Consider the following 55,694-nt stretch of genomic DNA (forward strand, 5'->3'; position numbering starts at 1 on the left):
GCCGGCGTAGTGGTGGACGCGCACGCCGTGGTCACGCAGGACCTGGGCGAAGGCGTCGTGCTCCTCGCGGGCGCGCTTGGCCCACAGGATGTCGTCGAAAAGGAGCTCGTCGACGTTGCGCGGGGTCAGCCGGGACAGTTCCAGGCCGGGGCGGTGCAGGATCACCTGGCGCAGGCGGCCGGTCTCGGACTCGACGCGAAGGGTGGACATGATCGGTGCTCCTTCTCTTCAGTGCTGGTGGGCTGGTGGGCGTCCGCTTCAGTGCTGGTGCCGTGGCGTCAGCCGGCGGCGCTGGTCGGCGTGCGGGCGCTTCAGCCAGATGTAGACCGGGATGCCGAGCAGGATGGTGAAGAGGCCGTAGTAGACGGTCTGGTAGCCGCTGCCCTGGATCGACCAGTACGAGAAGGCGAGCGCGAGAACGGTGACGGTGACGTCTCGGGCGAAGCGCCGCCGCTCCAGTTCCTCCCGGCCGCGCACCGCCAGCCAGTACAGGTGGGCGGCGGCCGAGACCAGGTAGGGGATGACGGCGGTGAGCACGCTCAGCAGCACGATCTCGGTGAAGACCTTGGTGAACCGGGTGTAGCTGATCACGGTGAGCGCCGAGGCGAGGACGGTGGCGGAGACGATGCCGAAGGCGGGCACCTCGCTGCGGCCGCGGACCTTGGTGAACGCCTGCGGGAAGAGCCCGTCGCGGCCGGCAGCCATCGGCATCTCCGCGCAGATCAGGGTCCAGCCGTTGAGCGCGCCGAGCCCGGAGACGATCGCCGCGGCGGCGACCAGATTGCCGGCCCAGTGGCCGCCCGCGATGTTGTTCATGGCGTCGGTGAACGGCGCGGTGGAGTTGCCCAGTTGGGTGTGCGGGACGGTGCCGAACACGGCTAGCGTGCCGAGCAGGTAGATCGCGGCGCAGGCCAGCGTGCCGTACACGGTCGCCCGCGGCACGTTGCGCTTCGGCTCGCGCACCCGCCCGGCGGCAACGGAGGCGGTTTCCAGGCCGATGTAGCTGAACAGGGCGATTGCCCCGGCTGCCGAGATTGCACCGAGGGCCGAGCCGCCGCCGGCATTGAAGGCGCCGAAGTTGCCGGACTTGATGAACAGCAGACCGGCCGTGGCCATGAACGCCAGTGGCAGGAACTTCAGCACCGTGGTGACCACCTGGAACGCGCCGATGTTGCGCATTCCGGTGAGGTTGACGGCGGCCGGCAGCCACAGCCCGGCCAGCGCAATAGCGATCGAACCCCAGGTGTGGTGGCCCTTGTTGACAAACACCTCGACGTAACCCACCCAGGCCACCACGATGGCCGCATTGCCGGCCCAGGCGGTTATCCAGTACGACCAGGCGGTCAGGAACCCGGCGAACTCGCCGAACGCCTCACGGGCGTAGACGTACGGGCCGCCACTGCCCGGCACCCGCTCCGACAGCCGCCCGAAGACCACCGCGAGCGCCAACGCCCCGATCGTCACCAGGAGGAACGCCACCAGCGCGATCGGCCCGTACGGGGCGAGCGCGGAGGGCAGCGCGAACACCCCGGTACCGATGATGCTGCCGACGACCAGGGCGGTCGCGGCCGGCAGCCCGAACGTCTTGTTCCGCTGCGTGGGCGATGCGGCTGCCGGTCTTCCGTGGTCGGGCGCGGACATGAGCTGACTCCTTATGCGGTGGGCGGGAAGGCGGACGAGGCACTCGAAGGCTCGCTGTCCGCCGGTAGAGATCCTCCGGGCGGCGAGCCGGCGCGCCCCAGGGACCGTCGGTCCCTCGTCCTGCCGCCACGGGTCCCGACTGCAACAGCCCGAGGGTCCCGGGTCCCGCACGTGCTGGCGCGGGGTTCGGAGCACAACAGCCGGTCGGGACGACTGACCGTCGCCTGCTGATTCGTCAGGGCGCAGGCGTCGTAGGGGCACGCGCCACCCGCGTGGGTGGGCCGATCAGGGACCTGTGGCCTTCGGTGCGGCCCGTCGGTCCCTGTGCTGCCGTACCCAGGGCCGCGAGAGTAGCGGCGCAGCCCCGATGGCGGTTGCTCCGCGCCCCGGAACCCAAGGCGATCTCGCCCCATCGACCAGCAGGCCACCCCGAAGGAGTTCACGGACATGCCCAGTACTTCCCGCCCTGCGCGGTCCGCCCGTCCCATCCCGCCGTGGCGCGGCCACCTGCGCCGGGCCCTCGGCGAGGAGATCAACGAGCTGGCCCGGCCCCTGGACCGAGCCCGCAGCCGGGCCCTGCTCCTCGCCGTGCTCGGCATCGCCCTGGCCGGCCTGCTGGGCGCCGGCGCCGCATTCGCCTACCTCACCGCCGCGCCGACCAGTGCGGCGCACGTCACCGGCGACGCGGTCTGCGTCGGCCTGCTCACCCTGGTCGGCCTGTCCGTCCTCGTCGCCGCCGGCCTCGGTCGGCGGCTGGACACCCTTGACCGGCGAGCGGACCAGGCATGGCAACACTCCTGGGCACGACTCGAACCCGACTGGTCCGGTCGCGCCTCCCGCAAGCCCCGCACCGACGACACCCAGCGCGGCTGAACAACCGTCATCGGACACAGCGACCGGACCATCTCAGCCTTCGGGAAGGACGACAGCACCCCATGCCGAAACAGCCCCTCGATGACGCGACCGCGCACGCCCTCGTCGCCGCGGCGACCGCCGCGCCCTCCATCCACAACACCCAGCCCTGGCGGTTCCGCCTTCGACGCACCCGCCCGCACCATCCACGTACACGCCGCCTCCCGGTACGCCCTGCGGGCCACCGACCCCGACGCCCGGGCATTACACGTCTCGGTCGGCGCCGCGCTCTGCAACCTCGCCGCGGCCGCCGTCCACCTGGGACGGGAACCCGTCGTCCGGCTGCTGCCCCGCCCCGAGGTCCCCGACCTGCTCGCCACCGTCCGCCTCGCCGGGCGGCCCCGCGCCGCCCTGCTGCGCCGGCCCGACCTCTACCGGGCAATCTGGCGCCGCCGCAGCAGCCGCCTCCCGTTCAGCCCCGAGCCGGTTCCCGGCACCGTCCTCGCCGAGCTCACCGCGGCCGCCCGCCTCGACGGCGCGGACCTTCGCCGACCGGACCGGCACGAACGCACCCGACTGCTCGATCTCACCGCCGAAGCAGAACGCCGCAGCACCACCGACCCGGAACGCCGGGCCGAAACCCTGGCCTGCATCACCGACCCCAAGGACACCAGGGGCCTGCCCGCCTACGCCATCGGGCCCCAGGACACGGCCGGGCAGCTGCCGATGCGCGCCTTCGCCGGACAACAGGACGGCCTCGTCCGGCAACGGGCCGCCTTCGAGCCCGACCCCCAGCTCCTCCTGCTCACCACCGGCCACGACCGCCGCGCGGACTGGCTGCGCGCCGGACAGGCGCTCCAGCACGCCCTCCTCCTGCTCACCCTCCATGGCCTGCGCGCCTCCATGCTGCACCAGGCCCTGGAATGGCCCGACCTGCGCCCCCGGATGGCCGTAACCTCCCCGGACCGCTGCGCTCCCCAGATGCTCCTGCGCATCGGCTACGGCCCGGCCGGCTACCCCACCCCACGCCACCACGCCGCCGCCCTGTTCGGACAGCACGACCTGCAGGCGGCCATCGCAGCGTGACCCACACCCCGCGCTGCGCCGACCAGGGGGAAGTAGGGCCATCCGGCCCTACCGGCTGATCGACAGCCGCGGCACACTGCCGTGTGGATTCATCCGCCCCGCCCTGGCAGCGGGCAGAGGCAAACGGAGAAGGCATGGCGGAGAACGTGGCAGGTCAGGCGAACACCCCGGTCAAGGTATTCCTCCTCGACGACCACGAGGTCGTCCGCCGGGGCGTGCAGGACCTCCTGGACGCCGAACCCGACCTGACCGTGATCGGCGAGGCGGGCACCGTCGAGCAGGCCCTGGCCCGGGTGCCTGCGCTGCGCCCCGACGTCGCCGTCCTGGACATGCGTCTGCCCGACGGCGACGGCGTCACGGTCTGCCGGGAGCTGCGCTCACGCATGCCGGAGCTGGCCTGCCTGATCCTCACCTCGTTCGACGACGAGGAGGCCCTGCTGGACTCCATCGTGGCCGGGGCCGCCGGGTACGTCCTGAAGCAGATCAGCGGTACCGACCTGGTCTCCGCCGTCCGCACGGTCGCCTCCGGCCAGTCCATGCTCGACCCCGGCGCCACCGCGCGGCTGATGGCCCGCCTGCGCGGCGAATCCACCCAGCGGACCCCCGACTTCCCCCAACTCACCGACCGCGAGCGGGAGATCCTCGCCCTGATCGGCGAAGGGCTGACCAATCGTCAGATCGGCCAGCGCCTCTACCTCGCCGAGAAGACCGTCAAGAACCACATCTCCCGCCTGCTGGCCAAGCTCGGCGTCGAGCGCCGCGTCCAAGCCGCCGTCATCGCCAGTCAGACCTTGGCCGCCCACACCACCACAGGCCGCCCGGCCTCGTGACCCCGCCTTCGGCTCCGACCGGGGCGAGAGGGACCTGAACCTCCAGCACAGGGTGCGGACACCGCCGGCCTATGGTTCGGCGACGGGCGGCTCGCGCACCGAGGAGGCCCAGTGGGCTGTCGGCCTCGTGCGCATCGGGCCGTTGGCCGGGCGCATCGGTGCCGTTCGGCCCTGGAAGCACCCCCTCACGGCGGCCAGACTCAGAGTCGGCGACCCGGTTGGCGGGTCCGGAGGCCAGGAGGCAGAAGTGCCCGGATCCGTTCGGCATCGACCGTCGTCCGCGACGGGAACGGCCCCGCCGGAGCGTGGTCACGGACCCACCGGCGGGCAACGGGCGGTGCGATGGCTGGGCGGCGCCGTATTGGCCGGACACGGCCTTGTCCATCTCTTGGGCGTGGCTGTGCTGTGGCGGCTCGCCGGCACACTCGTCATGCGCCACGACACAGAGGTGAGGTTCCCGTGAGCCGGGCAGCGGCCGTCGGGCGCCCTCCACGCACGCTCACCGGTCGGGCGCGCCGGGAATGGGCGTCCCTTGCCGTCCCCACCCCACGGTCCGCGGTGTTCGATCCGGCCATGGTGGTGCACCTTCCTCCGCCGGTGCGGCGCTGGCTGGTGCACGCCATCGCCCCCGGGACCGCGCTGCTGCGCTCGGTCGAGTTGGCCATGCACGGCGAGATCCGCCTGGGCGCTTGGCGGAGGTTTGAGGCCGCTCAGATCCTCACCCCGCCGCAGGGGTTCCTCTGGGCGGCGACCGCGCATCTGACCGCCTTGCCGGTCAGCGGGTTCGACCGGTACAGCAACGGGACCGGCGAGATGCGCTGGCGGCTGCTCGGCGCGTTCCCGGTCATGTCCGGCGCCGGAGCCGACATCACCCGCAGCGCCGCCGGTCGTCTGGCGGGCGAGTTCGTTTTCGTGCCGACTGCGGCCCTGGGGCCGGCGATCGTCTGGGAGCCGATCGACGACCGGCGGGCCGTCGCCCGGGTCCCGGTCGGGGAGCGTGAGGTCCATGTGACGGTGGAGGTCGCGGCTTCGGGGGCGTTGGAGTCGGTCACGCTGTGCCGATGGGGTGATCCGGACCGCAGCGGCTACCGCGAGCACGTCTTCGGCGCCGGCTTCCAGGACGAGGCCGTCTTCGGCGGCTTCACGATCCCACGCACCGCGAGCGCCGGATGGTGGTACGGCACCGAGCGCTGGTCGGAGGGCGAGTTTTTCAGGTTCACCATCGACCGCGCTGTGTACCGCTGAGGAGGAGTCGGTCGGCGGCGACCGCAGCGGGAAACGCGAAGACCGTCAACGGGGCGAACTCGATCGCCGGCGCCTGGACAGCCATCGCCCGTCAGCCCCTCGGTGCCGGCCGGCCGTCTTCAGGTTGAACAGCGCCGAGCCGGAGATGTGCAGGGATCGGCCGTCCGGATCGGCAACGGGCACGGTGCGTGTGGGGTCGGCGAAGACCAGCAGGCTCCTGCGGTCTGGGCCGGGGCGGAAGCGCCAGGGCTGGCTGTTGTGTCAGCGCCGTCCGGGAGCGAGCGGGCCGAGGTGGCTGAAGCGGCTGGCCCGGCGCTGGACGCGGTGCTCGTGGCCGCGCCGGCGGCCTCGATGTCCAGGGCGCCGGCAGCCTGCACGGACATGCCGACCGGCGCAGCCACAGCCTGCCGGTCTGCGGAGCTGTCCGGCAGCGGGCGGGCGAGAGGTTCGCGGGTTCGGGTCAACGTCCCGGTCCTGCCGTTTCGTTGTGGGCGTGGCGGACGATGAGGACGGGGCAGCGGGCATGCTGCACACGGTGCCGGCGGACCGATCCGAGCAGGGGCACCTCGGACTCCATGTCCAGCTCCTCCGCTCGTCACCCATCGCTCACACGATGACCGGCCCGGCACCGGGCAGCACAGGGCCGGCAAGCTCCCGAAGCGGGGACCTTCGGGCCTGTCGGCGGGATCGATCCGAGCACGGGTGGGCTGCCGCCGCCTGCGCCCGGCCGCTACTGTGAACCCGAGGCCCTGCTGAGACGGGTCACGCACGTCGAGGAGGACACCCGTGGGCGGGGACAAGGCCGCATCGCCACAGCTGCGTCTGGACGAGCTGCTGGACGAACTCCAGTCCCGCATCGACGCCGCGCGCGGCACCCGTGACCGGGTCCACAACCTGCTGGAGGCGGTACTCTCCGTCGGCCGCGAGCTCGACCTCACCCAGGCGCTGCGTCGGATCGTCGAGGCGGCCGCCGTCCTGGTGGACGCCCGATACGCGGCACTCGGCGTGATCGGACCGGACGGGCAGAGCCTGTCACAGTTCCACACGGTCGGGATGTCGGAGGAGGAGATCGCGGAGATCGGCCCTTACCCCACGGGCAAGGGCATCCTCGGTGAACTGATCCGGCATCCGGAGCCGCTGCAACTGGCCGAGCTGTCCGCACACGCCTCGTCCTACGGTTTTCCAGCGAACCATCCGGTGATGCACACCTTCCTCGGGGTCCCGGTGCGGATCCGTGGCGAGGTGTTCGGCAATCTCTACCTCGCGGAGAAGCACGGCGGCGCTCAGTTCGACTCCGACGACGAGACGGTGATCACCACCCTGGCGGTCGCGGCGGGCGTGGCCATCGACAACGCCCGGTTGTACGAGGAGTCGCAGCGTCAGCAGCGCTGGCTGCGCGCCAGCGCGGAGATCACCCGGGGCCTGCTGTCCGGCAGCCCGCGTGGAGAGGTACTGGAGCTGATCGCCCAGCGCGCCCGGGAGATCACCGGGGCGGAGCTCGCCGACGTGTCCGTGCCGCTGCCCGGAACGGGCCGGCTGACGGTCGAACTCGCCGTCGGCTCGGACGCCACCGGAAGGCTGGGGCTGACGGTCCCGGCCGAGGGCACCCTGTCCGGCGCGGCGTACACCAGCGGGGCACCGGCGACCAGTACCGACCTTCACACGGACCCCCGGTTCGCTGCCGGGCCGCGACGCTTCGACGGCTTGGGCCCGGCGGTCGCGGTCCCGCTCGGCGCCGCCGACGGCCAGGTCCAGGGCGTCCTGCTTCTCGCGCGGCCGTCCGGGCAGCCCGCGTTCACCACGGAGGAGATCGGGCCGCTGCTCGGTTTCGCCGACCAGGCGGCGCTGGCCCTGGAGCTGGCCGCGCGCCGCAGCGACGCCGAGCAGCTGGCGCTGCTGGAGGACCGCGACCGCATCGCGCGTGACCTGCACGACCTCGCGATCCAGCGACTGTTCGCCACCGGGATGACTCTCCAGAGCGCCGCCCGTTTCATCGAGCACCCGGGCGCGGCGGACAGGGTGGTACGCGCAGTGGGCGATCTGGACGAGACCATCAAGATCATCAGGTCGACGATCTTCGGCCTGCGCGCCCGTGACCAGGACGCCACCCACAGCCTTCGCGCTCAAGCCGCCCTGGTCGTCGGGGAAGCGCAGGAGGCGCTCGGCTTCGCACCTCAGCTCAGCATGGAGGGGTTGCTCGACACCGATGTGTCCGCCGAGTTGGCCGAACAGGTGATGGCCGTGCTCCGGGAGGCGCTGAGCAATGCCGCTCGGCATTCCCGCGCCGACCGGGTGGAGGTCGTCCTGCGGGCCACCGGGACGGACGTCGTCCTCGTGGTGGCCGACAACGGCGTCGGCATCCCTGCCGACGGCCGCCGCAGCGGGCTGAGCAACCTCGCCGAGCGGGCGGGCAAGGTGGGCGGCACGTTCGAACTGCAGACGCCGGAGGAAACCGGGACCCGGCTGGTCTGGAAGGCGCCGCTGGCGCAGACGTAAGCAGCCGTACGGCGCCGGCAGCAGTCGCCGCCGGGTCATAGTTCCCCGGCCGGGGCCACCGGTGCCAACCGTCGGCCCGTCACCAGCTCCGGCCGCAGGCGCACGGTGCCCGCTCCCGGCGTCGCAGTGGCGTGTCCGAGCACGGTGACGCTCCAGCCGCCGCCGTCCGCCTCGCTGACCTCGCTCGCCTCGAAGGCCACCACCGCCCGGTCCAGGGCCCGTCCGAGGCCGACCGTGACCGGCACCCACAGCAGCAGGGAACCGTCGTCCTCGAGGCGGAAGCGGACCGGCAGCACGGCGGGCAGCGCGCCGACCGTGTACACCAGGCGCCCCACCTGCCGTCCTGACAGCAGCGCCAGCCACTGCCGGTCGCTGACCGCTTCACGTTCGCGTTCCATGCCCCCGATACTCACCCCGCAGCCGCGACCGCAGCGAGGGCCGGACGTCCCCTTCTCCCCGACCGGCCGGCCCCATTGCGCGCCGTCACCGGGTCCGCCATGGCAGGGTCGCGACGATCCTGCCTGCCGAACAACCTGCGGACCAGGGCCGAACGGCCCGGTTCCGTTTCTGCCATCGGGACCCCGCGGCCCCGTGACGGGAGACTGGGCCCAGGCGCAGAAGCGTTGACGCACGTCAAGCTGGTGACGGGCACGGGTAACCGCGACGTAGACGAGCCGCGCCTCGTCCGACTTCATGGGCAGCTGGCGCCCCTCGTCGGTCACCGGCGGAGGCGAGAACCCCTCGCCGACGCGTACGGTGCCCCACTCACGGCCCTTCTCCTTGTGCACGGTGGACACCGTGACCCTGGCGTCGCCCTCCGGGCTCAGCTGCGCCACGGCCTTGAGGACCACCTGCGGCCCGTAGTCGTCGACCAGTTTGACGATCGCCTTCAGGTCCTGGCCGGCCTTGTCCTGCTCGACGTACTCCTGTACCTCACCCCAGGACTTGAACAGAAACAGCTCGGGGTGACTGGTTCGGCGTCCCGCCTGGAGTTCGAGGGCGGCGTTCGCGATCCGCTCCGGCGCCGTCGCCACCGCCGGCCAGCGCAACCGGCACCCCGTCCTTCAGGAAGCCCAGGACCTCCTGCATCGCGTCCGCGTTGCCCCGGCACAGCACCGCATCAGGCTCGCCCACCAGCCCGATCCGCGAATCGACTGATCCGAATCCGGTCAGGCGCAGGTCCAACCCGCATGCCGGAGCCACCGGTTGGCCTCCTCCGCGACCCGGGGCCGAGGCTTCACACACCGACGTTGGACTCCCTCCTCGCATGCGCGCAGGCATCACCTAAAATCGGCCGCTTGTGCGGTGATGCGCCCGAGGAACCGATCCTTCGCCCTCCTCCGGCAGGGTGCGACCGCGCAGCCGAAACGTGGGGGAGGCAGGTCGTGGACATGGCGCGCAGAGTTGTCACGTGTGAGCATCTGGAAGGGGTCGCGCGCGCGGCTCTGGGGGCCGGACATCGCCTCACCGGCGTGTCACGGCTCCGAGGCGGCAGCAAGAAGGGCGTGTACCGCCTCATCTTTGACGATGACACCAGCGCGATCGTCTACATCTGGGACGACGCCGAGAACTACTGGCCCGCCACGCATGCCGGTGACGCCGAGGATCACGCGAACCCGTTCTCACACGCCTCCGGCATCGATCTGTTCCAGGCCGCCAACACCCGCCTGGATGCCCTCGGGATCCGCACACCCCGAATTCTTCTGGCCGACCGGAGCCGGAGCCGCTACCCGGCGGACACCGCCGTCGTCGAGGACGTGCCCGGCGAGAACCTCGAGGCACTGCTCCGCCGCGACCCGCACCGCGCGGAGGCGACCTTGGCGCTGCTGGCCGAGGCACTCGACGTCATGCGGCGGCACACAGGACCGGGCTTCGGCAAGGTCGCCCTGATCGACGATGGCGGCACCTCCCGGGGCCGATCGTGTGAGCAGGTCGTCCTCGACCGCGCGCTCGACGACCTCGCTGAGGCCGCCTCGCGCGACGCCCGGATCGGGCGTGTCCGCGAGCGCCTGGAGCAGGAGGTTCGCGGGCTGGCCGCCTCCGTGTGTCCGCGCTCGGAGTACGGGCTCATCCATGGGGAGCTCGGGCCCGACCACGTGCTGGTGGACCGGCTCGGGCAGCCGGTCCTCATCGACATCGAGGGCCTCATGTTCTTCGACGTCGAATGGGAGCATGCGTTCCTACGAATCCGCTTCGGCGAGCACTACCGGTGGCTGAACAGCGGTCGCCTCGATGAACAGCGTCTGGCCTTCTACATGCTGGCGATGCGACTGTCGCTCGTCGCCGGACCGCTGCGGCTGCTGGATGGAGACTTCCCCGACCGTGAAGCGATGATGGGGATCGCCGAGTACAACCTCCAGCAGGCGCTTGCCTTCCTGCCCTCGGACGACCGCTGAACACCTTGGAATCGATCATCTAGCCTGAGGCGATGCATCTGAGCCTCGCGTACCGGACTGCCGAATCACTGCTCGCGGAAATTCCCTCACGGTGGTCGCACTCCCGACGAGTCCTCGAGCAGGCCCGGCTTCTCGCGCCGGTGCTCGGGGCGGACGGCGAGCTGGTTGCCGTCGCCGCGATCCTGCACGATGTCGGCTACGCCGCCTCAGTGGTCGACACCGGGCAGCACATGATCGACGGTGCCCGGTACCTGAGGCATTCGGGCGTCGATCCGACGGTCTGCTCGCTCGTCGCCTACCACTCCTCCTCGGAATGGGAGGCCGCCGAACTGGGCTTGTCGGCCGAGCTTTCGGCCTTCCGCCGGCCACCGTCCGAGCTACTGGACGCGATCACCTACTGCGATCTCACCAGCGGCCCTGACGGCACCGTGGTCGACCCCGTCTCCAGGCTCGACGAGGTACTCCGGCGATACGGCGCGGATCACGTTGTGCATCGCGCCGTGTCAGCAGCCAGGCCGGCCTTGCTGGCCATGGTCGACCGCGTGGCGAAGCGGCTCACCGAGACCGGCCGTTCCTGACTCAGCCGAGGTGAGGGGCCGTCTCGGTCCGGAAGCCGTGGCCGAGGCGGAGCCTGGTCGTCGGGGCGATGTCCAGCGCTACCAGTTCCTCGCGAGGCACCCAACGGACCTCGAAGGACTCGGAGCTGGCACCCAGGTCGCCGCCGACCGGCTTCGCCCGGAAACAAAGGGAGAACTCCTGCCGGACCTCCCCGTCCGAGAACTCGATCACGTGGCCCGGATCGCTGTAGGTGCCGACGAGACCGGTGACCTCGACCTCGATGCCCGTCTCCTCCCGCACTTCGCGTACGACGGCGCCCGGAAGGTTCTCACCGATCTCGAGAACTCCGCCCGGCATCCCCCACCGACCGTTGTCGGAGCGCCGCTCAAGGAGCAGCTCTCCGCGGTCGTTCACCACGAAGGCGGTGACGGCGGGTACGATCCGCTGGGCCTTTGGGGCGCCTGGGTCGTCGAAGTAGTCGGTACGGCTCACAATGCCTGCCTCGGTAGGGGAACAGCACTCGCCCAGACCTTGTCGAAGCTGTGCTGGTAGGTCAAGACCAGCTGGGCGCCGACGACTCGCCTCAGGTGCAGCACCGGGGTCAGCGGGGCGCTCACCCCGTAGATCTGGGTGTTGACGAGCATCTCGTCGTCGAACCTGTACAGGGAGTTGTGAAGCGTGGAACGGTGAGATCGGAACTCGATGCCGGGCGTACCGTAGAGCGGCCGGTAGAGCTTCATGACCTCGCGTACCTTGTACGCGACGCCCTCGCCGATCTCCTCCTCCTCGCCACGGCGCGCGATCTCGGGGCTGTCCGGGTCGCCGAGCAGCACGCGGACACGGACTCCCGACCGCGCCCGTTCAGTGAGCGTCCGATGCCACCGCGGGTTCTCGGCGAGATGCACGCCGGCGTGAACGAGGACGCCGATCTCGGTCGTGGCCCGCTCGGCGAACTGCAGCCACAACTCCGGTGGTACGGAGGACCGGTGCGGGTAGAGGTGGACGATCTCCGCATCAGCCTCGTCGACGCGCTGGGTCTCCGACTTCGCGTCCGGCCAGAGATAGTCCTCGTCGATCTGCAGGCGGACAAAGATGATCTTGATCAGGGGTGCATTTGGAGACTGAGAGCAGGTATCCGGCCGTCCCACAGAAGGTCGGCATGGACGATGAGTGCTCTCGTGTGTTCGCACGTGCAGCAGGGTGTACTCATCCTCATGCTGACCTCATGCTGACTTTCCTGACTGACCGTCAGGTCGCTATCGCCCCGGCGGCCTCATCGCTGGCTCCACGGTCCATCCGGTTGGGGGGAACCACTTCATCCGACAGGCCCGCCCTCCAGGGCTGAGCACGACCCGGGTGGAGCTGCTGGTCCTTGCCGTACGCGCGGCGTTGCAAACCCTCCAGGGCTGAGCACGACCCGCGTGGGGCACCTGGCCGTGCAGGAACTGGGCGGGTTGCAAGCCCTCCAGGGCTGAGCACGACCGGTGATGGCCGCGAGGACGGCGGGCAGTTCGGTGGGTTGCAAGCCCTCCGGGGCTGAGCACGACGTGACGGCGAGTGGGCCGGCCACGAGACCACGTTGCAAGCCCTCCAGGGCTGAGCACGACGTCATGAAGTCCCGCCGAACGACCACCGTTCGGGAGATGTTGCAAGCCCTCCAGGGCTGAGCACGACCTGCTGACCTCGCCCGGCGCGTAGGTGGCTGGCGTGTTGCAAGCCCTTCAGGGCTGAGCACGGCGGTGAGGTTGGCGACGTTCTCGACGCCTTCCTCGGGTTGCCAGCCCTCCAAGACTGAGCACGGCTCGCCCCGGCACCGGCCGCCTCCTCGTGATCGTGACGTTGCCAGCCCTCCAGGGCTGAGCACCACGGCCGCGCTGCGCATCCAGGACGAGGTACTCGACATGTTCCAAGCCCTCCGGGGCTGAGCACGACGGAATCGCAGGTCACCGCCACCGAACTGCTCATCCGGTTGCAAGCCCTCCGGGGGTGAGCGCGACCGACGTCGTGCGCACCGCAAAGGTCCCCGCCGGCATGTTGCAGGCCCTCCAAGGCCGAGCACGACGCCAAGGCCAACGGCGTGCAGGCCCTGCAGGACATCGGGTTGCAAGCCCTCCAGGGCTGACCGAGGTGCCCACCAACGCGTTCCAGTCGGCGTTCCTATTACAAGCCCTCCAGGGCTCAGCCCGTCTGGAGGTGCCCGGTACGGACGAGGCGGACTGGTCGCCGTTGCAAGCGCTCCGAGGCTGAGATCGTCCACCCGCGCCGCGCGCGAGCACATCGAGCCGATGCTGTTGCAAGCCCTCCAGGGCTGATCGCGATCCCGCGCAGGTGTCGATCACGAGCGTGTCCGAGGCCGGTTGCAGGCCCTCCAGGGCTGAGCACGACCCGCGTTCCGGGTGACCCGCTCGCCGGTGCCAGCCGGTTGCAAGCCCTCCCTCCAGGGCTGAGCACGACCCGGATCGTCGCGGCTGAGTTGACGGAGGCGCCGGCGTTGCAAGCCCTCCAGGGCTGAGCACGACGTCGGGCAGGACGCCTTCCTCGTCCGGCAGGGACAGGTTGCAAGCCCTCCAGGGCTTTGCACCACTCTCGAGTCCGCGCCCCGCCCGCCTCGCGCACAGCAGCATGTTGCAAGCCCTCCAGGGCTGAGCACGACGTCAGGGGGCCTACGGCCGTCCGGGAGAAGCGCAGGTTGCTAGCCCTCCAGGGCTGAGCACGGCCCGGCGCGAGGCTCCACTGCCCGTGCCGGTGGTCGCGTTGCAAGCCCTCCAGGGCTGAGCACGGCTGGGGATGCGCGGGCCTTCCTTGCGCCACCACTCCGGTTGCAAGCCCCCCAGGGCTGAGCACGGCGAGCAGGGGAGCGGGCATGGACGGGCACGGCACCAAGTTGCAAGCCCTCCAGGGCTGAGCACGGCCGCCCAGAGCGCGATCGACCGGTCCGACATAGCCACGTTACAAGCCCTCCAGGGCTGAGCACGGCGGGCCGGGACGCGGATCTCCCCCGGCAGACGCCTCGTTGCAAGCCCTCCAGGGCTGAGCACGGCGTTCGCCCCGGGTGACCTGGTCCACGTGCGGCGCACGTTGCAAGCCCTCCAGGGCTGAGCACGGCCTTCGTCTTCCCCGGCAGCGAATACCTCAGCGCCCTGTTGCAAGCCCTCCAGGGCTGAGCACGGCTCGCGCGTCATTACCGGTTGCGCTGGCGGCCGACGTTGCAAGCCCTCCAGGGCTGAGCACGGCCTCCCGAGCACACATGCGGCACCCCGCCGTGGACGGTTGCAAGCCCTCCAGGGCTGAGCACGGCCCGGCTGGTGGTCCCGCAGGTCCACTCCGGTCTCCTGTTGCAAGCCCTCCAGGGCTGAGCACGGCTCGGCTTCGCGGCCGGATGGTGAACCCACCTCGTCGGTTGCAAGCCCTCCAGGGCTGAGCACGACGTCAGGGAGCCTACGGCCGTCCGGGAGAAGCGCAGGTTGCTAGCCCTCCAGGGCTGAGCACGGCCTCGCCGTGGGTGCCGCACGTGTGCGGGGCGTACAGCAAGTTGGAAGCCCTCCAGGGCTGAGCACAACACGAGGCCAGGCTGCTCAACGCCGCGCTCGCCCAGGGTTGCGAGCCCTCCAGGGCTGGGCACGACCGTCTAGGAGGCGCGGCTGCTGCGCCGGCACGGCATGTTGCAAGCCCTCCAAGGCTGAGCACGACCCTGTTCGCTCCCGGCTCGACCACCGTCCTCGACTAGTTGCAAGCCCTCCAGGGCTGAGCACGACCGGCGCGGGAATCCCCGTCCTGGCCATGGAGCACGTGTTGCAAGCCCTCCAGGGCTGAGCACGACGTGGTCGACGGCGGGCGGGGTGTCGCGCTTGCGCTTGTTGCAAGCCCTCCAGGGCTGAGCACGACGTGTCGCCCGGCCGCGCGTACGCCAGCAGAGCGCGTTGCAGGCCCTCCAGGGCTGAGCACGACCGCGCCAGGCCGGCGCGCTGAACCCCGCGCTCGTCTGTTGCAAGCCCTCCAGGGCTGAGCACGACCGGTGGATGTTGCGGCCGGCACGGGCGGAGTCCGCGTTGCAAGCCCTCCAGGGCTGAGCACGACTCCGGCCCGTCCACCACGGACCGTCCCGGTCACCGGGTTGCAAGCCCTCCAGGGCTGAGCACGACTGGTCAGAGTGCACCACCAAGCTCTGGGAAATGCGTTGCAAGCCCTCCAGGGCTGAGCACGACCGGAGGAGCACCTCGCACGGATCGGCTGCTCGTGCGCGTTGCAAGCCCTCCAGGGCTGAGCACGACGCGGGCAGCCGTCGGTCTACCGCTGCCAGGGCCACCGTTGCAAGCCCTCCAGGGCTGAGCACTACCGGCCACCCCGCGCTGAACATCGTCCAGGGCGGCACGTTGCAAGCCCTCCAGGGCTGAGCACGACCTCGTGCAGATCCTCTCCTGCCCGGTCTGCCTGGCGTTGCAAGCCCTCCAGGGCTGAGCACGACGGGGTGCCGCCGTTGTATCCAGGTACACCTCTCCCCGTTGCAAGCCCTCCAGGGCTGAGCACGACTGGCCAGGCGGAGCAGGTCCGTGCGGACGTCGCGCTGTTGCAAGCCCTCCAGGGCTGAGCACGACGCAACAACGTCAACCAGATCGCCAAGGCCCTGAACAGGTTGCAAGCCCTCCAGGGCTGAGCACGACGCTCGCCGCCATCCCGGCCGGCACCGTCGTGGACGTGTTGCAAGCCCTCCAGGGCTGAGCACGACGAGGTCCCAGATGAGCAACCGCCACATGTCCGCCAGGTTGCAAGCCCTCCAGGGCTGAGCACGACGCTGCTCATCACGGCCGCCCGGGCCCACGGCGCCAGCGTTGCAAGCCCTCCAGGGCTGAGCACGACAAGTCCCCGCCCAGCGGGTCCAGTTCGGCGAACAGGTTGCAAGCCCTCCAGGGCTGAGCACGACCCGGCGCGGCGCGGCGGGCCGGGCCCGCGCGATCCGGTTGCAAGCCCTCCAGGGCTGAGCACGACGGCCGACCAGGACCTCCATCGCCCGCCCGGAGGTGGGTTGCAAGCCCTCCAGGGCTGAGCACGACCCGAGGGTAAAGTCCGAGGTCAGAGTACCTGCGAGCGCCACTGCGGGTCGCGGCCATGCAGCGACCTGCGAGTACTGCAGCGGTGCTGGTCACAGGATGTCGCCCGGGCCGCCGAGGGTGGTGCCGATGGTCGTGGCGGCGATCATGTCCGGGGATCGGGCGGTGTACGTCACGATGCTGTCGTAGGTGGGGTCGATCACGGTGTTGAGGGTGTGGGTGAGGGCGCGGTACTGGGCGGCGGTGAGTTCGCCCTGGAAGACGCTGCGCTGGGTCCAGTGGAGGTATTTGCGGCAGGTCTTCAGGACTTTCGGGTTGCGTTCGGCGGCGGTGTCGTAGACCAGGATGACGAACATGGGCGGCTACCACCAGGGCCGGAAGGGCTTGTACGGGGTGTTCTCCAGGCACAGGCGGACGAGTTTGAGGGCTTCGAGGTGGATGATCTCCTCGTAGCTGACCTTTCGCTTGAGCCCTCGGTGGTACACCGTCGTCGCGAGTTCCTCGCGGACGAGGGCGGCGATCTTCTTACGGCCTTCCGTACTGAGCGCGGCGCGGCCGACCTCCGTCTCGAAGTCGCTGGGCTTGAGCTGCTTCTGGCTCGCGGCCCGCCTCAGCAGTCGTTCGGCGAAGAGCGGTTTGAAGGGTTCGGCGAGGTCGAGGGCCAGGGTGTTGCGGCGGCGGTCGGTGTCGGCGTGGAGGAAGCCGATGGCGGGGTGGAGGGGGGTGCTGCGCAGGGCGGTGAGGACACGGGCGTAGACGAGGGCGTTGAGGTAGCTGATGAAGGCGTTGCCGGCGTTGGTGGGCGGGCGGCGGCTGCGGCCGTTGAGGCGGAGCCAGGCGGGGAGGCGGGTGTCGAGGACGGCCCAGGCGGTGCGGCGGAAGTTGCCTTCCTGTCCCATGAGTTCGTCGGTGTCCTGGCAGTTGGGCAGGGCGGCGCGCAGGGTGGCGAGTGCCGGGTCGAGGAGGTCGGTCTCCAGGACCCAGCTCAAGTTCTCGGCGGTCGCGAGGAGGAGCGCACGGGCGATCGGAAGGCGTTGTTCGGGGTCGCCGGTGATCTCGACCTGTCGGCGGATGATGGTGGCGGAGGACATGGTTTCGGCGGGTGCGAAGTGTCCGGCGTGGTTGCCGTAGTGGTCGAGGACGTGGAGGGTGACGCCGTGGCGGCTGAGGAGGGACATGACGAAGGTGTTGAGGTCGACGTGGTCGAAGGTGACGAGGTCGCGGATGTCGGTGATGGGGATGTGGACGGGGCTGGCGTCGGTGCGTTCGATGCGGATGCTGTTGTCCTGGCGGCGGATGCGGCAGGGTTCGGTGAGCCAGTAGGTGCGGCCGGCGGCGGGCATCAGGTTCCCCAGCAGTAGTCGAGGTAGGAGCAGCCGCGGCAGGCGGCGCGGGGTTGGCGGTCGGGTGGTGCGGTGGCGGCGATGACGGCGCGGGCTTCGTCCTCGGCGGTCTCGGCCGCCTCGCGTGCCTCGTCGTTCCAGGGGACGTCGGTGGTGCGGCGGATGAGGGGGTAGTGGACGGTGCCGCCGCGCACGCTGACGCCTCGGCGTTCGAGGAGGAGGCAGTAGTGGCGGACCTGGGCGTCGTGGGCGGGCGAGGGGGTGCGGGAGGACTTGGTCTCGTGGACGACGGCGCCGGTGGTGACCCAGTCGATGCGGGCTTCGCCGAGGTCGACGTCGCGGCGGCGGGTGAAGGTGGTGTCGCTGACGACTTCTCCGAAGGCGACGAGGTCGCTGCCGGCCTCGGGCCGGTAGCCGCGTGTGTAGAGCCAGAGTTGGCGTGGGCAGTGGTGGAGGTATTTGATGTGGACGCCGCCGAGGCCCTGGGCGTCGTGGACGGGGTCGGAGGGGATGGGTTTCACAGGATGGTCTCCGGCTCGACGGGTGGGCGAAGGCCGAGGACGGGGTCGTACTGGCCGTCGATGAGGTGGATTCCGAGCGCCCGGTCGAAGGTGGCGTTGTAGGTCTTCAGCTGCCCGTAGCGAAGCGGGATGAGCAGCCCTGCGGCGAGCAGCGGGTCCGCATTCTTGCCGACCGCGAGCTGTCGGTACTCGTCGATGTCGCTGCGGAGGAGGACTTCGACCGTGTCGAAGCGCTCGCCGAGGTTCCTGGCGTGTTCGGTGCGGTCGTGGAAGGGGTCGGTGAAGGTGAGGAACTCCTCGCTGAACCCGTCGCGGGCCAGCCGTGCTCGTTCCGCCCACTTGTGACCCCACTCGGTGTCGTAGGCAAGGGCCAGGAGGCGGTCCACGTCCTCCTCACTCAGCGTGTCGCGCCCCTCCCCCACCACGGTGGTCAGCGCCGACCAGGCAGCGTCCACGGCGCCTTGGTCGTAGGGGCGGTGGCTCGCGGTGCGGTGGACGCGGAACTCCACCGGCCCGTCCGGGTGCAGGCCGCGGCGGTTGACACGCCCGGCTCGCTGGGCGACGGCCTCGATGGGTGCGTTCTCCACCGCGCCCCGATCGAAGTCGAGCTGCAACGAAACTTCGACCGCCTGCGTGGCAATGACAATTCCACCCCGACGCCGCTGCTCGTCGGGGCGGCGTTCAGGGTGGCGTTGCAGCAGGCGTTCCTCGATCGCGTCGCGGTCCTTGTTCTTGAAGCGGGAGTGGAGCAGGAGCGCTGCGTCCGCGTCGTCGGGGCGCGTCTGCCGGGCGTGCTCGTTGAGGGCGGTGAAGAGTTCCTGAGCAGTGGCGACGGTGTTGACGACGACGAGGACGCTGTGGCCTTCGCTGAGCCAGTCCTCCAGGCGGGCGATGCTGTCGGGGTCGGTCAGGGGGAGGTCGTCGATGACCAGGCGGTGCCGCACCGGCGCTGTTCCGGGTGCTGCCCGGTGGCAGGTGACGGGTTGGTGGAGGCTCTCGTCGACGAGGGCGAGCAGGGGCGGGGCGAGGGTGGCTGACAGGACGGCGATCCTGCTGCCGAGTTGTTCCCACAGGCGCATCGCGGCGCAGAGTCGGCCGAAGGTCTCCGGGTCGTAGGCGTGGAGTTCGTCCAGGACGAAGAGGGAGTTGGCCTGTTCGAGGAGGACGGAGGAGTGGGTGGGTCCGGCGATGGCGGCGGCCAGGAGCTGGTGGGGGGTCGCGACGCGCAGGCGCTGGGTGAACAGGCGCATGGCGTTGGCTCGTGCGCGGGCCTTGCGGGCGTCGTCCTTGGTGGGGGAACAGCAGTCGTCTTCCAGTGCCTGGGCGAGGAGGGTGCGGGCGAGGGCGCCGTGGAGGAGGCCGATGTCGGGCTGGTTCTCGCCGGCGGCCGGGTGGAGGGTCTCCTGGAAGCGGCGTCTGGCGGCGTTCAGCGAGGCCCGGTAGGGCAGGGTCCACACGAGCCGCGGCAGGCCCGGCATTGTCGCCAACTGCCTTGCTGCCCAGGCGAGTCCGGCCTCGGTCTTGCCGCTCCCGGTGGGTGCGACGAGGACAAGGTGCCCCACGGTCGCGCCGGCGTCGTGCTGGTGCGGGTGCGGGGTGTACGGGAGCCGGGCGAGGTAGTCGACCGGCAGTGGCATGTGGGTCTGGAGGTCGACGTGGGCCGAGCCGGCGTGGTCGGCCAGGGTGAGCGCGCCCTGTCCCAGGGCGACGAGCAGTCCCTGGTGGGCCTTCACCGGGAGTTGCCAGGCTGCGAGGACCTCCTGGAGGAGCACCCGGGCCCTCTCCGCGAGCACGGGATCGTTGGGGCCGGGCGGGGTCGGCTCGGTGCCGAGGAATCCGGCCAGCCAGGCCAGGAATTCCTGGTGCAGGCCGCGCGGGACCTGCGGCAGCCGCCCGCCGGGGAGGTGGCCAAAGGCTCCCTCCCAGCGGGTCTGTTCGTTGTACTGCCGGGCGAGTGCGGGTTTGCCGCCCCCGAGGGAGGACTCGGAGTGGAGCGGCCGGTGGTGGGCGGCGACGAGGGTGGCGATGAGCAGGCGTTCCTCTCCGCTCCATCCGGCCGCCGGGGCGAGGAGATCGACGTAGGCGAGGGAGAGCACTTCGTGCCGTTCACCCCAGGGCGTTCCTCCGGGTTCGAGCTGCCGTTGGAACATCTCTGCGATTTTGCCGGCGTCGTGCAGCAGGGCGGCTGCGCGAACGTGGGTCCAGAACAGCGGTTCGGTCGCGATGATGCCGGCGGCTCCGATTCGCGCTTCCAGCTTGGCGACCGTGTCGTGCACGGTGCGAAGGTGGGCGGTGAGGCGTTCCGGGTCGTCGCGGGGCAGGGATTTCGCCCGCAGGTCGGTGAGGGCGCGCCGTCGTGGCGGGGTGTTCAGGGGGTCAGGAGCCATACGGCTTGGGTGTCCTCGCTGCCGGTGGGTGCTTCGTGGTAAGCGCCTCGGACGGGAACCGGTCCGGCGGGGTCGTCGCACCACAGGTACTGCGACCAGCTGGTGGTGAGGCGGTCGGTGGAGACGGTGTCGGCGAGGCGATGGGTGTGGGCGGAGGGCACGTCGTGGCTGCCAGCGGGGGCGAGCGCGTGGCCGACGACGGCCGTGCGGGCCGGCTGGAGGACGACGGGTGCGAGCTCCGTGAGGTGGACGAGGTCCTGGGAGCGGCCCAGGCGCAGGCCGTGGCGGGGCCGGCGCAGCGCCCGGGCGAACCGGTCGACGTCCGGTCCGGGGAGCCAGACGGTGAGGTGGACACCCGCGAGGAAGGGCCGGTCCTTGGCCGTGGTGCCGCCCTTGACGGCCCTGACCCGGCCGCCGACGGCGGGGTTGGAGCCGTTGACGGCGATCGGGTGGTAGGTCTCGGTATCGATGCCGTGGCCCTCCGACCAGGCCGCCATGCCGAAGACGAAGGGTTCGGTGTACGAGCCGGTGGCGGCGGCGAGCAGTCCGCGGACGGTGGAGGGGGGCGGCACCGGGAGGATGCGGGTGATGCCGGGGAAGAGCGGGTCCCTGAACGAGGCGACCGGGGCGTAGAACCTCGCTCGGAGAGCCGGGACGGGTTCATGCGGCGGCGGTGTCGGGCTCAACTCGGCGTCCCCTGAGGGGCCGGGTCGTCGAACCAGTCGTCGAGCTTGCCCTCGCGCAGGTCGGCCGCCAGCTGGAGCAGGACGGTGCGGGGGTGGTCGATAACGATGAGGCCCTCGGCCAGTTCGCGCGCGCACTGCTTCTCGAAGTCCTCGCGCGCCTGGTCGCGGAAGCCGGGGCGCCAGCCGATCCGTACGGGCGCCTCCCACTCCCCCGCCCATGCCTCGAGCTCCTTGGAGAGGACGTCTCCGCGCACGCGCACCCCGGTGTCGGGGTCGCTGTCGATCACGTTGCCCAGCGGGTTGACGCCGCCCTTGAAGGGGACCAGGACCATCAGTGCGGGCACCCGGTCGCCGTAGTGCAGGGCCTGCTTCGCTCCGCCGCTGAGGTGGGCGAGCGCGTCGGGCAGCAGCGCGGCGCGGCGGCGCCGTTCCTCCAGCGGCAGCCGTACGGCGGGCTGGTCGCGGAAGACCTCGGTGGTGGCGCCGAGCGCGGCGGCCTCCGCCACCTGCAGGGCCTGCTCCTGCGTGAGGTAGTTCGGCCGGCCGACCCCGTCCGCCCCCGGCAGGGTGAACGTACCGATCCTCGGCAGGTCGATCAGGAAGGGCGCGGCGAGGTCGGCCGTGTAGAACTCGTGGCCGTGCAGGACGGGTTCGGTCACCCCGCGGGACATGACGCCGAAGTCCTCGGTGGGGTGGACGGGTTCGACTGACATCAGCGTGCCGAGCATGAACGGGCTGTCGCGCAGGGTGGTCGCCTCGTCGTCCTTCTTCGCACCGGCCCGCATGTAGCCGAACAGGTCGTCGTCCGCGTAACGGACCGGATCGGCCTGCGTGTTGGCCTTCTGTGCCTTGCCCTGGGCCTTGCCCACCCGGGTGACGGGCGACGGCACCGAGCCGCGCTCGACCATCGTCTCCCGGATCCAGCGGCGCGCCGCCTGCGCGGACACGTACGGGTGCTTGCGGCCCCTGATCCGCGCGTACTTGACGCGCGACATGGTTTCTTCGCCGCGCCCGTTGTTGGGGGCGCCCGCCTGTACGGAGAGCACCATCGTCCCAGCCAGGTAAGCCATTTACGCTCGCTCCATCTCGTAGTCGTGGTGGCCGTCATACTTGTCGTCGTCACGGCCGTGTGCGAAGGCCGGCTGTTCGGCCAGCTCCTCGATCTCGCGTTCTTCTCGCGGGTCGGCTTCCTTGCCGCTGACCGCGACGCCCCGTTGCTGGAGGATGACCGACACCTGCGCGAACAGGAGCATCCGCTGCTCCCAGGCTCGCGGCCGGCGCTGGATCAGGGGCTTCCACAGTTCGGGTCCTGCCAGCGGGGTCTCGTTGCCGTCCAGTTGCAGGCGGGTGTACGCCTTGACCAGGAGCGCGCCGAGTTCGTAGTCGCTCAGCGCGGCCTTGCGGTACTCGGCCAGCAGCCCGCGCGGGCTGCTGCCCCGGGTGATCCAGTCGGCGATCAGCGTCGCCACCGGTGTCAGATCCGTTTCCATTCCGAAGACCTCCTCGGCGTAGGTGAAGGCGAGCCGGACCAGGGCCTCGCGGTCGGCGGCGTTCCAGGAGTCGTCGACATCCGCGAGGAGGCGGTGCAGCTGTCCGAGCAGCGGGCGGCTGCGCCCGTCCTCGGCCTCGAACAGCAGCCGCGCCGCCTCCCCCGCCCCGCTCCTCCCCGCGTCCGGGCGGGCCAGGGCACGGCACAGCAGGTACCAGCCGCGCCGCAGGGGCGCGTTACCGTCGACGGTGGCGAGGAAGACCGGTACGGCGCGCCGGGTGCGGGTGACGCGCAGCCAGGGATCCTGGTTGTCGTTCTTGAAGGACCACAGGGTGGTCGCGCACAGACCGTTGCCCGCGTCCCGCAGTGCGGTGAGCACGACGCGTTCGGGCCTGCTCCCGGCGGGCAGTCCGCTGAATCCGGCCTGCATCACGCGGCGGGCACGTCGTACGTTGCGGCGGGCGAACTGCCGCTCGGCGGACGGTTCTTCGCAGGAGAGAACGGTGGCCGAGCCTGCCGTCACCCAGGCGCCGTAGGGCAGCGCCCACATCGCGATCCGGCACCCCCGGCAGACCGGCCAGCCGGGAACGCCGGGGGGCAGGGTGTTCAGGGCCTTGTTGGTGTCGAACAGCGGCAGGTTGGTCTTCGCCCAGACGGTGGCCGTGGCGGTACTGCAGAAGGTGCACGGCCTCACCGGGGCGGCCTGCGGGGAGTCCCAGGCGAAGAGCTGTTCGATGTCCGGCCTGAGGACGTCTCGATCGGAGGGCCTCTTGCTGTGGGTGGCCTTGGAGTTCGGGTAGAGGGCGAACAGCACCTTCCACCAGTCGTACCGGCTGCTGTCCTTGGGCGCCGTCGCGGCCGCGAGCACGTCCGCCACCAGCACGGAGGCCACCGCATCCAGATCAGCCGGGCTCACCTGGCCCGGGGCGTCGCGCTCCGCGATGACCGCCACGGCCCAGGCCCCCGCCCGCTGCAACGGATGGCCGGTCGCGACGAGCGCGGTCACCTCACCCACCCGAACCCCTGGATCGTGTCCAGGCCCAGCCCCCAGGAACGGATCGCGTTCACGAACCGGCCATCGGCCTCCATCACGACCCGCACCCGCGCCCCGATCCTCGGCGCCCCACGCACCGCGAACCGCTGCCGCGGGCCCGCCTCCAGAACCCGCACGCCGCACGGGGCGGGCAGGCCGAGGACGTCCGCCTTGTGCGCCAGGTTGTGCTGGAGGCGGTCAAGGTAGTGCTCGTCGCCCGGCAGCAGGTTCCGGTCCTCGTGCTTGAGGACGACCGGCGTCACCGTCTCCAGCTCCACGGGACCGTCACCGGCCGGGAGCACACCGTCCATGTCCAACGCCACCCCGCGCACCCTCAACCGCACGGAGCCCCACACCAGTTCCTCGACTCCAGCCAGCGCACGCACCAGCACCGACGCGATCTCCGGAACCGGCGACCCGAACCACACCGAGCCATCCTGCGACGTGGAGTACACGCCCTTCTTGCGCGGCGCCCCCAGAAACCGCGGACCGGCCACCCCCACCGGCTTCAGCGGCTTCCCCCGCCACCCGTCGTTGTGCAACGTGTTCGCCAACGCCTCGTCCTGACTGCTCAGCAGCCGGTACACCACACCCCGCGCCGCCCCGTGCACCTCCTCCCACCGCACACGAGGCGCATCCGGCACCACATCAACCCTCACCCGCACTGCACTCTCCCGACGACTTTTCAGCAACCTGGCCACGCAGCAAGGTAGTTGGATGCAAACGATTGACGTTCCATTCCTCACAACTTGCACCGATTGCCACATGTTTGTGCTATGAGCTCCGGCAGCGCCGCCGCCCCTGCACAACAACAGCGTCTCCCCGGGCGCGGCTCTACCCCAAAACACTCTGACCTGCGGCGATGCACTACCGTCGAGTCGCCGCAGCTCGACCTTGGCAAGCCAATCGCCCACGCCGGCGGACCTGGTGCTTTACCCTCGGGTCGTGATCAGCCCCGGAGGGCTTGCAACGTGCTGGGTCGGCGCGGTCCGACCCGGGCCGCCCTGGTCGTGATCAGCCCCGGAGGGCTTGCAACTGGTCTCCTCTCGGGTGGTCGAGCTGCCCTCCTGGCGTCGTGATCAGCCCCGGAGGGCTTGCAACTCAGGATGTGCTTGCAGGTCTTCACCGGGTACCTCCGGTCGTGATCAGCCCCGGAGGGCTTGCAACCCCACTCGTGACCGGCCCGGGTCTCGTACCGGCGGAGTCGTGATCAGCCCCGGAGGGCTTGCAACCCATTCCTCGGCGCCGGACGGGGTGGAGTAAGTGCCGGTCGTGATCAGCCCCGGAGGGCTTGCAACAGGAGTCGGGTCACGGTCGTGACCCCCGCCCCGCCGGTCGTGATCAGCCCCGGAGGGCTTGCAACACGGGCTTGCCCATCGGCCACACGTCCGGAACACCGGTCGTGATCAGCCCCGGAGGGCTTGCAACCGCGGCCAGCACTCACATGGACGGCGCCGCCCTCCGGTCGTGACCAGCCCTGGAAAGCTTGCAACAGCACGTTGGGTGGAACATCCAGCACGGCCGCCGGAGTCGTAACTTGCCCCGGAGGGCTTGCAACGCGGTGCTGCGGACGAGCGTGAGCGGCGGCTAGGAGCTGTCCGGCCGATCATGTGACGGTCGCCTGGTCGGATTGTGCGCCGTCGTGAGCTTTCCAATGCCGAGTGGGCGGTGCTGTCGCGGTTCCTCACTCTAGCGGGCGATTGATGATCATTCGCATATCGGAATATCGTCGGCTTGAAGGAGGAGAGGCGTCAACATCCATGACGCCTCGCGTCTTGATGCCGCTCTATGTCGGATTTACCGGATACGCCAGTCAGGTCCTCGCCGACATGCTCAAGATTGTCGACGGGGACGGAGGGCTTGGAACGTCATCGACCGGGGATCCCGGCTTGCTCCAAGTCACCTACAAGGCGACGACTCTAACCCCCACCCGCCAGTACTTCGACCGTGTGGTGAACGGGACTCCCAATGACTCCGTCGTGGTCTACGGGCTCGACAACACGGCATTGATTCCGACCTCCAGCGGGCAGGTTGCGATCACCTCTCTGGCCGGTGTCACGTACCCGCCGCAGAGTTCCACCATCAATATCTTCTACGACGTCACCGGCTGCGGCGGATCGGACTACTACGTCGTCGATCTGGGCGGAATCAAGGTAGATTTCGAGCCGTGGATCTGCCTGTTCCACGAGCTGTCCCACGGCTACCATTATGCCACCGGGACGATCTCTAACAATCCGGAACTCCAGGCAGAGCAGGATGAGAATGTCGCCCGGGCTGACTACGGCTGCACGGTGCGCAATCAGTACAACCACATCGGCGGCTGCGGTGCGGCGCCGACTACCTGCCTTCCCCCGAGCTACCGCACCAAAGGCAAGGGCAGCTGTCTCATCGTGACCGCGGCTCTGGGATCTGCAGAGGAACCACGAGTCCGCCGTCTTCGTGAGATGCGTGACAGCCTCGTCGAGAAATCCACTCTGGGGGCGATGTTCTTCGAGTCGTTCGAGGCGGAGTATTATCGCTTCAGTCCGCTCGTCGCAGCAGCCATGCGCCTGTCGCCCGCGCTTCACGGAGTTCTGAAGGCCGCGCTGGTGTCCCCGGTCCTGGACGTTATCCAGTTGCTGGAAAGCCATGTGCAGCAAGAGTCGTCGAACACTGGGTGGGCAGCACTCGTCCAGAAGACCGCAGACCAGCATCGCGCGGAACTCCTGAAGGCGGGCCTGGGGCCGGAAGCCGACTCGATCGTCCTGGAGAAGCTGCGAGCCCTCCGGACGAATGCGCTGCAGAGCCCGCATGCGCGTGGACTTCCGCCAGCTCCCTGGGGGTCGGCGTCGATCGACGTCGGTTCCGGCGTCGACTACTTCCTCGCCTGCCTGTGCGCGGTTCGAGAGCCCCGCGACCACATCGCGTGGGCGATCTGCGAACCGCTGGAGATCTGGCTCTCGGCGCTGGTCGCCCTGGCCGCAGCCGAGGACACCGTCGATTCCATCGCTGAACAGCTCGCGCGACGGATAACCGCCTGGCTCGTCCACGCTCCCACGTTCTCCCTGCTCGGCAAGGCGAGCCAGGTTGCAGTGGCCGGCGAATTGCGCGCACTCGGCGAGACGTTCCTGACCGCATCTGCCACCCGGCAGTCGATCAGCGAGGGACTGGTGGCCGAATACGGAAACCACGTGGATTACGATCTCGCTGAGCTGCTTCGCTCAGCGGAGTTCCTCGGGAAGAAAACGGAGCCCACTTCTCACGATGACCGATATTGAGATTCTCGCGCTGGCCCTGAGCGCGCCTCGTGGTCCAGAACATCCCGAGAACTATGTGGAGCCGGTTCCGCAGTGGATCGACGTCGCCATCACCTTGGCCAATCATGCGGATTCCGAACGCCATCTCATGGTTCGGCCGCATTTTCTGAACTACCACGAGGACACTCGGACTCTCGATCTCAGCCTCGGCTGGCAGGCGGTGCCGACCGACGAGCATCTGGCTTGTGCCAGTCCAGGGATCGTGCGGCCACTGGGCCCGAACCGTGAGGAAGTGGTGACCGTCAGCATCCCGAGAAATCCCACCATCGTTGCGCCTGGTGGGCCACCGTCCACTTTCGATGTTCTGGACGCGCGCTCGATCAAAATTCGTATGGGATACCGGGACAACGCCCCGGCCGAGAAACCAAAAGAAGTGGCCAAGCAGAAGATCAAGCGAATTTTGGCGTTCGCAAAGGTTGCGGAGCGCGTCTTCCCTCTATAGACATGGGGTCCCGCCATGCCGTCAATTGATGACGTATTCAACGAGCTGCAGAAGATCAACGTGAACCTCCAGGCGGTCAACTCGACCCTGGTTTCGGGGTTCAAGGATATCTCTGCCAACTGTAAGCAGCTGGAATCCCTCGTGCAGTACGCCGATACTGCCCTGGCTCACATCAGCAAGCAGGACGACACGATGATCTGTGAGCTGGAGAAGATCTCGCAACACGGTTGCGAGTTGCTCAACGAGGTGCATGCCCAGACCCTCGACCTCGCATCGGCTGCCGCCGACACACACACCCTCCTGCTCATCTCACAGTCCGTCAATTCGGCTGCCGCACTCGAACTCGAACGACTTGACCAGCTGCGCCAGGAGATCGGGAGCTGCTGCCCGCCAGTCACGCCGCAACCGCCGTGCACGTACGAGCCGTGCCCCAAGCCTGCGCCCTTGGGCAACCCGCCCGAGCCTCCGTCCATCTCCTAGGAGCTGTCCGGCCGATCATGAGACTCGGTAGGCTGCCAGTCGCCTGGAAGGGGTGGTTGCAGTGGTGATGGCTCGTGAGGTTGCCGTTGCAATGGTGCAGAAGATCATGGATGCGGACTACGCCGACGATACGGAGGCCGCCCACATGCTGGAGGCGTTGGGCAGAGCCCTCGGCTGTCCTAGCGGCCATGTCAGCGACTTGATCTTCTGGCCGACGGGGCCGGGGCCGACAGCCGCTGACGTGGTCGATCGGGCTCTGGAGTACCGCCCCTTCGCGTTGTGAGAGGGCATCAAGCTCGCAGCCAGATGACAACTGCTGCCGCGGTGACGGTGCCGAGGAAGACGTAGCCGCGCTTGTCATACCGAGTGGCCACCGCGCGGGAGTTCTTGAGTCTGTTGAAGGCCCGTTCCACGGTGTTGCGCTTCTTGTACCGCTCCTCGTCGAAGCCCGGGGGCCGTCCGCCTCGTGATCCTCTGCGCAGGCGGGCGGCCTGGCTGTCGGTCTTCTCCGGGATGGTGTGCCGGATGCCCCGCCGCCGCAGGTACTCGCGGCAAGGGCTGTTGCTGTAGCCCTTGTCCGCAGCGACGCTGGCGGGCTTCTTACGGGGCCGACCGGGCCCGAGACGGGGAACTCGGATCTTCTCCAGCACCGGGATGAACTGAGTGCAGTCCGCCCGCTGCCCTGCGGTGACAATCAGGGACAGCGGGCGGCAGCGACCGTCGGCACTCAGGTGGATCTTGCTGGTGAAGCCGCCGCGCGAGCGGCCCAGGCCCTCACCTCGCTCACCACCTCCACCAGGCGGTCGGCGAGACTCTGCCACGGCCTCTCGCCCTGGTGTTCTACCTCGCCGTCCCCCTTTGACGCGCCCAGCGCCGGCGGCGGGTCGGTCCGGGCGCCTGCGGCGTGCTGGTGCGCGCGCACGATGGTGGAGTCCACCGAGACGTTCCAGTCAATCTCGCCCGCCGCGTCGGCCGCGGCCTGGACCTGCTGCAGCAGCCGTTCCCAGGTGCCGTCCGCCGACCACAATCGGTGGCGCTCGTAGACCGTCTTCCACGGACCGAACCGCTCCGGCAGGTCACGCCAGTGCACACCGGTCCGCACCCGGTGCAGAATCCCGTCGATCACCTGCCGGTGATCACGCCACCGCCCGCACCGGCCGTTGCTCACAGGCAGGAACGGCCGTAGCCGTTCCCACTCCGCATCCGACAGATCACCGCGTTCTCCCCGCCCCATGCCCGGAACAACGAGCAGATCAAGCGACGGTCACATGATCGGCCGGACAGCTCCTAGGGGGTCGCAACCAGCCCTGGAGGGCTCGCAACACACTTGGGCGGGCGCCGTGCTCCCGGTCGGCCAAGGGTCGTAACCGGCTCTGTAGGGCTTGCAACACGACCATGGTGTCCGGCTGCCACATGTCGTCGACGGTCGATGCTATCTCACGCCGCCCGTCCTGAACCGCGAAACCCTTGGAAGACTTGCAACAAGATGTAGTACGCCACCGCGAGGGGCATGTTTTCCCGGTAAGGTCTCTATCGGCCCTTGAGGGCTTGCAACTGGGGATGGAGCCGGCGGGTGATGACCGCGAGACCAGCCGAAACCAACCCGTGGGGTAACTAGGGCGCCTGCGCCTTGGGGCGCACCGTGTCCAGCCCTAACCAGCCCTGGAGGGCTTGCAAAGAGCGGTTGGTCGTGCAATGAGTGACGGCATTCATCAGCCCTTTAGGGCTTAAAAGCCAGTGGCGGCACACGCCTCCACTGGCCTGCATAACCTGTCGGCCGCGCTCAACCGGTCCGATGATACGCAATTAGGACCGATCTCAGAGCTCGCAACCGGTCACCTCATTGACCCTCCGTCCCTCGATCGGGCGTACTTCGGCCTGTCCAGCACCGCTCCTCCGGCAAGCTCGCGCCCTGCCGTACAGCCGCCCACCTGCAGGTTCAATGGGTAGAACCAACAGTGGTCAGCCTGCATCGACAGAGGATTGCTCGGAGCGATTGGTAGAAGAGGCAACACCGCCCTCACACTGGTCTTCAGGATGCACCCGCTGGATTGGGGTGCTCTCAGCGGTTAGTACTCCAGCTGTAGATCGCGATCATGGTTACTTGACTGGTGATGACGGCGGTTCGGCTCACTGCCGGCGTGGTGGCTGACGGGGTGAACGAGGGTCGGCTGAGCAGGCAGCATGCCCCAGTGAGCCTCATCATCAAGTTCTTCGTGGCGTCGGACGACGAGGCTGCGGCCGCAGTCGTGGATCGCGGGCCCGACGAGGCCTTCGAGTCGCTGGTGTTCGGCAACTTCGATATTGAAGAGGCGATGATCGAGTGGGAGAGCATCCTCACCGGTCGGAGCTTTGAAGAGCTCGTCGAAGCCGATGAACCGGCGGTCGTCGCCGACCCCAGCGACGGAGAGGGCCCCATGGTCCTGGCCGCTTCCAAAGCCTTGCAGGACGCGCTCGCCGCTGCCGACCTGCCGAGGCTTGTTGAGGTCAGCGAGCTATGGGTCCAGGAGCGGGCAGCGAAGGGCGAGGTCTTCGATCGGGAGGTCGCGACCAAGATCCTCGGCGATCTGGCCGGGCTGGCTCGAAGCGTCGGCGGGCGGGGCAGCAGCCTGTACTGCTGGGTCGCCTAGAGACGGAGACGGCCACCGTTGATCATCGTGAGTTGTGTCGACAAACGAAGATCAGCCGGTGGCCGTGGGCCACAGCGTAGACCCTGCCCGGTGGCACTCGGTGTTCGAGGATCTGATGGCCGAGGTCGCGGGCCGGTTCACGCGAGTGGAGCCTCGTCGCCGGGCGCGGGCGTTTGTGCTGGGGCTGCTCGCGGACCTGCCGCGGAAGAACTGCTGGACGATCGCCGAGCACGCTGGCGACACGAGTCCGGCCGGCATGCAGCATCTGCTCAGCCGGGCGTCCTGGGATGCTGACCAGGTCCGCGACGACATACGGGACTTCGTGGTCGACCACCTCCGCGACGAGGACGCTGTGCTGGTCGTCGACGAGACCGGGGACCTGAAGAAGGGCACCGCGAGCGTCGGGGTTCAGCGCCAGTACACGGGCACCGCGGGCAGGATCGAGAATTCCCAAGTGGCCGTCTACCTGGTTTACTCCGTCCCGGCCGGGCACGCCGCCATCGACCGGCGCCTCTACATTCCTCGCTCCTGGACCCAGGACCCCGACCGGTGCCGCACGGCCGGCATACCCGACAGCCTGAAGTTCGCCACCAAGCCCGCCCTGGCCACCGAGATGATCGCCCAGGCCCTGGACGCCGGCGTCCAGGCCGCATGGGTAACCGGCGACGAGGTCTACGGCGGCGACCCGCACCTGAGCGCCGAGCTGGAAAGGCGTCAGATTGGCTACGTCCTCGCCGTCTCACGCAAGCGGCCGATCGCCACCCGTGCGGGCGTCTTCCGCGCCGGAGTGCTGGCCCACGGCCTACCGAAACATGCCTGGCAGCGGCTGTCCGCAGGAGCCGGGGCCAAGGGCCACCGCTTCTACGACTGGGCCCAGGTCGACATCGACAGCGCGCCCGAGCGCTCCGGCCACCGGTGGCTGCTCGTCCGGCGCAACCGACGCACTGGTGAACTCGCCTTCTACCGCTGCTACTTGCCCCGCCCGATCCCGCTCACCACTTTGGTCAAGGTGGCCGGGCGCCGCTGGACCGTCGAGGAGACCTTCCAAGCCGCCAAGGGCCTGGCCGGACTCGACGAGCACCAGGCCCGCCGCTGGATCTCCTGGCACCGCTGGACCACCCTCGCCATGCTCGCGCACGCCTTCCTTGCCGTCACCGCCGCCATCGAACGGGCCACGAACGTCGCGGCGGCCGAACTCAGCCCGCTGCCCTGTAACGAGATCCGACGCCTCTTCGCAGCCCTCTTCGCGCAACCCGTTCGCGACCCCGCCCACTGGCTCCGCTGGTCGGAATGGCGGCGTCGGCACCAAGCACGCGCCCGCATCAGCCACTACCAGCGACAAGCAGCCCAACAACCATGAAGATCAAGCTCTGCGTTCCCGCCAGCCCGCTGTCCGGCACGGCCGGGAGCAGTAACGGGCTGCCGGCTGCCGCTCCTTGCCCTCGGGCAGTGGATCACCCGCTGTGGCCGGGGTCGGGCCATGCGGCCCGCAGCTGGGCGGTCTCGGACGGGGAGAGCGGACGATGGCCGAGAGCGACATCGTCCTGATCGAAGGTCCACGCCCCGTGGAGTAGGACCGCCATGCCGCGCTCGTCGTCGGTGCACACCGCCCAGCGCCCGGTGTTGCCCTGGAAAGACCAGTCGTAGTAGCGCAGGCTACCCCAAGCGGCCTGACTGGATGTCACCCCGATTCTGTCGGGAGGGAGCAGGTCTTCCAAGGACCCGGCGCTCGAGGGCGGGAGCCTGTCAGTGGCCTCGACCATCTTGGTGACCTCCTCCACCCGGACCCGCAGCCAGGCGTACCCACCTTCGTGGGCGAGCACGGCAAGGGGCGTGCAGGCGGCCATCGCGCAGTCGGGCATCAGCTCCGGATAGTCGTCCAGCCCGTTCAGCGCCGCAAGAGCAGGCGCGAAGAAAGCCCAGAACGGGGCTCGTCCGTCGGTGAGAAAGGGGCCGCGTATCCTGACCACCCGCTCCTCGCCGGGCAGCGGCAGCGACTCGGACCTGAGGAATGGCTCACTCACTCCCAACGGCAGGCCGGGAGGAGAGCCGTCCGCCCACTCCACACACGCTGTGCCTGCCAGCGTGGCCCAGCGAGGCGCCGGACTCGCCGACCAGGCGGGTCGGGCGAAGTGCGAGCACCCCGGGCACGGCACGGAGACGGTGATCGACATGTCGGAATGATCGCGGGCCCGGCATGGGACGTCCAGTCAGAGCTGCCGCCGACTCCCCGAGGGCGACGGCGAAGCGCTCGGCCGCGGCGCGCGCCAGTCGGAGTGACCGCGCGGTGGGTCACCTCACCTGGGCCTGGATCCCTGGGGAGCGGTACACACGGGCCTCAGAGCCCCGGATAACGGCAGCCGCTGACGCGCTGATCACGATCTACGACTGGAGTATTAAGCTCCTGAAACAAGGAGAGCACAGAGGAATTAGAGCGGGAAAAGGATCATGCGTAACTGGCGCAGGAAAGGCGGCCAGAACAGCGGGGAAGGCGGCGATTTCTCTACTGTTGCGGCAAGCCTAGACATACCCATCCCGTTCACCATTGAGAAGCTGTGCGAAAGCATCGCTTCAAGGCGCGGGCGACCCATTCACATACACGCGATAGAGCACGGGGAAACGTCCAACAGGACCCCTTGCGGCGCCTGGATCGCGCTTGAGAATTCGGATCACATATTCGTCGAGAGCGCGACTAGCCCGCTGCACCGATCGCACATCATTCTTCACGAGCTGTGCCACATGCTGCTCGGCCACTCGTGCCTGCCGACAGATGAGCACGAGACGCCGACCGTCACTGCTGGCCAGCGTCGAACTCTCGCGGAGGCCCTGTCAGTTGAAGAGTGGGCAGGCTTCCCGATCAATCGGATCGTCAGCCTCCTCGGCCGCACGAGCTATACGCATGCAGACGAGCAGGAGGCCGAAGGACTCGCTGGCGTGCTCGCTCGTCGCATTCGCCAATCAGAGGAGGCGGCCAGCCAGCCCAATGACCCCTTGTCGAGCCATCTCTTGAATGCCCTGACCGAGTAGACGAAAATGATCGCAATCAATCTGAGCGTCTGCATCGCCTTGTGGGCTATTACAGCCTGGAGGGCACCCGGGGCCTGGAAGAACAGAGGAAAGCGCCCTCTGTGGTGTGCCTTCTTCGTGCTCGCCTTAGAGATGTGCTTCTCGACGGACCACGCTGCCCGGTGGCTCGACGCAACCCTCGGCGTCAATAGCTGCTCGGCGTTGCTGAAACACATCTCTGCGGTAACCGCGGCGGCTTTCGTCTTGGAATTCCTGGCCAGCGCTTCGGCCCGCTCGCGGCCGGACAAAGGCAAGAGCGGCCCACGACCCGTACGCCTCGGGATTGTCGTCCCTGCGGTAACACTCACGGCGATGATCGCATTGTTCGCCGCAGCCGAGCGCCCCCACGAGACCATTGATCTGCTGACTGCCTATCCCCATGACCCGCTGGTGCTCACGTACGCACTGGTCTGGACCACGTACTTCGGGTGGGCCATGCTGACAGCCTCCAGGCTCTCGTGGCAGTGGTCCTGCCGACCAGGGCCGGACCTCCTCCGCCGAGGTCTGCGCTTGATCTGTATCGGCACGAGCATCGGCATCATCTACACGGTGCACCGCGCCTCCATGCTGTTCTTCGCCCGGTTCGACGTACATCCGGTACCGGCGGACGCGGACATCGTGCTGAACGGCCTCTTGGCGCTTGTCCCGTTGCTTTTGATCTCCGTCGGAAGCACCATGCCGGCGTACCCGAAGTTTCGGACCGCCGCTCTCCAGTACCGCGGTCTGGTCAGCCTCTACCCGCTGTGGGCCCACCTCAGCGAGGCCGCCCCTCAGATCCGGTACGGACGCAAGCACAATCGGGTCCTCGATGCCCTCGACCTCCGCGACGTCCGCGGTCGTCTCTACCGGCGCACCATCGAGATCCGCGACGCCATGCTCATTCTGAACGGCACCGCGCCCATGTCCGTCCGACTTCGGGCAGCCGACCACGTGGAGGACGCCGGACTCAGCGGTCACGTGGCCACCGCCGCCGCTGAGGCATGCTGGCTACGAGCCTCCCGCGAGGCCCACACCGCAGGACTCGCCCGAGCAAGCAGCCCGGAAGCACCCGCTCAGGCCGGCAACGACCTCGACAGCGAGGCCCGCCTTCTCATGGAGCTGTCCGACGCCTACTTCTCGGACCTCTCCGTCACCTTCGCTCGGCAGCACGTCGAGCGGCTCAGCAACTCCCGTTCCACCCACTCAGGAGCCACCCCGTGACCTTCGCCCCGCCCGCCCCTCCGGCCTTCTCGGACTGCACCCCGGCCCAGAAAGCCGCGAAGGTCACCACGGATGTCCTCGCTCCGGCCAACTTGGTCATCGCCCTGCTCCTCCTCGTCGGCTGGCACAGCACCCACTCCTGGGCCGGCATCAGCTGGGGCCTGCTGGCCGCGGCCTTCTGCGGCGTCATCCCGATCAGCATCGTGCTCTTCGGCGTCAAGCGCGGAGAGCTCACCGACAAGCACATCCGGGTCCGACGTCAGCGAGTGGTCCCGATGGCTCTCAGCCTCATCTCGGTGGCCACCGGGATCGCCCTGCTCTACGCCCTGCACGCTCCGGCTGACGTCTCGGCACTCGTCGTCGCGATGCTTGTCGGCCTGGTGTGCTCGCTGCTGGTCACCATCGGCTGGCAGATCTCGATCCACAACTCCGTGGCGGGTGGCACAGTCATGATCCTTCTGCTGGTCTTCGGCCCGTGGGCGCTCCCCGCCGCTCTCGGTGCTATCGCCATCGGCTGGTCCCGGATCATCCTCAAGGCGCACACCATCGCACAGATCCTCGCCGGAACAGCTCTGGGCGGCACCGCTGCCCTGACCTTCGTCCTGCTGCGGTAGCCCACCCGTATCGCTGCTGAGTGACGCTGCCACGGACGCCGAGAGCTTCGTCCAGGCGCTGGCGTCCCTGGGCATCGACCATGCGGCCCTCCTTCGAGAGGGAGGTGATCACTACCTGGTCGTCACCCGGTGCCCGGGAAGCAGGCGCTTCGCACCGGAACTCGACTTCTGCCAGCACATCATGAACCGCCCGACACCGTGAGCGCCGCCTGTCGGCTTCCGGCCGCACCGCCTGTGCGAACTCACGCAGGTCCCTGACCGGTATGGAGTCACCATGGGTTCGGAGGCCGACCAGAACACCCACCACGCGGTCCGACACACAACACAGCCACGCTCCCCGTGACCGCAGCGGCGGTGATGGCCCTTCGCCCCGATCGATTAGCCTGAGGCGATGGATCTGAGGCTCGCGTACCGGACCGCCGAATCGCTGCTCGCGGGCATCCCGCTTCGTTGGGCGCACTCCCGCCAAGTCCTTGAGCAGGCCCGAGTTCTGGCGCCGATACTCGGCACGGACGCCGACCTGGTCGCGGTCGCTGCGGTCCTTCACGATGTCGGCTACGCAGCCTCCGTCGTCGACACCGGGCAGCACATGATCGACGGCGCACGGTACCTGAGCCGCGTCGGCCTCGATCCGATGGTCTGCTCCCTCGTCGCCTATCACTCCTCATCGGAATGGGAGGCAGCCGAGCTGGGTCTGACCGCCGAGCTTGCGGAGTTCCGCCGACCGCAGGCGGAATTGCTGGAGGCGATCACCTACTGCGATCTCACCAGCAGCCCCAACGGCACCGTGGTCGACCCCGTCTCGAGGCTCGACGAGGTGCTTCGGCGCTACGGCACGGAGCACGTCGTTCATCGTGCCGTGTCAGCGGCCAGGCCCGCACTGCTGACGATGGCCGACCACGTGGCGAAGCGACTCGCCGAGGTCGGTAGCCCCTGATCAGCCGATGTAGGGGGCCGCCTCGTTCCGGAAGCCGTGAGCGAGGCGGAGCCTGGTCGTCGGGGCGATGTCCAACGTCTCCAGTTCCTCACGCGGAACCCAGCGGACCGCGAAGGACTCAGAACTCGCGGTCAGTTCGCCGCCTACCGGTGTCGCCCGGAAGCACAGGGAGAACTCCTGCCGGACCTCCCCGTCCGAAAACTCGATCACGTGACCGGGGTCGCTGTAGGTACCGACGAGGCCGGTGACCTCGACCTCGATCCCCGTCTCCTCCAGGACCTCGCGCACGACGGCTCCCGGGAGGTTCTCACCGATCTCCAGGACTCCTCCGGGCATCCCCCAGCGGCCGTTGTCGGAGCGCCTTTCGAGGAGGAGTTCTCCTTGGTCGTTCACCACGAAGGCGGTGACGGCGGGGACGATCCGCTGGGCCTTCGGGGCGCCAGGGTCGTCGAAGTAGTCGTTACGGCTCACGATGCCTGCCTCGGTAGGGGAACAGCGCTCGCCCAGACCTTCTCGAAGCTGTGCTGGTAGGTCAAGACGAGCTGGGCGCCGGCGACTCGCTTCAGGTGGAGCACCGGTGTGAGCGGAGCGCTGACGCCGTAGATCTGCGTGTTGACGAGCATGTCGTCGTCGAACCTGTAGAGGGAGTTGTGCAGCGTGGACGTGTGCGAGCGGAACTCGATGCCGGGTGTGCCGTAGAGCGGACGGTAGAGCTTCATCACCTCGCGTACCTTGTACGCGACGCCCTCGCCGATCTCCTCCTCCTCGCCTCGGCGCGCGATCTCGGGACTGTCCGGATCCCCGAGCAGCATGCGGATGCGGACTCCCGAGCGGGCCCGTTCGGTGATTGTCCGGTGCCATCGCGGGTTCTCGGCAAGATGGACGCCGGCGTGGACGAGGACCCCGATCTCGGTCGTGGCCCGCTCGGCGAACTGCAGCCACAACTCCGGCGGCACGGAGGAGCGGTGCGGGTAGATGTGGACGATCTCGGCGTCGGCCTCGTCCACGCGTTGGGTCTCGGACTTCGCGTCCGGCCAGAGGTAGTCCTCGTCTATCTGCAGCTTGGCCGCAGCCGCCTGCCGGTGTCGCCGGTACGGCTCACGGTTCTTGAGGATCCAGCGCTCCACCGTCTTGGCGTCCACTCCGCAGTGCTCTGCCAGATCCTGCTCGGTGACCCCACGAATGACGAGGGCCGACCGGAGGCGTTCGTTCGCCATGCACGAGCTCCCGGGTGGGACGTCTTGGGACGTACTGGAGCCTCTTGACGGTACCGAGGACGTCCCGAGACGTCCAGCTCAGGTCTGATCATGTCCCCTACCGCCGAGGCATTCTGAGTTCCCGCCAGTTCCCCGGTAGCACCGGCCGAGCTGGAATCGCCCGCTCATCTGCGGAGACTCACCATGAACCTGCCTTCTCTCAGCGCCACCGCCGCCGTTCGGCGTAACGACCGCACGACGATCCGGGACCAGGACGAGGGACGCGGACCGCGCCACCGCGGAGCCCGCGCCGACCGCGTGGACGCCGTCCTCGAAGCGGGCTGGCTGGCCGGGAACCTCCTGGTCCTGACCCTGCTGGGCCTGCTCGTCGACCAGCAGCTGAACAGGGCGGAGGATCACGCTCCGCTCCTCACTTCAAGCGTGCCCGACGCCTCGTTCGCCCGCGCGACCACCTGACCAGGCCGCTTCCCATCGCCGGGGTCTCACTGCATGCCGAGCCTACCTGCGATCACGTCTGCCTTCACTCCATCCCCTCTCCGACCTGCCAACCGTTCGCGAAGACACACTTCGCTCCGCCCGAAGGAAGGCGCACATGAACGTCAGGTCCCGTACCGGGCCGTCGCACCCGATTGCGCTGGAAGGGCTCCGCCAGGCACTTCGCCTCGCCGTTCCGGGCATCGACGACTTCGTCGCCGACGAGACGGACCTCCTCCTCATCGAGCCGCCCGCGCTCCGCGACCACCTCAAGACCCATCTCCACGACGACGTCGGCCAAGTTCGCGTGGCCGGGACACTCGACCGTCGCCTCGTCCTCATCGAGAGGCGGGACGGCCGATGGGTCGTTGCCGACCTCTCCGGCCAACCACACAGCAGCCGCACGTGGCCGACCCGGCTCGACGGTCACCTCAGGCTGGACGACGTCTCGTCCTGGCTGACGCTCGCGGACCTCGACGATGTCGCCGCACACCACTTCGCCAGGCCCGCTCTCACCCTGGCCGCGCTCTATCGCCCAGAGATCTTTCCCCTCCCCCGCTTCCCTTTGGGCATCTCTGACGTGGCGCGCGCCGCACGTTCGACCCTAGCCGGTGAAGTCCGCCTGCTCGACATGCAGTTGGGCGTCACCTTGCCGAACCTCATCGACGACGTCACCGGGGAACGGAAGCCGGACATCCTCGGCATCTCGGCCACCTTCGGGCAGCACGACCTCATGATCGACCTGTTGGACGCCGTCTACCAATTGCCCACTCCGCCCTTGGTGGTGGCCGGAGGCAGCCTGACCATCCGCAACGAAGCACTCCTCCTTCACCGCTACCCGGAGCTGCTGATCGCCCGCGGTGCCGGCGAGGCAACCATCCAGGACGTCCTGGCGCACTGGCACGGCGAGATCCGAATGGAGGAGATCCGCGGGATCGGCTACACCGGAAGCGCCCGCGGCAACGCCCTCGGGATCCGCCGCCACCGAACGGCGACCCTTCCCAACCGCGCCCAGACCGACATCCTGCCGGAGCTCGACCTCCTGCCTGCCACGTTCGCGGCGGGCGGCGTCGCCCAGTTGGAGAACTCCCGGGGCTGCAAGAGCGCCTGCTCGTTCTGTCCGCGCGGGCACAAGGGCCAGTGGTCCGGTGCCCAGGCCACCGCCTTCCCCTGGGTCCTCGGCGAGATGAGCCAGGTCTTCGACCGGTTCCCCGACGTGTCCCGCACCATCTACTGCGTCGACGAGGAGTTCATCGGAGGCGGACCGGGCGTCGTCTCCAGAGCCCTCGACCTGGCGCACACCTTCCGCGATGCCGGCTTCCAGTGGGAGACGAGCTGCCGGATCGAGCAGGTCGTCCACCCCGAGCAGAACACAGGCTGGCACCTGGAGCGGGCCGCGATGTGGCGCAAGCTCGTCGAACTCGGCCTGCGGCGCTGCCTGTTCGGCGTCGAGTCCGGGGTGGACTCGATCCTCACGCGGTTCAACAAGGACACCACCGCCGAGCAGAACGCGCTCGCGATCCCCACCCTGTCGGCACTCGGCGTGCCGACCCGGCTGACGTACATCACCTTCGACCAGCTCATGAGCGCTGCCGAACTCCGGCAGACCTACGAGTTCCAGGGCCGGACGGACTTACTTCTCCGTCCTCTTCCGCACCTGCCGGTCGAGGAGATCGTCGCAGGCGTACGCGACCCGGACTTCGTCGCCGAGCACGCAGCGGGCCGCCCCTTGCACAGCGGGATCTCCTACATGCTCGTCAGCATGGAGTGCCTGATCGGCGCCGCCTACACCAAGATGGCGGAGGCCGAGGGGCTGACCGGTGAGGTACGGCCCTCGATGGGCCGGGTGGACGCCAGGTTCCTCGACTGGCGCATCGGGGTCGCCAGTGACTGGGCCCAGCGGTGGATAGACCGGTCGTTCCCGCTGGACTACACGCTCAAGTCGTTGGAGAAGACCCTCGACGGAGCGCCCCGGCACGCCGTTCGCTCCGCCCGCTCGGTCCTCAAGGACGCCGCCTACACAGTGCTGGGCCGGATGCTGGCCGAGATCGACGCCGCTGACCCGGACCGGCGGGACACCGCCGCCATGGCCATCCGTCTTCGAGCGGCGCTCGACGCCGAGATCGCTTCGCTGCTGGAGCGCATGGCTCCCGAACTGCACGAAGTCACCTCCGTCCTGTCTCCCGACAAGACGGAGATCCTCCGGACGCAGCACGAGCGCTGGGCCGGTGCCACGGGCTGGGAACTCATCAACGCCGCTGACCCCTGCGGGACTTAATCCCGCTGTTCGAGAGAGGAGAGCACACGATGGACGACATCCAGCGTCCTGGGGGGAGCATGACGCTGCCCGGCGGAACGGTCGTGTCCCGGTTGGGGGTCGGCTGCTGGCCGATCGGCGGGCCGGCCCACAACCTGGATCTGCCGATGGGCTGGAGCAGCGCCGACGACAAGCAGGCCGTCGCCGGGCTGGAGCGTGCCTTCGCCCTGGGCGCGAACCTCTTCGACACGGCCGACGTCTACGGTCTCGGCCACTCGGAGCGGCTCATCTGCCTCGCCCTCGGCGGGATTCCGCGCAGGAAGTACGCCCTCACCAGCAAGGTCGGCTACTTCACCGAGCCGAACGCCGCCCACGCCTACGAGCCCCGCCACATGCGCCGCCGGCTGGAGCACACCCTCACCAACCTGGGCACCGACTACCTGGACGTGTACTCGCTGCACAACGCGAACTTCGGTCCCGACGACGCCTATCTGTCGGCGGCCGTCGAGGCTCTTCGCAGCTTCCAGGCCGAGGGGCTGATCCGGGCGGTTGGCATGCGGGGGCCGCACCGGTACGCACCCGAGCGGGTGGGGGTCGCACCCAGCAGCCAGGAGGACAAGCACCAGCGCTTCCGCCGCCACTTCCAGCTGGTGCAGCCCGACGTCCTCGCCGTACGCGACAACCTGCTCACCCCCCGGTCGTCCACCGGCGGCATCCACGAGTTCGCCGCCGCGTACGGCGTCACCGTCCTGGTCAACAAGCCGCTCGGCCAGGGACTGCTAACCGGCAAGCACACGCCGCTCCGCCCACCCACGTTCGGGGACGGGGACCACCGATCGCGCAAGCGCTGGTTCACCGCGCCCGCGCTTAAGATCCTCGCCCCGTACCTCGACGAGATCAGGGTCCGTTTCGGGCGTACGTCCGACGCCCTCGTGCACGCGGCGCTCGGCTACTGCCTCCAGACCTGGCCCGGGGCCGGCGTCCTCGTCGGATTCACCACCGTGGAGCAGGTCCAGCAGAACCTCGCCTGCCCGGGCAACTCTCTGGCCGTCGAGGACCTGCTGTTCCTCGCCGACGTCGGCAGCCGCGCCCAGCAGGCGCTGAGCAGCACCGGCAAGGTCTTCACGGACGAGTCCGCGGCGATCGGGGAGGTCCGCGCATGACTCCCGTAGCTGCCCCGTTCTTCGTGCTGGAGGGACCGGACGGTGCCGGGAAGACCACCCTGGCGCAAGCGCTCGCGGCCGACCTCGCCGACACGGGCCTGGTGCACATCGACCGGCGGCAGGTCTCCACCGAATCGGCGTACGCGGCGATGCTGATGGAACCCCTGGCCCGGATGCTGTGGCACAGCGGCGACGCCCGGGACCTGTCCGACAACTTCTGGGCCCACCTGCAGGCGAGCTGGTTCACCGCCCACGGGGAGCAGGTCGTGACACCGGCCCTGCTGCGCGGCCCGGTGATCGTCGACGGGTGGTTCCACAAGCTCTCGTCCAAGCTCGCCGGGCAGGGCTGGAGCCCGGACGAGCTGACGATGCTCTTCGCCCGCGTCCGCGCGCCCGACCACGTCATCCTGCTCGACGTCGCCCCGGATTTGCTGTGGCAACGGAAGGCGACCCGGCTGCGCCCGGCGGAGCTCGGCATGCACGGCGACTACGGCGAACTCGGCCGTTCCTCCTTCCTCGCCTACCAGCAGGCCGGTCTCGACCACCTCCGCGCCAGGGCGTCCGCCGACGGCTGGCACGTCCTCCCGGTCGACGGCGCCGAGACCGTTGAGGAGACCTGCGCCCGACTCGCCCACCTGATCCGCGGCCTGCTCGACCATCCCACCCTCATCACCACCAACTCGCCCGAGGAGAACGCACTGTGAGTTCCACCATCGACCGATACACCTGGCCGCACGTCGACGACAGCCTGCGCCGCGCCGTCGACCGCCAGCTGGGAGTCTCCCTCTCCGACCGCGACGGTCGGGGCGTGATCGGCGGCTTCGAGGCAGAGTTCGCCCAGTTCGTCGGCAGCCGGTACGCCATCGCCTTCTCCTCGGGCACTGCAGCGCTGCACGCCATGTGCGTGGCCGCCGGGCTCGGCCCGGGCGACGAGATCGTCGCCCCCACCTACACGTTCTTCGCCACGGCGACGCCCTTCGCCTACGAGGGCGTGAGGGTGGTCTTCGCCGACGCCGACGGGTTCGGCAACCTCGACCCGGCCGACCTGCCGAACCGCCTCACCGAGCGCACGAGGGCCGTGATCGTCACCCACATGTGGGGAAACCCCTGCGACATGACGGCCATCGCGGCGTTCTGCCGCGAGAACCGCCTCATGCTCCTGGAGGACTGTTCCCACGCCCACTTCGCGTCCTGGGCCGGGCAGCCGGTCGGCACCTTCGGTGCGATGGCCGTCTTCTCCACCAATCAGAAGCCGATCACCACCGGCGAGGGCGGCGTCCTGGTCACCGACGACGACCGCCTGCGCGAACTCGCGCTGCTGCACGGGCACTACAACAAGCGGTGCTTCCAGGAGATCGACGAGTCCGCCCCGTACTCCGCCTACGCGCTCACCGGGATGGGGCTCAAGTCGCGGGCAACCACGCTCGGCGCCGCGATCGGCCTCGACCAGCTGGGCAAGGCCGAGCTGATCGAGTCGCGACGGCGGGAGGTCCTCGCGTCCTACGCCGAGGCGCTGGAGGGCAACCCCGTCGTCTCGCCCGTCCTGGTCGATCCGGAGCGCGGCGAGAACGGTCTGTACGTGGTCGGGCTGCGGTACCGATACGAGACGGCGACCGTCACGCTGCACGAATTCGTCGACCGGCTCAACCAGAAGCAGGCCGACTTCGACGTTCCCGGCTCCACGAACGTGATCGCCAACGAACCGCTGTTCCACCGCTCGTCGCGCCAGCAGTCGTGGGAGGACGTTCCCGAGGTGGGGCACACCGACTACCCCGGAGCGCAGAGGTTCATCCGCTCGTTCTTCAAGACCCCGCTGTGGGGCTACCCCGGCGACGCGGCCGCCATCGACCACCACGTCAGCATGCTCGTCGAGATGACGAAGGCGGTCCAGCGGTGATCGGAACCGGCGGGATCAGCCAGCAGGCCGCACTCGACGGCGACCTGATCACCCCGGCCGTCCTCCGGCTCCTGCGCGACCGTGGGCTGAGGCCGAGTCCGCAACTGCCCGCCGCCCGGTTCGCCCTCTCCTCCGCCGCCCCGCTGCTGGTCGCCCGCCCCGGCCACGCAGACGCCGCTGTCCGTACGTACGCCAGAACCTGGCTCGCGGGCCGCACCGGCTACCACCGGGCCAGTGACCCGGCCGAGGAGTCTCTTCTCCACGCCTTCGAGACCTCGGCGCTCGTACGTCCGCCGGCCCATCGGACCGCCCAGCGGCTCGACGCCGATCTCGTCGAGGTGTACCTCTGGCTGTGCCGCCACTGGTGCGCGCTGAGCCGTGCCACGACGGACCTGAGGTACGTGAACGCCGCGCTCAAGGTGCTCGGCGTCTGCCTGCTCGCTCCGGTGCCGCCGACCGAACTGGCCGCGAAGGCGCTCGCCGAGGCCCTGGAGAGCATCGACACCCACGTTCGGCCGCAGGCCGGCTCCACCGGCGCCGACCTTCCGGTGCTCAGCCCGATCCCGGCAGCCCCGACGTCGCCGCGCGCACGCGTGGCGGTCCTCGCCGGAGCCGACTCCCGAGGGCTCCCCAGGTTCCTGGCCTCGGCCCAGGCTGCCCGTGTGCCGATCGTCGGCGTCCTGCACCACGAGCCGACGCCCAGCACCATCCCGGAAGCCAGCTCGTACACCTCCGCCTGGTACCCGCAACCCGACGCCCGGAACGGGAACCGGGCCGCACCCGATCCCGGCCCGGGTAGCCCCGTCGCCGGTCAACACCAGGTCATCGGGCACCGCGACTGGTCGACCGCGGCAACCGCGCTGGGGCAGTGGCGCTGTGACCTGCTCGTCCTCGTCGGCATGGACGTCGTCCCGCGCACGGTCCTGGCGGTGCCCCGACTCGGCACCGTCAACGCCCACAACGGCGCCCTTCCGCACTACCGCGGCATGGACGCGGTCGCCTGGGCCATGCTCGCCGGCGACCCAGTGGCCTGCAGCGTCCACGAGGTCACCGAGCAGGTCGACGCCGGCGGCGTCTTCGCCCAGCGCACCGTCCCCAGCGACACGTCCGACCTCCGCCAGGCCGTCAAGAACACCCAGATCAACCTCCTCACCGAGGTTTGCCAGGCCGTCACCAGCACCGGCACGCTGCCCACCACCCGACCGCAGACCGGCCACCCGCGTCGCTTCTACCGGATGCACCCCGCCCTGCGACGCCACCTCGACTCCACCATCGACGCGATCGGAGCCGCCCTGTGAACCCGACCTTCCTGCCCTACCTGGACGACCTCGACTGGAACGACCTGGCCGGCCTCAGCCGGGCCGCCCACGTCGCGTTCAGCGAACTCACCAGCGACAACTGGGCGCCGCTCGCGAAGCTCCTCGGCGACCTCCCAGGTGACCCGCAGCTGGTCGAGATGTGCGAGAGCTACGACTTCCTCGACAAGCTCGTCCTCCACGACGCCCCCGGCCGGTTCCGCATCCGGCTCCACCGCTTCCGGCCCGGCTACTTCGACCGGCCGCACAACCACCGCTGGACCTTCGCCTCCAAGATCCTCGCGGGCTCCTACCAGCACACGCTCTACGGCGCCGACACCGGCTTCACCACCGCCGACCCCGCCGACCTCCAGCCCCTGCAGATCCGCACCGAACGCGCCGACGACTGGTACGTCCTCCACCACACCGCCGTCCACTCGGTCACCGCCGAAGCCGGCACCCTCTCGCTCGTCCTGCGCGGCCCGGCCGCCAAGGACTCCTTCCGCGTCATCGACGCGCCCACCGGCGAGAGCTTCACCGCCCTCGGCAGCAGGGACGAGACCCCGCAGCAGCGCGCCGACAAGCGCATGACGCCCGACCGCCTCACCGGCACGATCGCCGACATCCTCACGGCCCGCCCCGCCTGACCCGCAAAGGACCTCACCCCATGGACGACCTCACCCAGGGCTTCCTGTTCGGCAACCCCGACGTCGTCGGCGACGACGTGGCCCGCGTCGAACTGCGACTGGCAGCCCTCAACATCCAGAGCCCCTCCACCAACCGCGCCCGCGACGTGCTCGACTGGCTCTACCGCAGTCAGAGCAACGTCCTCGTCCTCACCGAGGTGAAGGCCGGGGAAGCCGCCGACCTGATCCTCAAGGACCTGGAGAGCTCCGGCTTCACCATCACCCGCCGCCCCGCCGGCCCCGACGACAAGTACCTCACGGTCATCGCCACCAAGGGCTACCGCACCGCTGCACTCCCCCTCGCCATGGACAGCACCCGCTTCGTCGGCGCCCGCCTCGCCACGCACTTCGGCGACTTCGACGTCCTCGGGCTCTACGCCCTCACCAACGGCATGACCGAGGAGAGCAGCCGCAACCGCAAGGCGTTCCAGGAGCAGGTGCTCGACGCCCTCCGGGCCCGCATCGCCGCCCAGCCCGAGGTGCCGCTGCTGATCACCGGCGACTTCAACGTCCTCGAACCCGACCGCGACCCGCCGGCCAGCCGCGCGCTCTTCGCCGACCACGACTACGCGTTCTACCGCTCCCTCGCCGATCTCGGCCTGATCGACACCTACCGCCAGATCCACCCGGAAGGCGCCGACCTCACCTGGTACGGACCCCAGGGAGGCCAGCGCCTCGACCACATCTTCATCTCCCCGGCGGCGTTCACCCGGGTCCGGGCGGTTGGCTTCCAGCACGACGTCCGCACGGCGAAGATCAGCGACCACTCCGCGCTGGTCGCCGCCCTGATCTGACCAATACCGCTGCTACCGGGCGGGGTCGGCCGGCTCCGCCCAGGGCAGCTTCGTCAGCTGCGGCCACTCCGCCATCCACCGCTCCGCTTTGGCGTCGTACACCGCCTGCGGCGCCACGGTCAGCGGGTTCGGCCGCAGCACCAGACGGAACAAGTCCGCGAAGCCGTGCGTCGAGTGCACATCCAGCTTCCCGCCGGCATCCAGGCTCAGCCCCACGCAGCAGCTCGTCGCGGCGAACGAGCTGATCGCGTGCGGCAGATCCCGGTACGGGGCGATCTCCTTGCCCCACTTCTCCGGGTACCACAGGTGCACCCGGGCCTGGTTCCGCGGCTCCAGCTCGACGCCCAGGTCCTCAACCGCCGCCAGGCACCGCTTGATCACCACGTCCTCCGCCTCCCAGGAGGTGTCCTCGTCGAAGAAGAACAGGTCGTGGTCCCGGATCCCTGCCCGGAGGTCCTCTCGACCGGCCGCCGCGTTCCACACCGTCTGGAACAGCGATCCGGCTGTCAGGTACCACGGCGGCAAACCCTCCAGCCCGGCCAGGCGCTCCAACACCGCCCGAACCGACCCGTTCCGCAACGCGATCGACGCGAACGCCGCCGCCTGCTCGTCGTACGACCCGGAGTCGGCCAGCTCACGCAGGCCCTCAGCAGTCACATGCGCGTAGGTGGGGTTGTCACGGACAACCCTGTAGTCCAAGAACACCCACAAGACCCTGCCACAACAGCACCGTTGATCGCATCGTGAACCGCCGCTCCCCCCGCTCAGTCACGAAGCCGCGACCATGTCAGCGCCGCGGTTCGGACACCAGGTGGCGACCACCTGTTCGTCGGCTTCGACGAGGGGCCGGCCGCGCTTCACAAGGCAGCACAGACCATCCTGGAAGACGACCTACTGTACACCTCGAGTACACAGACCGTTTATCGGAGAGCCGCCGAGTTCGAGCCGCGCCGAATCGCTGACTTCCTCCTAGAGGCGGTGTCGTGATGCCCGAAACCCCAATGCCCTTGCGACCGTTGCTGCTCGTAGACGAGTCAAATCTTCTGTGGGCCGGAACCTCCGGCTTCCCCACCCCGATCTTCTCCCGCGACAAGACCCGCGAGCTGACCGGCCTGTTCGCCCTCTTCGTGCTCCTGCGAGCGGAGATCCGCGACGATCTCGACGTCGCGCAGCCCAAGGTCCTGGTCGTCGTCGACGGCGAGCACGGCACCGCCGACCGTGTGGCCACCGACCAGGAGTACAAGGCGCGATCGCCGCCGGACTGTGCGAGCCCGGTGATCCGATGACCCATATCAATGTCGGGCTGTGCATCGCCGATGCACTGCCGCACGCCCCGGACGCTTTCGTCCTCGCCCAAGGTGCCTACTTCGCCTGGGGGTTCTGCCTCGACGACTATGTCCGGGACGACGACGCCTGGACCGCACGAATCGCGGGCGTGGCCGACGCCGTCCTCTCAACCGTTCCACCGAACGACCCATGGCAGCCCGCGCTGCGCGAGGTCGACCGCATCTTCGCCACCTGCTTTCCCGCCCACGTCCTGGACCTCTGGCGGACCGAGCACCTGGCCTGCTCGGCGGACAACTCGGCAAGAACGCCACCCGCCGCTTGCTCCTGCTTTGCGAAGTCGCCAGCGGCGCGTTCGGGGCGCTCGCCCTGCACGCGACCCGGGACCCTCACCGCCCTGCTGGGGCCCGGCCCTGTCTGCACCCACCTGCGGGACGCCGCGATCTCGTTGACGATCCTCAGCCTCTCCGCCGGGCCGGGGGTCGTCCTGACCATTGCCGTCGCGATCTTGTCAGGGAAGGTCGCGCCCCGGATCAACCGTGAGGCCGACCTCGCACGGATCAATGCCTGCCCCGGCGCCGCTGGGGGCCGCAGCCACGCGGCACTGCTCCACTGCAGTCGCCGGAAGCCGCAGGTTGACAGGACTTCAGAGAGGGATCATCTCCGGCCGAGGACGAAGCCGTGCCGGGCCAATCGCGGGTGCACGCGCTCCAGCAGGGCCCGCACCTGGTTGAAGGCATCCGACTCGGAGTCGGCCAGAACGAAGAGGTAGAGTTCCAGCCCCTCGGCGACGGGCCGGCCGGTGAGGTGCTCGAGTCCGTCGCGGGGCATGGCGTGGGCCCAGATCAGGTCCTCGATGAGCGAGACGACCGCAGAGCCGGGGCGCGGTCCTTTCAGCCGCGCGAAAACGACCTGCACGGCATTCAGTCCCATGCGACGGCCTGTACGGGCGCCCCTGAGGTCGTGATCCGCTTGGAAGCCGCGCGGCGGGCTTCGACGCCTGTGACGGCCACGTCTGGGCCAGCAGGGGCGCCGGGTGTCACAAGCGTGTCGGCAAGCAGGCGGGCGGCGGGCGGGGAGGTCGTACGGGGCACGGGTACCTCTGGGGCGCAAAGGCGTCAGGAACGGTATGGGCCCGAGTGGGCCGTGTGGTGACCGGGCCTCGGACTCCTCCGTCCGTCGTCCCGTAATTCCCATCATGTCCGTTGTTGCGGCCTCGGGAAACGGGTCGGGGCCGTCACCAACGGGCCAGGCCACTTGATGCCACGACCTGGGTGGCGATTAGAATCGTCGCGGGCGGGACTACCTGCCGTGGATGCCGGGGGGCAACAGTGCTGGAAGTTTTCGGGCTGGACACCGATACCGAGGCGGTCTACCGGGAGATGCTGGAGGGGATTTCCGGTGGCGTCGTGGAGCTTGCCGTCCGGGTCGGCGCCACCGAGGCGACGGTGCGCAAGGCGCTCGACCGGCTGGTCGAGCTGAACCTGCTGACTCCGTCTCGGGAGGCCGTCGGCGGCCTTCGCGCCGTCAGTCTGGAGGCCGGTCTGGCGCATCTGCTGCACCGGCAGGAGGAGGAACTGGCCAAGCGTCACCACGACCTGGCGGCAGGCAAGGCCGCTGCTGCCCGCGCCATCGCGCAGTACTCGGCCCTACAGCCGGACACCGACGTAGAGGGCAACGAGCGACTCCTCGGCCTAGATGCCATCCAGGCCCGGCTCGAAATCCTCACCCGCCAGCTCAGAAGCGAATGCCTCTCGATCATCCCGGGTGGCGCCCAGTCCGAGGCGAGTCTTGAGGCGTCACGGCCCCTGGACGAGCAGGCCCTGAACCGTATGGTGCGAATGCGGGCCCTCTATCAGGAGAGCGTCCGCAATGATCCCCCGACGCTCGCGTACGCGCAGTGGACCACCGAGCGCGGCGGAGAGGTGCGCACGAGTCCGGTGCTGCCGACCCGTCTGCTGATCTTCGACCGGGCCACCGCGCTCGTCCCGATCGATCCGGGCAACTCACGTGCGGGCGCCTTGTGCACCACTTCCCCAGGCATCGTGGCAACTCTCGTCGCGCTCTTCGAACAGACCTGGGATGCGGCCGCTCCACTGGGTGCGGTGCGGCGCGGGGCTGCGGAGGAGGGAATCAGCCAGGGGGAGCGGGAGTTGCTGAAGCTGTTGGCATCGGGCATGACGGACGAGGCCGCGGGAAAGCGCCTAGGGGTCTCCATGCGCACGGTGCGCCGGCAGATGGCGGCCCTGATGGAACGGCTCCAGGCGACCAGCAGGTTCGAAGCGGGCCTGAAGGCTGCGCAGCGCGGCTGGTTGTGACACCGGCCCGCCGCACTGGGCCGCTCACGGCTCTTTTCGGGTCGGCTGCGCCGTGCGACGGTCCGTCTTCTTCAGCCTTCGGTAAGCGTCCGCGACGGTGAGGATCCAGGCGATCTCCTCGCGCGGGGAACGGCCTCCGGTGCCGGATCCGAGAGCGGCGGGCGGTGTGGGTGCGGGCAGGTCCTGTGCCCGGTGTCGCAGGGCGGTGTGCAGCCAGCGGGCTTCGGCCCCGGGGAGGTCCTCGTCCGTTCCGGTGTCCGGATTCGGGTCGGCAGCCGTGCACGGGCCGGTGCCGGGCGGGTCCTCCTGCAGGATCAGGGTCGCGTCGCGAAGGGCGAAGGCTCGGTGTGTGAGGTCGAGGGACCGGTCACCGGGGGTCAGCAGGTCGCGCAGCGGCCCGCTCGGGGTGCCGAGTACCACCTGCGGCACGGCGGCGGTGACGTCCGACCAGAGCGGATGCAGGCGCCAAAGGGCGTACTGGTCCCGCACGTAGCCGGCCAGCACGTGGGCGGGCGCGATGGCGACACCGAGCACGAACAGGACGATCATGGCGGCGGGCAGCAGTTCACAGACCGGGTCGGTCAGGGCGATCGGCTTGCCGTCGGCGTCGAGCCGGGTGGCGTCTCCGCTGCTCAGGACGAAGTAGACCCGGTAGAGCATGTAGGCCAGCCCGGCGGTGGACGCCAGAGCCAGGCAGGTGACCCCTGCGCGCGGTGAGCCGGGCGGCACGCTCGCGCGGTTGGACCAGAACAGGACGGCCGCTCGTGCGGTCGCGACGGCGAAGACGGTGTTGAAGACTCCCAGGTAGAACTGGACTCCGGGGTCGCCGTAGTGTGCGTCGATGCCGAACGCGCCGTCGTAGTCGTGCGGGAGGGCGAGGAAGAACAGCAGGCAGAGCGCGAGGGCGGACGCGGTGGCGAACAGCAGCCGCGTACGGGCGGCGCCGGCCTGCTGGTAGCGGCCGCGCACTGCCTCGACGTACTCCAGCAGGAAGTAACCGGCGAGGACCCCGGCCAGGTGTTTGAGCAGCAGTGTCACGTCCCGGATACCCGTCAGGTCCGCCAACGCGGTCTCGACGGCGGCTGGACGCAGGCTGACCCCGACGGAGATCGCGGCGAATGCACCCCAGAGGGAACGGTTCGCCCCGCCGGTTAGGGCCGAGCGGGCGCGCCAGAGCACGACGCTCCAGGAGAGCAGGGGAATCAGCCAGGTGACCAGCGGACGCATCAGGGGTTCTTCCTCCACCTGCGGGGGCGATCTGGGTAGGCCAGGCTCGCGGTGAGACGGTCGGAGACGGGGTCGAGACCGGCCGCCGGAGCGACCAGTGCGGTCAGCAGCAGGGCGGTCATCTCCGCTTCCTGTTCGTCGGCCGTCTCGTAGCCGGTGCGGCCCGCGCCCAGGATCTCGGCCACCAGCTCCGGGGCCAAGTCGGGCAGCAGCGTGCCCAGCCGGGACAGTTCCAGGGACCCGCTGTGCCCGCACAGGACGTGGCTGAGTTCGTGAAGCTTGATCAGATCCTGATGGGCCGGGCTGGTGCGCGCCTCGAAATAGATGAGGTCGATGTCGGGCAGCGCGATCCACAGGCCGCAGGGCAGATCGGCGCCGAGGACGGGAAGGGGTTCGAGGACGATCGGCCGGCCACGGCTGTGCTCCAGGGAGGTACGGAACCCCTCCAGGGTGAAGGGGTCGGGCAGGTGCACGCCGGCGAGTCGGCGTTCGCAGCGCCGACGCAGACCGCGGGGGAAAGCCATGGGGTGGAAGGTTCTTCCGAAGGCGACTGGGAACATGCGACAGGGATCAGGAGCCGGATGCCATGGGCCCCTTCAGGTCTCATCGGCCGGGCGGGGGTTGCGTTCGGCGGCGCGTTCCTCGACCTGGCCAAGGCTGTCGGCGAGGGCCAGGAGTACCCGCAGGCTGCCGTTGGAGAGGGTGGAGGCTCGTTGCAGCAGGCTGACAACTCCGTCGTTGCCCAGTGCCTGCCGCAGCTCGCCGATCTTCTCCAGCTGCTCCAGTTGCTCGTCCACCACGGCGGCCTTGGCGTCGTCCAGGAAGTAGCTCGCACCGGCATTGATGCCGAACCCACGGCCCAGCCAGTCAAGTGTCTCCACCGTGGGGTTGGAAGCCAGACCCTTCTGGTTCAGGCCGAGGTGCAGGTTGCGGATGGTGTCGCGCGAGATGACGTCCCGGCCTGCCAGGCGGTTGATCCGCTCGGCGAGTTCCCGGTAGGCCGGAGTCCGTCCACCTGACCTGGCCGCCTCCCGGGTCATCAACCGATCCAGCCGGGCGGCGATTGCCGAGGCGCGGCCAGTCGGCTGGTCAGATCCGCCGGTCACTGCTCCCCCACCCGATTCCCCTCCCGAGACCCACCACAATACCGGACACCACGCAGCCGACGACCGAAACTATGACGCACGGGGATGTCCGTCACCCGCTTGCGCACGGTCCGTGCCCTCGAACCACTCGTCCTCGGCGGACACGGTGCCGAGGTGAGAGCAGATCGCTCACCGGGGCGGACACGCGAAGAGGTGTCAGCTGGCGGCGGAGACGGTCAGGGCGGTGGCGTCGTCGGCACCACCGGGCACCTCTCGAGGAGCAGGACGGGGTGGTGGTAGCTGTTGAGGGCGTCTCCGGGCTTGAGGTCGGCACGCGAGATCGGGATGGTGCAGGAGTCCGCGATGAGCCGGGTGTCGGCGCCCAGGTGCCAGGCCATGGAGACGTAACTGGAGCATTGGGTGCGGTAAGTTGCGGCCGCTGGAGTTCGTGGTGGTGGCCAGGGCCGCCGTGGCGACGCTGCCCGAGGCGGCGAGGGCGGCAGCCGGGGCGAGACGGGTGAGTTTGGAGATCGTGGAAGGCACGACGGCACGCATGCCGGGGTGAAAGCGAACGGATCGGTATGAGGCGGCGGGGCCGACCGTCACGACGAGGTGACGGGCGCCACCGCGACCGGCAGCGCGAATGCCGCGGAATCCGGCTGCCAAATTAGCGAAAGCCGTGGAGGCATGGGCCAGATGGGAGCCGGGCCCGATTTTTCGCCGCGAGGATCGGCCCGACTTCCCTGCAGGCAAGCGGTATTCCTTGACGAAGACCCTGCCGGCGAAGCCGAGGCAGTGGCTGCGGGTGCAGCTGGTGAAGAAGTGGGCGAGGGGCTGCGTCGGCGGTCGAGTCGCCGGACTGTGCGCACGGCGGGCCTGCCGGGCGGGTCGCCGGCGGACGGCCGCGGCCGAGTTGGTCGGGGCTACCGGTGACGGTGCCGCAGGAGCGGTACGCGTTAGCCGCAGAGGCCCGACTCCGGCTCAGTCCCAGCCAATGACCTGCGAGGAGACACCCGTGCCAACGCGATAGCCGGTGTCAGCCGCGGCACAGGCGGCCGGGGCTGCGGCGCACAGGAGCAGAGCGGTGAGGCCGGCGGTGGCGATCGACGAAATGGTGCGGAGCATGGCGGTCCCCCAGGGAAGCGGTTGGCGGGTGGGCCGCCGACGCGACCCCGGAGCCGGCCACAGGGAGTTTTCCCGCCCTGTTCCGGCGATCACCATCTTGCTGACGCGGCGGCCCGGGCGGAACTGGTTCGCCCTGGCACCAACGGGACAGGCACGTTGGTGTCAGGCAGGCCCAGCGCTGCCCTCCCAACAGGGTGCCGTAGAACTGCGGCAACAGGGCCTCCGGGAGCACTCTTTGGCGCAGACACCATTCGACATCGCGGGAGCGACGTCCATCTCTGTCACCCTCGCGTGTGACTGCCCGGCGCGCCAGTTCGGAACGACATCCACGCCACCGCCCTGTTCCTCCTCACCCTCGCCGAGCCGCTGGACACCTGGTCCGCCCCGGGCGCCCTCGCGGTCCCGACCCGTTCCCCCCGCCTCGCCGTCGAGCAGCTTCGGCCCGGTAATCGCGCCGGTGGAGGTGTCCACCTGCTCGGCGGTCTCCTCCAGAATCACCTGCAGTGTGGCCGCGAGCTTCGCGCCGGCCCGCTCCACCTTCGGCAGGGTCTTCGACTTCTCCTTCGCCGTCTCCCGCTCCTGCACCTTCTCCCGGTCCGCGTCGTCCAGGAAGACGAGCCGCTCCAGCTCCGCCCGCGTCGGAGCACCGAAGAACTCCACCGCCACTGCGGCCCTCCGAAGATCGACAACATCGACCGTGAAGATTCGAACCTGCGATCAGCCCTGGCCAACGGCCTCCGGTGACCAGCCCGGCCTTAGCGCACAATCTGGCATGGATGCGTTGCGACGGCGCGGAGGCCCGGGCGGCGGGCACCCGCGCACGCGACCCGACCGGGTGGGCGGTGAGGGTCCGAGTTCAACGTCGTCAATCCATCTCACCACCGGTACTTGCCCCATCGTCGTGAGGTACGGAGGCCCCGGACTGCACCGGGCCTCCGGCGGGCTGGGGATCGTACTCCCGTTGGAGGGCCAGTCGTACAAGGATGACGGCGATGGCAGGTATATCCTGTTCACCCCGCTGCCCGCGCCGGTCGCGGCCGAAGGCAACCAGGTCACCATCCTCAAGAGCAAGGACCCAGCCTCAGTCGGCCGCACCTTCAAGGCTCTCGATCCCGGCGAGAATGGCGCCACAGCGGTGCTGCGGACGACGTGGATGCGGATCGAGAAGGTCGAGCCTGAGCATGCCACCCAAGCCGGCTTGACCTCGATGCGGTCCGCCCGTCGGCGATGGTCGACCAGGAACGGATCGGCAGGCCGACTGGGACCGCCCAGCTGCACGTCGAGACCGGGTTGGTGGGATCTGTTCCGGTCACGCTGCTCTGGAAAGGAAGCGGGGCGGTGCTCTCTGCCCACGGACTCGCCGCCCTCGAGCAACTGGTCTGTAGCCCCCGGCTCGACGACAACGCGTCTCGGCACGGGCTTGTCACCCCGTTGTCCACAGCGATCCCACAACGCGACGACCTCGTGGCACTGACCGCGGCGGCGTCGGCGACGGCGGGCACAGTCGGACGTACCTGGCAGGCACTCGACCCGGGCGAGGCCGGCACCGTGGAAGTCGCGCGGATAACGAGTCTGGACGAGGTCGTGGCGTAGCGGAGGCAAGGCATGGCTGGTGGCGTGTCCGTCACCATCCAGTTCGCCGGGCTGCCAGCCGTTGGCCAGGGTGCGGCAGCAAGTGGCCTGGCCCATTGGTGACAGCCGAGACCGGTCCCCGGGGCGCGGCCGCGTCGGCAGGATGGTGATCGCCGGAACGGGCGGGGAAAGCAACTTCCCGGCCGGGGGGCGCATATGGCTGCGCATCACCGTACCGGCCCGTACCGTCACCGGCTTCGAGGGGCCTCACGCTCCCGATCCATGTCATGCCCACACCAGTTGCCGGGCTTCCACTTCTCTTGCCCCGAAGGGGAATGAAATGCGATTCAACTTCAAGCGCCTCGGTTCCATGGGCGTCACCGCCGCGCTGGCCGCGGCGAGTCTCAGCCTCTTCACGGCTGGCGCGGCCGAAGCTGCCACCTCGGACGGCATATCGAAGCTGGCGACCAGTCAGCTCGGCAACGGCCCCTGCGGCAACGGCGGCTACTACGCCCCGGGCAGCAACCAGACCAACCCGTGCTCCAGCTACCACGCGTGGTGCGCCGACTTCGCCGGATGGGTGTGGGCTCAGAACGGTGTAAAGAACCTGGGCGGCCTCAACGACCTCGCCAACAGCTTCGAGACCTATGCCAACAATTACGACGGCGGGCTGTCCTCGACGCCCCACGTCGGTGACGCGGTGTTCCTGCACCCGAACAACTACAGCGGCTTCACGTACGACCACGTCGCCATCGTCACCTCGGTCAACTCCGACGGCACGATCGACTGGGTCGGCGGGAACCAGCACAACCAGGTCGAGCGCACCCACCTGTCGGGCCGCGTCGGCACCAAGGCGTGGTCCAGCGGCGGCGGCGACGTGGTCATCCAGGGCTACGCCCGGCCGGTCGGCCTGCAAAACTCCTCGCTGATGCGGCTTGACACGGTGGTGGCGGGCAATGTGTGGGACAACCAGCGGAACACGGACGGCACCTGGACCGGTGCGGGCATGATCGATGCCGGCGGG

Annotated in this window: 53 protein-coding genes, 1 pseudogene and 2 CRISPR repeat arrays; of the genes and pseudogenes, 30 read left to right on the top strand and 24 right to left on the bottom strand. The window is 69.2% G+C overall.

What is annotated here, in order from left to right:
• Positions 1-210: arginine deiminase family protein (locus tag IH61_RS41440; protein ID WP_037973410.1), on the bottom strand; the 210-nt coding region annotated here is incomplete at its 3' end.
• 48 nt (positions 211-258) lie between these two features.
• Positions 259-1,641, bottom strand: coding sequence for an APC family permease (locus tag IH61_RS0126855; RefSeq protein ID WP_051838078.1), 1,383 nt, complete (start codon positions 1,639-1,641; stop codon positions 259-261).
• Positions 1,642-2,088: 447 nt separating this feature from the next.
• Between IH61_RS0126855 and IH61_RS0126860 the strand changes: the two genes are divergently transcribed.
• The 5 genes from IH61_RS0126860 (at position 2,089) to IH61_RS0126880 (ending at position 8,150) form a co-directional block, all read left to right on the top strand.
• Entirely contained in the window at positions 2,089-2,514 is a 426-nt protein-coding gene (locus IH61_RS0126860) for a hypothetical protein (protein ID WP_031074335.1), read from the top strand.
• Positions 2,515-2,595: 81 nt separating this feature from the next.
• Positions 2,596-3,579 carry an Acg family FMN-binding oxidoreductase gene (locus IH61_RS41445; protein WP_324607621.1) on the top strand — a complete coding sequence of 328 codons (984 nt, stop codon included), beginning with the start codon at positions 2,596-2,598 and terminating at the stop codon, positions 3,577-3,579.
• A gap of 134 nt (positions 3,580-3,713) precedes the next feature.
• Positions 3,714-4,409: a response regulator gene (locus IH61_RS0126870; protein ID WP_031074336.1), complete on the top strand. Its 696-nt coding sequence runs from the start codon at positions 3,714-3,716 to the stop codon at positions 4,407-4,409.
• 342 nt (positions 4,410-4,751) lie between these two features.
• Positions 4,752-5,654, top strand: coding sequence for a DUF6544 family protein (locus tag IH61_RS0126875; RefSeq protein WP_324607622.1), 903 nt, complete (start codon positions 4,752-4,754; stop codon positions 5,652-5,654).
• A 786-nt stretch (positions 5,655-6,440) separates the two neighbouring features.
• Positions 6,441-8,150, top strand: coding sequence for a GAF domain-containing protein (locus IH61_RS0126880; protein WP_031074338.1), 1,710 nt, complete (start codon positions 6,441-6,443; stop codon positions 8,148-8,150).
• A 35-nt stretch (positions 8,151-8,185) separates the two neighbouring features.
• Here IH61_RS0126880 and IH61_RS48860 read toward each other — a convergent pair whose 3' ends face one another.
• Positions 8,186-9,184 carry a pyridoxamine 5'-phosphate oxidase family protein gene (locus IH61_RS48860; RefSeq protein WP_051838080.1) on the bottom strand — a complete coding sequence of 333 codons (999 nt, stop codon included), beginning with the start codon at positions 9,182-9,184 and terminating at the stop codon, positions 8,186-8,188.
• A gap of 357 nt (positions 9,185-9,541) precedes the next feature.
• On the opposite strand from IH61_RS48860, the gene IH61_RS0126890 reads away from it, so the two are divergent.
• Positions 9,542-10,546, top strand: coding sequence for a phosphotransferase (locus IH61_RS0126890; RefSeq protein ID WP_031074340.1), 1,005 nt, complete (start codon positions 9,542-9,544; stop codon positions 10,544-10,546).
• A gap of 32 nt (positions 10,547-10,578) precedes the next feature.
• Positions 10,579-11,124 carry an HD domain-containing protein gene (locus IH61_RS0126895; protein WP_031074343.1) on the top strand — a complete coding sequence of 182 codons (546 nt, stop codon included), beginning with the start codon at positions 10,579-10,581 and terminating at the stop codon, positions 11,122-11,124.
• A gap of 1 nt (position 11,125) precedes the next feature.
• Here the strand turns inward: IH61_RS0126895 and IH61_RS0126900 are convergent, their stop codons facing one another.
• The 10 genes from IH61_RS0126900 to IH61_RS0126945 all read right to left on the bottom strand — a co-directional run bounded on the left by IH61_RS0126900 (position 11,126) and on the right by IH61_RS0126945 (position 24,198).
• Positions 11,126-11,596: an NUDIX domain-containing protein gene (locus tag IH61_RS0126900; RefSeq protein ID WP_031074345.1), complete on the bottom strand. Its 471-nt coding sequence runs from the start codon at positions 11,594-11,596 to the stop codon at positions 11,126-11,128.
• Entirely contained in the window at positions 11,593-12,252 is a 660-nt protein-coding gene (locus tag IH61_RS0126905) for an XRE family transcriptional regulator (RefSeq protein ID WP_199823391.1), read from the bottom strand. Before IH61_RS0126905 ends, IH61_RS0126900 begins: the two co-directional genes overlap by 4 nt.
• A gap of 1,342 nt (positions 12,253-13,594) precedes the next feature.
• Positions 13,595-16,155: direct repeats of the CRISPR family, unit length 29 nt; unit sequence GTTGCAAGCCCTCCAGGGCTGAGCACGAC.
• An 89-nt stretch (positions 16,156-16,244) separates the two neighbouring features.
• Positions 16,245-16,508 (bottom strand): CRISPR-associated endonuclease Cas2, encoded by a 264-nt coding sequence (cas2, locus tag IH61_RS0126910; protein WP_031074349.1) that lies wholly within the window; start codon positions 16,506-16,508, stop codon positions 16,245-16,247.
• Between the two features lie 6 nt (positions 16,509-16,514).
• Entirely contained in the window at positions 16,515-17,495 is a 981-nt protein-coding gene (gene cas1b / locus IH61_RS0126915) for a type I-B CRISPR-associated endonuclease Cas1b (RefSeq protein ID WP_031074352.1), read from the bottom strand.
• Positions 17,495-18,016 carry a CRISPR-associated protein Cas4 gene (locus IH61_RS0126920; protein WP_037973411.1) on the bottom strand — a complete coding sequence of 174 codons (522 nt, stop codon included), beginning with the start codon at positions 18,014-18,016 and terminating at the stop codon, positions 17,495-17,497. The genes cas1b and IH61_RS0126920 overlap by 1 nt, the downstream gene beginning before the upstream one ends.
• Positions 18,013-20,403: a CRISPR-associated helicase/endonuclease Cas3 gene (locus tag IH61_RS0126925; protein WP_031074356.1), complete on the bottom strand. Its 2,391-nt coding sequence runs from the start codon at positions 20,401-20,403 to the stop codon at positions 18,013-18,015. The genes IH61_RS0126920 and IH61_RS0126925 overlap by 4 nt, the downstream gene beginning before the upstream one ends.
• On the bottom strand, positions 20,385-21,089 hold the full coding sequence (cas5, locus tag IH61_RS0126930; RefSeq protein WP_031074358.1) for a CRISPR-associated protein Cas5: 705 nt from the start codon (positions 21,087-21,089) through the stop codon (positions 20,385-20,387). Before cas5 ends, IH61_RS0126925 begins: the two co-directional genes overlap by 19 nt.
• Entirely contained in the window at positions 21,086-22,159 is a 1,074-nt protein-coding gene (gene cas7i / locus IH61_RS0126935) for a type I-B CRISPR-associated protein Cas7/Cst2/DevR (protein WP_031074360.1), read from the bottom strand. Before cas7i ends, cas5 begins: the two co-directional genes overlap by 4 nt.
• Complete coding sequence (locus IH61_RS0126940) at positions 22,160-23,593, bottom strand: hypothetical protein (RefSeq protein WP_063763277.1); 1,434 nt, start codon at positions 23,591-23,593, stop codon at positions 22,160-22,162.
• The gene (locus IH61_RS0126945; protein ID WP_234327343.1) at positions 23,581-24,198 is read right to left on the bottom strand and encodes a CRISPR-associated endoribonuclease Cas6; all 618 of its coding nucleotides are present in this window, start codon (positions 24,196-24,198) and stop codon (positions 23,581-23,583) included. Before IH61_RS0126945 ends, IH61_RS0126940 begins: the two co-directional genes overlap by 13 nt.
• Before the next feature lie 355 nt (positions 24,199-24,553).
• A CRISPR array of direct repeats spans positions 24,554-25,169; the repeat unit is 29 nt; unit sequence GTCGTGATCAGCCCCGGAGGGCTTGCAAC.
• A 145-nt stretch (positions 25,170-25,314) separates the two neighbouring features.
• On the opposite strand from IH61_RS0126945, the gene IH61_RS43210 reads away from it, so the two are divergent.
• The 4 genes from IH61_RS43210 (at position 25,315) to IH61_RS0126960 (ending at position 28,112) form a co-directional block, all read left to right on the top strand.
• Positions 25,315-26,868, top strand: a complete 1,554-nt coding sequence (locus tag IH61_RS43210) for a CFI-box-CTERM domain-containing protein (RefSeq protein WP_158845317.1) — start codon at positions 25,315-25,317, stop codon at positions 26,866-26,868.
• Positions 26,855-27,349, top strand: a complete 495-nt coding sequence (locus tag IH61_RS47175) for a hypothetical protein (RefSeq protein WP_158845321.1) — start codon at positions 26,855-26,857, stop codon at positions 27,347-27,349. Before IH61_RS43210 ends, IH61_RS47175 begins: the two co-directional genes overlap by 14 nt.
• Before the next feature lie 15 nt (positions 27,350-27,364).
• Complete coding sequence (locus tag IH61_RS0126955) at positions 27,365-27,829, top strand: hypothetical protein (RefSeq protein WP_031074367.1); 465 nt, start codon at positions 27,365-27,367, stop codon at positions 27,827-27,829.
• A gap of 91 nt (positions 27,830-27,920) precedes the next feature.
• Positions 27,921-28,112, top strand: a complete 192-nt coding sequence (locus IH61_RS0126960; protein WP_234327344.1) for an e9imm peptide — start codon at positions 27,921-27,923, stop codon at positions 28,110-28,112.
• 7 nt (positions 28,113-28,119) lie between these two features.
• Here IH61_RS0126960 and IH61_RS44870 read toward each other — a convergent pair.
• Positions 28,120-29,063, bottom strand: a protein-coding gene (locus IH61_RS44870; protein WP_420714002.1) for an IS5 family transposase whose coding sequence is annotated in 2 segments (ribosomal slippage) — positions 28,120-28,664 and positions 28,664-29,063 — 945 coding nt in all. Because the reading frame shifts where the segments join, the coding sequence is not laid out codon by codon here.
• Between the two features lie 958 nt (positions 29,064-30,021).
• On the opposite strand from IH61_RS44870, the gene IH61_RS0126975 reads away from it, so the two are divergent.
• A complete protein-coding gene (locus tag IH61_RS0126975) occupies positions 30,022-30,459 on the top strand; it encodes a hypothetical protein (protein ID WP_031074375.1) in 438 nt (145 codons plus the stop codon).
• Positions 30,460-30,574: 115 nt separating this feature from the next.
• Positions 30,575-31,819: an IS701 family transposase gene (locus IH61_RS0126980; protein WP_078911421.1), complete on the top strand. Its 1,245-nt coding sequence runs from the start codon at positions 30,575-30,577 to the stop codon at positions 31,817-31,819.
• 94 nt (positions 31,820-31,913) lie between these two features.
• Here IH61_RS0126980 and IH61_RS0126985 read toward each other — a convergent pair whose 3' ends face one another.
• Positions 31,914-32,633, bottom strand: coding sequence for a hypothetical protein (locus IH61_RS0126985; protein WP_158845324.1), 720 nt, complete (start codon positions 32,631-32,633; stop codon positions 31,914-31,916).
• A 274-nt stretch (positions 32,634-32,907) separates the two neighbouring features.
• Here IH61_RS0126985 and IH61_RS47180 point away from each other — a divergent pair, with 274 nt between their 5' ends.
• The 4 genes from IH61_RS47180 to IH61_RS0127010 all read left to right on the top strand — a co-directional run bounded on the left by IH61_RS47180 (position 32,908) and on the right by IH61_RS0127010 (position 36,276).
• On the top strand, positions 32,908-33,486 hold the full coding sequence (locus IH61_RS47180; protein ID WP_158845327.1) for a hypothetical protein: 579 nt from the start codon (positions 32,908-32,910) through the stop codon (positions 33,484-33,486).
• 6 nt (positions 33,487-33,492) lie between these two features.
• Positions 33,493-34,725 carry an MAB_1171c family putative transporter gene (locus tag IH61_RS0127000; protein ID WP_158845330.1) on the top strand — a complete coding sequence of 411 codons (1,233 nt, stop codon included), beginning with the start codon at positions 33,493-33,495 and terminating at the stop codon, positions 34,723-34,725.
• Complete coding sequence (locus tag IH61_RS0127005) at positions 34,722-35,339, top strand: hypothetical protein (protein WP_031074385.1); 618 nt, start codon at positions 34,722-34,724, stop codon at positions 35,337-35,339. Before IH61_RS0127000 ends, IH61_RS0127005 begins: the two co-directional genes overlap by 4 nt.
• 391 nt (positions 35,340-35,730) lie before the next feature.
• A complete protein-coding gene (locus IH61_RS0127010; RefSeq protein WP_031074387.1) occupies positions 35,731-36,276 on the top strand; it encodes an HD domain-containing protein in 546 nt (181 codons plus the stop codon).
• On the opposite strand, the gene IH61_RS0127015 is transcribed toward IH61_RS0127010, so the two are convergent.
• Together IH61_RS0127015 and IH61_RS0127020 are read right to left on the bottom strand one after the other, a co-directional pair.
• The gene (locus IH61_RS0127015; RefSeq protein WP_031074389.1) at positions 36,277-36,747 is read right to left on the bottom strand and encodes an NUDIX domain-containing protein; all 471 of its coding nucleotides are present in this window, start codon (positions 36,745-36,747) and stop codon (positions 36,277-36,279) included.
• Positions 36,744-37,493, bottom strand: a complete 750-nt coding sequence (locus IH61_RS0127020) for a helix-turn-helix domain-containing protein (RefSeq protein WP_031074392.1) — start codon at positions 37,491-37,493, stop codon at positions 36,744-36,746. Before IH61_RS0127020 ends, IH61_RS0127015 begins: the two co-directional genes overlap by 4 nt.
• A 183-nt stretch (positions 37,494-37,676) precedes the next feature.
• Here IH61_RS0127020 and IH61_RS0127025 point away from each other — a divergent pair, with 183 nt between their 5' ends.
• The 8 genes from IH61_RS0127025 to IH61_RS0127060 all read left to right on the top strand — a co-directional run bounded on the left by IH61_RS0127025 (position 37,677) and on the right by IH61_RS0127060 (position 46,059).
• Positions 37,677-37,949 (top strand): hypothetical protein, encoded by a 273-nt coding sequence (locus tag IH61_RS0127025; protein ID WP_031074393.1) that lies wholly within the window; start codon positions 37,677-37,679, stop codon positions 37,947-37,949.
• Positions 37,950-38,085: 136 nt separating this feature from the next.
• Positions 38,086-40,245, top strand: coding sequence for a radical SAM protein (locus IH61_RS0127030; RefSeq protein WP_234327345.1), 2,160 nt, complete (start codon positions 38,086-38,088; stop codon positions 40,243-40,245).
• Positions 40,246-40,274: 29 nt separating this feature from the next.
• Positions 40,275-41,387, top strand: coding sequence for an aldo/keto reductase (locus tag IH61_RS0127035; protein WP_031074398.1), 1,113 nt, complete (start codon positions 40,275-40,277; stop codon positions 41,385-41,387).
• Positions 41,384-42,091, top strand: coding sequence for a dTMP kinase (locus tag IH61_RS0127040; protein ID WP_031074400.1), 708 nt, complete (start codon positions 41,384-41,386; stop codon positions 42,089-42,091). Before IH61_RS0127035 ends, IH61_RS0127040 begins: the two co-directional genes overlap by 4 nt.
• The gene (locus IH61_RS43215; RefSeq protein WP_051838081.1) at positions 42,088-43,284 is read left to right on the top strand and encodes a DegT/DnrJ/EryC1/StrS family aminotransferase; all 1,197 of its coding nucleotides are present in this window, start codon (positions 42,088-42,090) and stop codon (positions 43,282-43,284) included. Before IH61_RS0127040 ends, IH61_RS43215 begins: the two co-directional genes overlap by 4 nt.
• On the top strand, positions 43,281-44,582 hold the full coding sequence (locus IH61_RS43220) for a formyltransferase family protein (RefSeq protein ID WP_031074403.1): 1,302 nt from the start codon (positions 43,281-43,283) through the stop codon (positions 44,580-44,582). The genes IH61_RS43215 and IH61_RS43220 overlap by 4 nt, the downstream gene beginning before the upstream one ends.
• Positions 44,579-45,226 carry a hypothetical protein gene (locus IH61_RS0127055; protein WP_037973413.1) on the top strand — a complete coding sequence of 216 codons (648 nt, stop codon included), beginning with the start codon at positions 44,579-44,581 and terminating at the stop codon, positions 45,224-45,226. The genes IH61_RS43220 and IH61_RS0127055 overlap by 4 nt, the downstream gene beginning before the upstream one ends.
• 20 nt (positions 45,227-45,246) lie before the next feature.
• Positions 45,247-46,059, top strand: a complete 813-nt coding sequence (locus tag IH61_RS0127060; RefSeq protein ID WP_031074405.1) for an endonuclease/exonuclease/phosphatase family protein — start codon at positions 45,247-45,249, stop codon at positions 46,057-46,059.
• Between the two features lie 12 nt (positions 46,060-46,071).
• On the opposite strand, the gene IH61_RS0127065 is transcribed toward IH61_RS0127060, so the two are convergent.
• On the bottom strand, positions 46,072-46,764 hold the full coding sequence (locus tag IH61_RS0127065) for a nucleotidyltransferase family protein (RefSeq protein WP_234327346.1): 693 nt from the start codon (positions 46,762-46,764) through the stop codon (positions 46,072-46,074).
• Between the two features lie 311 nt (positions 46,765-47,075).
• On the opposite strand from IH61_RS0127065, the gene IH61_RS0127070 reads away from it, so the two are divergent.
• Positions 47,076-47,345 (top strand): hypothetical protein, encoded by a 270-nt coding sequence (locus IH61_RS0127070; protein ID WP_031074407.1) that lies wholly within the window; start codon positions 47,076-47,078, stop codon positions 47,343-47,345.
• A gap of 655 nt (positions 47,346-48,000) precedes the next feature.
• Here IH61_RS0127070 and IH61_RS0127080 read toward each other — a convergent pair.
• Positions 48,001-48,276, bottom strand: a complete 276-nt coding sequence (locus IH61_RS0127080; RefSeq protein WP_234327347.1) for a hypothetical protein — start codon at positions 48,274-48,276, stop codon at positions 48,001-48,003.
• Positions 48,277-48,674: 398 nt separating this feature from the next.
• Between IH61_RS0127080 and IH61_RS0127085 the strand changes: the two genes are divergently transcribed.
• Complete coding sequence (locus IH61_RS0127085; protein ID WP_031074414.1) at positions 48,675-49,661, top strand: helix-turn-helix transcriptional regulator; 987 nt, start codon at positions 48,675-48,677, stop codon at positions 49,659-49,661.
• Positions 49,662-49,685: 24 nt separating this feature from the next.
• Here IH61_RS0127085 and IH61_RS0127090 read toward each other — a convergent pair whose 3' ends face one another.
• The 5 genes from IH61_RS0127090 to IH61_RS0127120 form a co-directional block, all read right to left on the bottom strand.
• A complete protein-coding gene (locus IH61_RS0127090) occupies positions 49,686-50,888 on the bottom strand; it encodes an MAB_1171c family putative transporter (protein ID WP_031074416.1) in 1,203 nt (400 codons plus the stop codon).
• Positions 50,888-51,412 carry a hypothetical protein gene (locus tag IH61_RS0127095; RefSeq protein WP_063763278.1) on the bottom strand — a complete coding sequence of 175 codons (525 nt, stop codon included), beginning with the start codon at positions 51,410-51,412 and terminating at the stop codon, positions 50,888-50,890. Before IH61_RS0127095 ends, IH61_RS0127090 begins: the two co-directional genes overlap by 1 nt.
• Before the next feature lie 72 nt (positions 51,413-51,484).
• On the bottom strand, positions 51,485-51,928 hold the full coding sequence (locus tag IH61_RS0127100; RefSeq protein WP_031074420.1) for a hypothetical protein: 444 nt from the start codon (positions 51,926-51,928) through the stop codon (positions 51,485-51,487).
• A 281-nt stretch (positions 51,929-52,209) separates the two neighbouring features.
• The gene (locus IH61_RS47185; RefSeq protein WP_158845333.1) at positions 52,210-52,371 is read right to left on the bottom strand and encodes a hypothetical protein; all 162 of its coding nucleotides are present in this window, start codon (positions 52,369-52,371) and stop codon (positions 52,210-52,212) included.
• A gap of 889 nt (positions 52,372-53,260) precedes the next feature.
• Positions 53,261-53,764 carry a hypothetical protein gene (locus IH61_RS0127120; RefSeq protein WP_031074422.1) on the bottom strand — a complete coding sequence of 168 codons (504 nt, stop codon included), beginning with the start codon at positions 53,762-53,764 and terminating at the stop codon, positions 53,261-53,263.
• A gap of 106 nt (positions 53,765-53,870) precedes the next feature.
• On the opposite strand from IH61_RS0127120, the pseudogene IH61_RS50375 reads away from it, so the two are divergent.
• From IH61_RS50375 to IH61_RS0127130, 3 genes and pseudogenes are all read left to right on the top strand, one after another.
• Positions 53,871-54,242 (top strand): annotated as a pseudogene (locus IH61_RS50375) (DUF6093 family protein); the annotation flags it as partial.
• A gap of 83 nt (positions 54,243-54,325) precedes the next feature.
• Complete coding sequence (locus tag IH61_RS0127125; protein ID WP_031074426.1) at positions 54,326-54,691, top strand: DUF6093 family protein; 366 nt, start codon at positions 54,326-54,328, stop codon at positions 54,689-54,691.
• A gap of 319 nt (positions 54,692-55,010) precedes the next feature.
• Positions 55,011-55,694, top strand: a 684-nt coding sequence (locus tag IH61_RS0127130) for a CHAP domain-containing protein (RefSeq protein ID WP_031074427.1), incomplete at its 3' end; no start/stop codon positions are given.

The sequence above is a fragment of the Streptomyces sp. NRRL WC-3742 genome (assembly GCF_000720635.1).
In the GTDB taxonomy this organism is placed as follows: domain Bacteria; phylum Actinomycetota; class Actinomycetes; order Streptomycetales; family Streptomycetaceae; genus Kitasatospora.

Excerpts from the sequence above, each read along its gene's own strand:
- IH61_RS0126980 (WP_078911421.1), top strand. The coding sequence starts at position 30,575 with ATGGCCGAGGTCGCGGGCCGGTTCACGCGAGTGGAGCCTCGTCGCCGG.
- IH61_RS0126870 (WP_031074336.1), top strand. The coding sequence starts at position 3,714 with ATGGCGGAGAACGTGGCAGGTCAGGCGAACACCCCGGTCAAGGTATTC.
- cas2 (WP_031074349.1), bottom strand. The coding sequence starts at position 16,508 with ATGTTCGTCATCCTGGTCTACGACACCGCCGCCGAACGCAACCCGAAA.
- IH61_RS0127100 (WP_031074420.1), bottom strand. The coding sequence starts at position 51,928 with ATGACCCGGGAGGCGGCCAGGTCAGGTGGACGGACTCCGGCCTACCGG.
- IH61_RS47185 (WP_158845333.1), bottom strand. The coding sequence starts at position 52,371 with ATGGCCTGGCACCTGGGCGCCGACACCCGGCTCATCGCGGACTCCTGC.
- IH61_RS0127095 (WP_063763278.1), bottom strand. The coding sequence starts at position 51,412 with ATGGCTTTCCCCCGCGGTCTGCGTCGGCGCTGCGAACGCCGACTCGCC.
- IH61_RS0127025 (WP_031074393.1), top strand. The coding sequence starts at position 37,677 with ATGAACCTGCCTTCTCTCAGCGCCACCGCCGCCGTTCGGCGTAACGAC.
- IH61_RS0127060 (WP_031074405.1), top strand. The coding sequence starts at position 45,247 with ATGGACGACCTCACCCAGGGCTTCCTGTTCGGCAACCCCGACGTCGTC.
- IH61_RS43210 (WP_158845317.1), top strand. The coding sequence starts at position 25,315 with ATGATCATTCGCATATCGGAATATCGTCGGCTTGAAGGAGGAGAGGCG.
- IH61_RS0126895 (WP_031074343.1), top strand. The coding sequence starts at position 10,579 with ATGCATCTGAGCCTCGCGTACCGGACTGCCGAATCACTGCTCGCGGAA.
- IH61_RS47175 (WP_158845321.1), top strand. The coding sequence starts at position 26,855 with ATGACCGATATTGAGATTCTCGCGCTGGCCCTGAGCGCGCCTCGTGGT.
- IH61_RS0126890 (WP_031074340.1), top strand. The coding sequence starts at position 9,542 with ATGGCGCGCAGAGTTGTCACGTGTGAGCATCTGGAAGGGGTCGCGCGC.
- IH61_RS0126875 (WP_324607622.1), top strand. The coding sequence starts at position 4,752 with ATGGCTGGGCGGCGCCGTATTGGCCGGACACGGCCTTGTCCATCTCTT.
- cas1b (WP_031074352.1), bottom strand. The coding sequence starts at position 17,495 with ATGCCCGCCGCCGGCCGCACCTACTGGCTCACCGAACCCTGCCGCATC.
- IH61_RS0127000 (WP_158845330.1), top strand. The coding sequence starts at position 33,493 with ATGATCGCAATCAATCTGAGCGTCTGCATCGCCTTGTGGGCTATTACA.
- IH61_RS0127010 (WP_031074387.1), top strand. The coding sequence starts at position 35,731 with ATGGATCTGAGGCTCGCGTACCGGACCGCCGAATCGCTGCTCGCGGGC.
- IH61_RS0127080 (WP_234327347.1), bottom strand. The coding sequence starts at position 48,276 with ATGGGACTGAATGCCGTGCAGGTCGTTTTCGCGCGGCTGAAAGGACCG.
- IH61_RS0127125 (WP_031074426.1), top strand. The coding sequence starts at position 54,326 with ATGGTCGACCAGGAACGGATCGGCAGGCCGACTGGGACCGCCCAGCTG.
- IH61_RS0127020 (WP_031074392.1), bottom strand. The coding sequence starts at position 37,493 with ATGGCGAACGAACGCCTCCGGTCGGCCCTCGTCATTCGTGGGGTCACC.
- IH61_RS0126985 (WP_158845324.1), bottom strand. The coding sequence starts at position 32,633 with ATGTCGATCACCGTCTCCGTGCCGTGCCCGGGGTGCTCGCACTTCGCC.
- IH61_RS0127035 (WP_031074398.1), top strand. The coding sequence starts at position 40,275 with ATGGACGACATCCAGCGTCCTGGGGGGAGCATGACGCTGCCCGGCGGA.
- IH61_RS0127090 (WP_031074416.1), bottom strand. The coding sequence starts at position 50,888 with ATGCGTCCGCTGGTCACCTGGCTGATTCCCCTGCTCTCCTGGAGCGTC.
- cas7i (WP_031074360.1), bottom strand. The coding sequence starts at position 22,159 with ATGGCTTACCTGGCTGGGACGATGGTGCTCTCCGTACAGGCGGGCGCC.
- IH61_RS41445 (WP_324607621.1), top strand. The coding sequence starts at position 2,596 with ATGACGCGACCGCGCACGCCCTCGTCGCCGCGGCGACCGCCGCGCCCT.
- IH61_RS0126925 (WP_031074356.1), bottom strand. The coding sequence starts at position 20,403 with ATGGCTCCTGACCCCCTGAACACCCCGCCACGACGGCGCGCCCTCACC.
- IH61_RS0126860 (WP_031074335.1), top strand. The coding sequence starts at position 2,089 with ATGCCCAGTACTTCCCGCCCTGCGCGGTCCGCCCGTCCCATCCCGCCG.
- IH61_RS0126855 (WP_051838078.1), bottom strand. The coding sequence starts at position 1,641 with ATGTCCGCGCCCGACCACGGAAGACCGGCAGCCGCATCGCCCACGCAG.
- IH61_RS0126955 (WP_031074367.1), top strand. The coding sequence starts at position 27,365 with ATGCCGTCAATTGATGACGTATTCAACGAGCTGCAGAAGATCAACGTG.
- IH61_RS47180 (WP_158845327.1), top strand. The coding sequence starts at position 32,908 with ATGCGTAACTGGCGCAGGAAAGGCGGCCAGAACAGCGGGGAAGGCGGC.
- IH61_RS0127040 (WP_031074400.1), top strand. The coding sequence starts at position 41,384 with ATGACTCCCGTAGCTGCCCCGTTCTTCGTGCTGGAGGGACCGGACGGT.
- IH61_RS0126960 (WP_234327344.1), top strand. The coding sequence starts at position 27,921 with ATGGTGCAGAAGATCATGGATGCGGACTACGCCGACGATACGGAGGCC.
- IH61_RS0127030 (WP_234327345.1), top strand. The coding sequence starts at position 38,086 with ATGAACGTCAGGTCCCGTACCGGGCCGTCGCACCCGATTGCGCTGGAA.